General features: G+C 72.3%; 54 protein-coding genes, 1 tRNA gene and 1 riboswitch (1 of these 56 running past the window's edge). Of the genes, 20 read left to right on the forward strand and 35 right to left on the reverse strand.

What is annotated here, in order from left to right; all coding sequences use genetic code 11:
- Nucleotides 1-877, reverse strand: an 877-nt coding sequence (locus ACFWUY_RS07895) for a phosphotransferase family protein (RefSeq protein WP_384103346.1), incomplete at its 3' end; no start/stop codon positions are given.
- Between the two features lie 67 nt (nt 878-944).
- Nucleotides 945-2759, reverse strand: coding sequence for an ABC transporter ATP-binding protein (locus ACFWUY_RS07900; RefSeq protein WP_384103349.1), 1815 nt, complete (start codon nt 2757-2759; stop codon nt 945-947).
- Between the two features lie 222 nt (nt 2760-2981).
- On the opposite strand from ACFWUY_RS07900, the gene ACFWUY_RS07905 reads away from it, so the two are divergent.
- Nucleotides 2982-3356 carry a DUF6193 family natural product biosynthesis protein gene (locus tag ACFWUY_RS07905; RefSeq protein WP_384103352.1) on the forward strand — a complete coding sequence of 125 codons (375 nt, stop codon included), beginning with the start codon at nt 2982-2984 and terminating at the stop codon, nt 3354-3356.
- A 77-nt stretch (nt 3357-3433) separates the two neighbouring features.
- Here ACFWUY_RS07905 and ACFWUY_RS07910 read toward each other — a convergent pair.
- Nucleotides 3434-3507 (reverse strand) — tRNA-Pro (locus ACFWUY_RS07910).
- A gap of 512 nt (nt 3508-4019) precedes the next feature.
- On the opposite strand from ACFWUY_RS07910, the gene ACFWUY_RS07915 reads away from it, so the two are divergent.
- Nucleotides 4020-5228 carry an acyl-CoA dehydrogenase family protein gene (locus ACFWUY_RS07915; RefSeq protein ID WP_384103355.1) on the forward strand — a complete coding sequence of 403 codons (1209 nt, stop codon included), beginning with the start codon at nt 4020-4022 and terminating at the stop codon, nt 5226-5228.
- Nucleotides 5229-5319: 91 nt separating this feature from the next.
- On the opposite strand, the gene ACFWUY_RS07920 is transcribed toward ACFWUY_RS07915, so the two are convergent.
- The 5 genes from ACFWUY_RS07920 to ACFWUY_RS07940 are packed head-to-tail and all read right to left on the reverse strand — an operon-like array spanning nt 5320 to nt 9064.
- Nucleotides 5320-5892, reverse strand: a complete 573-nt coding sequence (locus ACFWUY_RS07920; protein ID WP_384103357.1) for a GAF domain-containing protein — start codon at nt 5890-5892, stop codon at nt 5320-5322.
- A complete protein-coding gene (locus ACFWUY_RS07925; RefSeq protein ID WP_384103360.1) occupies nt 5889-6512 on the reverse strand; it encodes an ATP/GTP-binding protein in 624 nt (207 codons plus the stop codon). The genes ACFWUY_RS07920 and ACFWUY_RS07925 overlap by 4 nt, the downstream gene beginning before the upstream one ends.
- Entirely contained in the window at nt 6490-6861 is a 372-nt protein-coding gene (locus tag ACFWUY_RS07930; protein WP_073812833.1) for a DUF742 domain-containing protein, read from the reverse strand. The genes ACFWUY_RS07925 and ACFWUY_RS07930 overlap by 23 nt, the downstream gene beginning before the upstream one ends.
- Before the next feature lie 2 nt (nt 6862-6863).
- Nucleotides 6864-7298 carry a roadblock/LC7 domain-containing protein gene (locus ACFWUY_RS07935; RefSeq protein WP_384103363.1) on the reverse strand — a complete coding sequence of 145 codons (435 nt, stop codon included), beginning with the start codon at nt 7296-7298 and terminating at the stop codon, nt 6864-6866.
- 5 nt (nt 7299-7303) lie between these two features.
- The gene (locus ACFWUY_RS07940; RefSeq protein ID WP_384103367.1) at nt 7304-9064 is read right to left on the reverse strand and encodes an ATP-binding protein; all 1761 of its coding nucleotides are present in this window, start codon (nt 9062-9064) and stop codon (nt 7304-7306) included.
- A 1093-nt stretch (nt 9065-10157) separates the two neighbouring features.
- Here ACFWUY_RS07940 and ACFWUY_RS07945 point away from each other — a divergent pair.
- From ACFWUY_RS07945 to ACFWUY_RS07970, 6 genes are all read left to right on the forward strand, one after another.
- Nucleotides 10158-11324: a sensor histidine kinase gene (locus tag ACFWUY_RS07945; protein ID WP_384103373.1), complete on the forward strand. Its 1167-nt coding sequence runs from the start codon at nt 10158-10160 to the stop codon at nt 11322-11324.
- Nucleotides 11321-11722 (forward strand): roadblock/LC7 domain-containing protein, encoded by a 402-nt coding sequence (locus ACFWUY_RS07950; protein WP_384103378.1) that lies wholly within the window; start codon nt 11321-11323, stop codon nt 11720-11722. The genes ACFWUY_RS07945 and ACFWUY_RS07950 overlap by 4 nt, the downstream gene beginning before the upstream one ends.
- Nucleotides 11719-12096 (forward strand): DUF742 domain-containing protein, encoded by a 378-nt coding sequence (locus ACFWUY_RS07955; protein WP_384103381.1) that lies wholly within the window; start codon nt 11719-11721, stop codon nt 12094-12096. Before ACFWUY_RS07950 ends, ACFWUY_RS07955 begins: the two co-directional genes overlap by 4 nt.
- Entirely contained in the window at nt 12071-12673 is a 603-nt protein-coding gene (locus ACFWUY_RS07960; RefSeq protein ID WP_384103383.1) for an ATP/GTP-binding protein, read from the forward strand. Before ACFWUY_RS07955 ends, ACFWUY_RS07960 begins: the two co-directional genes overlap by 26 nt.
- 5 nt (nt 12674-12678) lie before the next feature.
- Nucleotides 12679-14052 (forward strand): cytochrome P450, encoded by a 1374-nt coding sequence (locus tag ACFWUY_RS07965; protein WP_384103386.1) that lies wholly within the window; start codon nt 12679-12681, stop codon nt 14050-14052.
- A gap of 224 nt (nt 14053-14276) precedes the next feature.
- Nucleotides 14277-15392, forward strand: coding sequence for a tryptophan dimethylallyltransferase family protein (locus tag ACFWUY_RS07970; RefSeq protein ID WP_384103389.1), 1116 nt, complete (start codon nt 14277-14279; stop codon nt 15390-15392).
- A gap of 95 nt (nt 15393-15487) precedes the next feature.
- On the opposite strand, the gene ACFWUY_RS07975 is transcribed toward ACFWUY_RS07970, so the two are convergent.
- Nucleotides 15488-16792, reverse strand: coding sequence for a flavin-containing monooxygenase (locus ACFWUY_RS07975; RefSeq protein ID WP_384103391.1), 1305 nt, complete (start codon nt 16790-16792; stop codon nt 15488-15490).
- 231 nt (nt 16793-17023) lie between these two features.
- The gene (locus ACFWUY_RS07980; protein WP_384103394.1) at nt 17024-18223 is read right to left on the reverse strand and encodes an MBL fold metallo-hydrolase; all 1200 of its coding nucleotides are present in this window, start codon (nt 18221-18223) and stop codon (nt 17024-17026) included.
- Nucleotides 18224-18350: 127 nt separating this feature from the next.
- Here ACFWUY_RS07980 and ACFWUY_RS07985 point away from each other — a divergent pair, with 127 nt between their 5' ends.
- Nucleotides 18351-19529 carry a Glu/Leu/Phe/Val dehydrogenase dimerization domain-containing protein gene (locus ACFWUY_RS07985; protein WP_384103397.1) on the forward strand — a complete coding sequence of 393 codons (1179 nt, stop codon included), beginning with the start codon at nt 18351-18353 and terminating at the stop codon, nt 19527-19529.
- 64 nt (nt 19530-19593) lie between these two features.
- Nucleotides 19594-20274 carry a TetR/AcrR family transcriptional regulator gene (locus ACFWUY_RS07990; RefSeq protein WP_384103401.1) on the forward strand — a complete coding sequence of 227 codons (681 nt, stop codon included), beginning with the start codon at nt 19594-19596 and terminating at the stop codon, nt 20272-20274.
- Between the two features lie 111 nt (nt 20275-20385).
- Here ACFWUY_RS07990 and ACFWUY_RS07995 read toward each other — a convergent pair whose 3' ends face one another.
- The 3 genes from ACFWUY_RS07995 to ACFWUY_RS08005 form a co-directional block, all read right to left on the reverse strand.
- Complete coding sequence (locus tag ACFWUY_RS07995; RefSeq protein WP_384103404.1) at nt 20386-21159, reverse strand: SIMPL domain-containing protein; 774 nt, start codon at nt 21157-21159, stop codon at nt 20386-20388.
- A gap of 144 nt (nt 21160-21303) precedes the next feature.
- Nucleotides 21304-22374 (reverse strand): DUF6745 domain-containing protein, encoded by a 1071-nt coding sequence (locus tag ACFWUY_RS08000; RefSeq protein WP_384103984.1) that lies wholly within the window; start codon nt 22372-22374, stop codon nt 21304-21306.
- Nucleotides 22375-22446: 72 nt separating this feature from the next.
- A complete protein-coding gene (locus ACFWUY_RS08005) occupies nt 22447-22773 on the reverse strand; it encodes a hypothetical protein (RefSeq protein WP_384103407.1) in 327 nt (108 codons plus the stop codon).
- Nucleotides 22774-22950: 177 nt separating this feature from the next.
- Here ACFWUY_RS08005 and ACFWUY_RS08010 point away from each other — a divergent pair, with 177 nt between their 5' ends.
- From ACFWUY_RS08010 to ACFWUY_RS08030, 5 genes are all read left to right on the forward strand, one after another.
- Nucleotides 22951-23907 (forward strand): STM4015 family protein, encoded by a 957-nt coding sequence (locus ACFWUY_RS08010; protein ID WP_384103412.1) that lies wholly within the window; start codon nt 22951-22953, stop codon nt 23905-23907.
- Nucleotides 23904-25055, forward strand: coding sequence for an STM4014 family protein (locus ACFWUY_RS08015; protein WP_384103415.1), 1152 nt, complete (start codon nt 23904-23906; stop codon nt 25053-25055). Before ACFWUY_RS08010 ends, ACFWUY_RS08015 begins: the two co-directional genes overlap by 4 nt.
- 11 nt (nt 25056-25066) lie before the next feature.
- Nucleotides 25067-25888, forward strand: coding sequence for an STM4013/SEN3800 family hydrolase (locus tag ACFWUY_RS08020; protein ID WP_384103987.1), 822 nt, complete (start codon nt 25067-25069; stop codon nt 25886-25888).
- Complete coding sequence (locus tag ACFWUY_RS08025) at nt 25885-27231, forward strand: STM4012 family radical SAM protein (RefSeq protein WP_384103418.1); 1347 nt, start codon at nt 25885-25887, stop codon at nt 27229-27231. Before ACFWUY_RS08020 ends, ACFWUY_RS08025 begins: the two co-directional genes overlap by 4 nt.
- A gap of 62 nt (nt 27232-27293) precedes the next feature.
- On the forward strand, nt 27294-28169 hold the full coding sequence (locus ACFWUY_RS08030; RefSeq protein WP_384103989.1) for an STM4011 family radical SAM protein: 876 nt from the start codon (nt 27294-27296) through the stop codon (nt 28167-28169).
- On the opposite strand, the gene ACFWUY_RS08035 is transcribed toward ACFWUY_RS08030, so the two are convergent.
- Complete coding sequence (locus ACFWUY_RS08035; protein WP_384103424.1) at nt 28156-28950, reverse strand: SGNH/GDSL hydrolase family protein; 795 nt, start codon at nt 28948-28950, stop codon at nt 28156-28158. The genes ACFWUY_RS08030 and ACFWUY_RS08035 overlap by 14 nt on opposite strands.
- Nucleotides 28951-29112: 162 nt before the next feature.
- The gene (locus tag ACFWUY_RS08040; protein ID WP_384103427.1) at nt 29113-30147 is read right to left on the reverse strand and encodes a peptidoglycan DD-metalloendopeptidase family protein; all 1035 of its coding nucleotides are present in this window, start codon (nt 30145-30147) and stop codon (nt 29113-29115) included.
- Between the two features lie 4 nt (nt 30148-30151).
- Nucleotides 30152-30306, reverse strand: a riboswitch (cyclic di-AMP (ydaO/yuaA leader).
- A 394-nt stretch (nt 30307-30700) separates the two neighbouring features.
- Between ACFWUY_RS08040 and ACFWUY_RS08045 the strand changes: the two genes are divergently transcribed.
- Nucleotides 30701-31522, forward strand: a complete 822-nt coding sequence (locus ACFWUY_RS08045) for a tyrosine-protein phosphatase (RefSeq protein ID WP_384103431.1) — start codon at nt 30701-30703, stop codon at nt 31520-31522.
- A 24-nt stretch (nt 31523-31546) separates the two neighbouring features.
- Here the strand turns inward: ACFWUY_RS08045 and ACFWUY_RS08050 are convergent, their stop codons facing one another.
- The 18 genes from ACFWUY_RS08050 to ACFWUY_RS08135 form a co-directional block, all read right to left on the reverse strand.
- Nucleotides 31547-31702 carry a DUF6126 family protein gene (locus ACFWUY_RS08050; protein WP_384103434.1) on the reverse strand — a complete coding sequence of 52 codons (156 nt, stop codon included), beginning with the start codon at nt 31700-31702 and terminating at the stop codon, nt 31547-31549.
- Between the two features lie 44 nt (nt 31703-31746).
- The gene (locus ACFWUY_RS08055; protein ID WP_384103437.1) at nt 31747-32412 is read right to left on the reverse strand and encodes a helix-turn-helix domain-containing protein; all 666 of its coding nucleotides are present in this window, start codon (nt 32410-32412) and stop codon (nt 31747-31749) included.
- Nucleotides 32413-32486: 74 nt separating this feature from the next.
- On the reverse strand, nt 32487-33872 hold the full coding sequence (locus ACFWUY_RS08060; protein ID WP_384103441.1) for an aspartate aminotransferase family protein: 1386 nt from the start codon (nt 33870-33872) through the stop codon (nt 32487-32489).
- Between the two features lie 27 nt (nt 33873-33899).
- Nucleotides 33900-34922, reverse strand: a complete 1023-nt coding sequence (hpnH, locus tag ACFWUY_RS08065; RefSeq protein WP_384103444.1) for an adenosyl-hopene transferase HpnH — start codon at nt 34920-34922, stop codon at nt 33900-33902.
- Nucleotides 34923-34929: 7 nt separating this feature from the next.
- Nucleotides 34930-35604: a 1-hydroxy-2-methyl-2-butenyl 4-diphosphate reductase gene (locus tag ACFWUY_RS08070; protein WP_384103447.1), complete on the reverse strand. Its 675-nt coding sequence runs from the start codon at nt 35602-35604 to the stop codon at nt 34930-34932.
- Entirely contained in the window at nt 35604-37589 is a 1986-nt protein-coding gene (gene shc, locus ACFWUY_RS08075; protein ID WP_384103452.1) for a squalene--hopene cyclase, read from the reverse strand. The genes ACFWUY_RS08070 and shc overlap by 1 nt, the downstream gene beginning before the upstream one ends.
- Before the next feature lie 107 nt (nt 37590-37696).
- On the reverse strand, nt 37697-38797 hold the full coding sequence (locus ACFWUY_RS08080) for a polyprenyl synthetase family protein (protein WP_384103456.1): 1101 nt from the start codon (nt 38795-38797) through the stop codon (nt 37697-37699).
- Nucleotides 38794-40194, reverse strand: a complete 1401-nt coding sequence (hpnE, locus tag ACFWUY_RS08085; RefSeq protein WP_384103459.1) for a hydroxysqualene dehydroxylase HpnE — start codon at nt 40192-40194, stop codon at nt 38794-38796. The genes ACFWUY_RS08080 and hpnE overlap by 4 nt, the downstream gene beginning before the upstream one ends.
- A gap of 82 nt (nt 40195-40276) precedes the next feature.
- Nucleotides 40277-41227: a presqualene diphosphate synthase HpnD gene (gene hpnD, locus ACFWUY_RS08090; protein ID WP_384103462.1), complete on the reverse strand. Its 951-nt coding sequence runs from the start codon at nt 41225-41227 to the stop codon at nt 40277-40279.
- A complete protein-coding gene (hpnC, locus tag ACFWUY_RS08095; RefSeq protein WP_384103465.1) occupies nt 41224-42135 on the reverse strand; it encodes a squalene synthase HpnC in 912 nt (303 codons plus the stop codon). The genes hpnD and hpnC overlap by 4 nt, the downstream gene beginning before the upstream one ends.
- A 312-nt stretch (nt 42136-42447) precedes the next feature.
- Nucleotides 42448-43095 (reverse strand): TetR/AcrR family transcriptional regulator, encoded by a 648-nt coding sequence (locus ACFWUY_RS08100; protein ID WP_384103467.1) that lies wholly within the window; start codon nt 43093-43095, stop codon nt 42448-42450.
- A gap of 108 nt (nt 43096-43203) precedes the next feature.
- Entirely contained in the window at nt 43204-43989 is a 786-nt protein-coding gene (locus ACFWUY_RS08105) for an ABC transporter ATP-binding protein (RefSeq protein ID WP_384103470.1), read from the reverse strand.
- Nucleotides 43982-44911: an ABC transporter permease gene (locus tag ACFWUY_RS08110; protein ID WP_384103473.1), complete on the reverse strand. Its 930-nt coding sequence runs from the start codon at nt 44909-44911 to the stop codon at nt 43982-43984. The genes ACFWUY_RS08105 and ACFWUY_RS08110 overlap by 8 nt, the downstream gene beginning before the upstream one ends.
- A 48-nt stretch (nt 44912-44959) precedes the next feature.
- Nucleotides 44960-45805, reverse strand: a complete 846-nt coding sequence (locus tag ACFWUY_RS08115) for a glycosyltransferase family 2 protein (RefSeq protein ID WP_384103991.1) — start codon at nt 45803-45805, stop codon at nt 44960-44962.
- 47 nt (nt 45806-45852) lie between these two features.
- On the reverse strand, nt 45853-46632 hold the full coding sequence (locus ACFWUY_RS08120; RefSeq protein ID WP_384103476.1) for a CDP-alcohol phosphatidyltransferase family protein: 780 nt from the start codon (nt 46630-46632) through the stop codon (nt 45853-45855).
- A complete protein-coding gene (locus tag ACFWUY_RS08125) occupies nt 46610-47671 on the reverse strand; it encodes an iron-containing alcohol dehydrogenase family protein (RefSeq protein ID WP_384103479.1) in 1062 nt (353 codons plus the stop codon). The genes ACFWUY_RS08120 and ACFWUY_RS08125 overlap by 23 nt, the downstream gene beginning before the upstream one ends.
- Complete coding sequence (locus ACFWUY_RS08130; protein WP_384103481.1) at nt 47659-48396, reverse strand: sugar phosphate nucleotidyltransferase; 738 nt, start codon at nt 48394-48396, stop codon at nt 47659-47661. Before ACFWUY_RS08130 ends, ACFWUY_RS08125 begins: the two co-directional genes overlap by 13 nt.
- Complete coding sequence (locus ACFWUY_RS08135) at nt 48393-50174, reverse strand: DUF5941 domain-containing protein (protein ID WP_384103994.1); 1782 nt, start codon at nt 50172-50174, stop codon at nt 48393-48395. The genes ACFWUY_RS08130 and ACFWUY_RS08135 overlap by 4 nt, the downstream gene beginning before the upstream one ends.
- Nucleotides 50175-50588: 414 nt before the next feature.
- Between ACFWUY_RS08135 and ACFWUY_RS08140 the strand changes: the two genes are divergently transcribed.
- From ACFWUY_RS08140 to idi, 3 genes are all read left to right on the forward strand, one after another.
- A complete protein-coding gene (locus tag ACFWUY_RS08140) occupies nt 50589-51530 on the forward strand; it encodes a cation diffusion facilitator family transporter (RefSeq protein WP_384103484.1) in 942 nt (313 codons plus the stop codon).
- Nucleotides 51531-51742: 212 nt separating this feature from the next.
- Nucleotides 51743-52990: a GNAT family N-acetyltransferase gene (locus ACFWUY_RS08145; protein ID WP_384103487.1), complete on the forward strand. Its 1248-nt coding sequence runs from the start codon at nt 51743-51745 to the stop codon at nt 52988-52990.
- A gap of 152 nt (nt 52991-53142) precedes the next feature.
- Nucleotides 53143-53763 (forward strand): isopentenyl-diphosphate Delta-isomerase, encoded by a 621-nt coding sequence (gene idi / locus ACFWUY_RS08150; protein ID WP_384103491.1) that lies wholly within the window; start codon nt 53143-53145, stop codon nt 53761-53763.
- Here the strand turns inward: idi and ACFWUY_RS08155 are convergent.
- Nucleotides 53729-54250, reverse strand: a complete 522-nt coding sequence (locus ACFWUY_RS08155) for an ATP-binding protein (protein ID WP_384103997.1) — start codon at nt 54248-54250, stop codon at nt 53729-53731. The genes idi and ACFWUY_RS08155 overlap by 35 nt on opposite strands.
- Nucleotides 54251-54380: 130 nt before the next feature.
- On the reverse strand, nt 54381-55085 hold the full coding sequence (locus ACFWUY_RS08160; protein ID WP_384103494.1) for an HdeD family acid-resistance protein: 705 nt from the start codon (nt 55083-55085) through the stop codon (nt 54381-54383).
- Between the two features lie 66 nt (nt 55086-55151).
- Between ACFWUY_RS08160 and ACFWUY_RS08165 the strand changes: the two genes are divergently transcribed.
- Nucleotides 55152-55397, forward strand: the 5' end (the start) of a protein-coding gene (locus ACFWUY_RS08165) for an enoyl-CoA hydratase/isomerase family protein (RefSeq protein ID WP_384103497.1). The gene runs 498 nt beyond the window's last position; only the first 246 of its 744 coding nucleotides appear in the window; its start codon is at nt 55152-55154; its stop codon lies beyond the right edge, outside the window.

Here is a 55397-nt window from a genome sequence, read left to right on the forward strand (position 1 = left end):
CACCGCCCCAGCCGGGTGACGGGCCCCCCGTGCGGCGGCGGGGGGGGTTACTCCCGGCCGGGCGCGCGGGGCGCCGCGGGGGCCGGCGGGGGGGCCCCCCGGGGTGGGCGCGCCGCCACCGCCGCCCCGCCCCACCACGGGTCACGAACAGGCCGACACCGACGAAGTCGTACGCGCGGTCGCCGGTCATGGCCGGTTCGAAGTCGAAGAGTCCGGTCAGGCGCCACCCGTCGGGATCGACGAGGAAGTGCTGCCGCATCACCTCGGTGTGCAGCAGGGACCGGTGCGGGGCGCGCGGCAGCGGGACCGCGTCGAGGAAGTCCGGGATCTGCTCGAGCCAGCCGTCCGGGAGTCCGTGCGCGCGCTGCTGTTCCACGGCGCCCGCTCGCCTGCGGTCCAGGAAGCCGCCCCAGTCCCCCGGGCCCAGGACGTCGTCGAGGGGGCCGGGATCGAGGGAGTGGAGCACGGCGACGGCCTCGCCGATCTCGGTGACGAGCCGTTCCCGGTGGGCCGGCGGTATGCGCTCCCAGGCGTGGGCCAGGTTCTCGCCGCGGAGCCGGGACATCAGGACGAACCGCCAGCCGTTCTCGTACGCGCCGGACTCGCGCACCCGCGGCGTCGCCACGGGGAGCCGCCCCTGGAGGTGGGCCAGGACGCGCCCCTCGGCGACGCCGTCCCGCGCGGCGGCGCCGGGGAACAGTTTGAGGACGTGCTCGTCGCCCACCGCGTACACCGGCTGGGACCCGTCGGGGAAACGCGTCAGCGGCGCGCCGGCCAGACCGAGGCGGGCGCACAGGTCCTCCGCTCCGGGCCGCATGACCGTCTCGTCGGTCACGACGGCGTCCCACTGTTCGCCTGTTTCCACCGGAGGCAGCATGATCGGGACCGTAGGCCGCCCGTGGACGGGAGGCAACGGGATTTCGGACGCGGAGGCGCTTCGGGGGCTACGCCAGGTCGACCCGGGCAGGGGTCTCGTCGAGGAAGCCGCCCGACTGGTGCTGCCACAGCTTGGCGTACGCGCCCTCCGCGGCGAGCAGTTCGTGGTGCGTGCCCCGCTCGACGATGCGTCCGCCGTCGAGGACGACGAGCTGGTCCATGCCGGCGACCGTGCTCAGCCGGTGGGCGACCACGAGGGCCGTCCGCCCGTCCATGAGGCGCCAGAGCGCGTCCTGGACGAGGATCTCGCTCTCCGAGTCCAGGGCGCTGGTCGCCTCGTCGAGCAGCAGGATCGGCGCGTCGCGCAGAACGGCCCGCGCGAGGGCGACCCGCTGGCGCTGGCCGCCGGACAGCTTCACCCCGCGCTCGCCCACCATCGTGTCGAAGCCGTCGGGAAGCGTGTCGACGAACTCCGTGACGTGCGCCGCCTCGGCCGCCCGGCGGATCTCGGCGTCGGTGGCGTCCGGCCGCGCGAAGGCGATGTTCTCCCGCAGCGTGCGGTGGAACATCGCCGGGTCCTGCGGCACATAGGCGATCAGGCCGCGCAGTTCGGCCTGTCGCAGCCTGCTGATGTCCTGTCCGCCGATCGTGATCCGGCCACCGTCGATGTCCGTCATCCGCAGCAGCAACCGGGTGAGCGTGGTCTTGCCGCCGCCGGACCGGCCGACGAAGCCCACTTTCGCGCCGCTGGGCACGGCCAGGTCGAGTCCCTCGAAGAGCGGCTTCGCGCCCGCGTGGGCGAAGGTCACCTTCTCGAAGCGCACGTCGGCACCCTCGGAGAGGAGCGGTTCCGGCACCTCCGGGTCCCGTACGGTCGGCGGGGTCAGCAGCAGTTCGGTGAACTGCGCGGCCTCGGTCATCGAGCTTTCCAGCCGGCGGTAGATCTGGTTGAACTCGAACATGATGCGGGTGGCGTTGGAGTAATAGGTGAAGGCGACGACGACGGCCTCGGCGCCGTGCTCTCCCGCGCCGAGCGAGAGGGCGAGCACCAGGCCGATCACGTTGGTCAGTACGGACATCGGTGCGATCAGCGTGTCGATGCGCAGGTTGCCGTAGTCCCACGAACGCAGCGTGAGGCGGCGCGATTCGGCGACGCGGGAGCGGTGTTCGGCGGCCTCGCGTTCCTCGGCGGCGAACGACCGGACCGTGTCCATGTTCATCAGGCTGTCGGCGACGTGGCCCGACACCCGGGCGATCGCCTCCTCGCGCTCGTCGACGAGCGCCTGTCTGCGCCGGATCAGGGGCCGCACGCACAGCGTCGTGACCGCGATCATCGTCAGGAGTCCGACGACGAGCAGCGGGTCGTACGTCCACAGGATCACCGACGCGAACAGGAGGGGCACGAACTTCCCCATGACGGAGAAGGTGAGCGTGTCGACGAACTCCTCGAAGCGGGAGGCGAAGCTCAGGACCCGCTTGGTCAGCGAGCCGGCGAAGTTGTCGTGGAAGAAGGCGGCGTCCTTGGCGAACAGCGCGTCCATGCCGATCACGTACAGGTGCTCGATGCCGAGGGCGTCGAGCCGGTTCAGGCAGTGCAGTCCGACGCGCCACAGCGCCTCGGCGAACAGCAGGACCCCGGCGAAGGCGAGGACGTAGGGCAGCATCGGGCCGACGCCGCCGCCGGTGTCCCCCGCGACGCGGCCGACGAGCTTCGCGACGACCAGCGGCACGATGTAGAAGATCCCGATGTTGCCCAGTGCCGGAAGCAGCATCGCGGGAACCGTCCAGCGTTTGAGCCGGATCAACTCCCGTCCGTAATAGCGAAGTGCGAGGAGCACCGAGCCCTTGCTGTGCGAACTTTTGCGCGATTCAGGCGTTCCCATCCCAACCCTGTCTTGTCGTGTGGAACTGGACAAGATCGGCAGTGTTCCGTGCGAACGCTCGCGCCGTCCAAGGGTTATTACCGGCCGCACAATTCCGGCCCGGCACACCGCGGCGGTGTTCGGCGCCCGGTTCGACATCAGGGGCGTACGGGGGGAGATCCGCCGGCGCTCGGGCAAGGAGAGGATCGAGGCTCCCGAAGCACACGAGGTGAGAGCAGAGGGATGACGGACAACGCCGATGCGCGAAGTGCCGCGGAGATCGTGGCCGGGGAATGGCGATTCCTCCTTGACGGGAGTCACGACCTGATCGACGCGGAAACCGTCCGCGCGGCTCATGCGCAGCCGCGACTGCGACAGCTCCTCCCCCTGGTGAGTCACGGAGTCATGTACTTCAGTGGCTGCACCGGAATGCCGGTCGCTCATGTCGGGGGGCAGGTCTGCCCGCGAGGTGCCGACGGGCGGTTCCGGGTGCGCGGGCCCAAGGGCGTGGGGACCATCGGCAGGGCGGAGACCCTGGAGGAGGCGTTCGCGCTGGTGGTCGCCGGCCTCCCGGAGGAGTGCGGGCCCGCCGCGCTCGGAGGCGCGGGCCGGGTCTGACCGCGGGAGCCGGCGGAACGGCCGAGGGGCCGTTCCAGATTGCTCTGGAACGGCCCCTCGACAACGACTCTCTCGAGTCGGGACGACAGGATTTGAACCTGCGACCCCTTGACCCCCAGTCAAGTGCGCTACCAAGCTGCGCCACGTCCCGGTGCCCGTCTGACCTGGGGTTTCCCCTGGCTGGACGCGCATCAGAACAATACCGCACTTTCCCTGGTGGTCACGAACCCTTTCCCGGCGCCCGCCCGGCGGCACGCACGGGGAGCGGTTCGCTCACCCTCCGTGACGCGCCTTCGCGCCGGGGAGCGCATCCGTACGCCGGGCGCCGGGCTTCCGGAATGCCACCCCTTGAGGGGTGAAAGCGCTCATGTGGGGAAGTGGCCGCTCTTCTGTCCATATGCCCGCGCCCGGGTTGCCGTTGGCATGTGGCAGAAAGACGTCCACGGTAACTCCCCTGCGGATCGGGTCGAGCGGACCGAGACCACACGAAACACAGCCGGATTCGATCGTCAAGCGCTCGGGTTTCGGACAAAAATCGTGGCGATATTGATCCGTCCAGGAAAGATCAACACCATGAAGTGGTCGGCCTGTTCGGGACGGGACCACTGCCGATGCACCACCTGTTCGGACAACCGATCAGGCGTTTCGCAGGGAGGGACTCGCGTGGACAGCTACTTCAGCAGTCGACTGCATCATCAACTCAGGCAGACGGTGCGCGACTTCGCCGAGCGTGAGGTCCGGCCACGGATAGCCGAGATGGAGGCCTCCCGTACGGTCCACCACGAGCTGTCCAGGCTGATCGCCGAGCAGGGCTGGCTGGGCGCGACCATCGCCCAGGAGTACGGCGGCATGGGCGCCGGCCATCTGGCCAAGACCATCATCATCGAGGAGCTGTCCCGGGTCAGCGGCGCCATGGGCGCCATGGTCCAGGCCTCACAGCTGGGCACCGCCAAGATCGTCCACTTCGGCAGCGACGAGCAGCGGAAGACCTGGCTTCCGGCCATCGCCGCCGGTGAGTGCCTGCCCACCATCGCGGTCACCGAGCCCGAGTCCGGTGGTCATGTCCTCGGGATGAGCGCCAGCGCGGTGCGCGACGGCGACGACTACGTCCTCAACGGCAGCAAGGTCTTCGTCGGCAACAGCCACGTGGGCGACCTGCACGGAGTCGTGGTCAGGACCGGTCCCGGTTCGAAGGGACTCACCGCCTTCCTGGTCGAATCCGATCGTCCGGGGTTCAGGACCGGCCCGCAGCAGCAGGCCATGGGACTTCACGGCTTCAGCTTCGGCGAGTTGATCTTCGAGAACTGCCGTGTCCCGGCGTCCAACCGGCTCGGCGACGAGGGCGACGGCCTCTCCGTCGCGTACTCCTCCAGCGTGCTCTACGGCCGGGCCAACCTGACCGCCGTCTCGCTCGGCATCCACCAGGCGATCCTGGAGGAGACCACCCGCTTCGCCTCCGAGCGCATCCGGTACGGCAAGCCGCTCCACGACCTGCCCACGGTCAAGCTGAAGCTGGGCCAGATGCAGTCCCGGCTGATGACCGCCCGGCTGGCCGCGTACCACGCCGTGCACCTGCTCGACCAGGGCCTTTCCTGCGACACCGAGCTGATGAACGCCAAGCTCGTCAACGTCGAGTCGGCGATCGACTCCGGCCGCAACGCCATGGAGATCCACGCCGCCGCCGGTCTCTTCACGGACCGGGCCATCGAGCGGTACCTCCGGGACGCGCACCACATCTTCGCCCCGGCGGGCACCTCCGACATCCAGCTCCTCCGGCTGGCCGAGGTCGCCCTCGGCCAGGACAAGGGCAGCTGGTCGGAACGGCTGTCCGAGCTCGTCCGTACGCCCGAACCGGAGCCGGTGCACGCCTGACGCCCCCGGAACGCCGGAAGCCCTGGAACGCCGGGAGCCCCGGTACGGCTGTCGGCCGTACCGGGGCTCCCCGCTCGTCGGATGGCGGCGGTCAGAACATGCCGTCCTCACGCCGGTGGATCTGCTCCATCAGTTCGGCCGCCATCGCCTTGATCGTCTCGAGGCCGGCGCGCCCCCACGGCCGGACGTCGGTGTCGACGACACAGATGGTGCCGAGAGCCACTCCCGTACGGTCGATCAGCGGAGCGCCCATGTACGAGCGGATGCCGATCTCGTCCACGACCGGGTTCCCCGCGAAGCGCGGGTAGTCGCAGACGTCCTCGAGGACGAGCGCCTTGCGCCGCACCACGACGTGCGGGCAGTAGCCGTGGTCACGGGCCATGAAGCGGCCGACGCCGCCGGCGCCCGCGGCTGCCGCGCCCAGGTCGCTGCCCGAGTGGGTGCCCTCGGGGGTGTGCAGGCCCGCGAAGAACTGCCGGTTCTCGTCGATGAAGTTGACCATCGAGAACGGGGCCCCGGTCACGTCCGCGAGACGGTGGGCGAACTCGTCGAACGCCGGCTCCGGCCGCTCCCCGAGACCCAGTTCGCGCAGCCGCCGCACGCGGGCGGGCGCGTCCTTGTCGACGGGGGTCAGCAGGAGGTGACCGGTGGGGTCGTACGTCATGGCGTGGCTCCGTAGCTCGGCACGGTGGCCGGGATGGTGGTGAGCAGATGCTGGACGAGGGTCAGCAGGGTGCGGATGCCGGAGCTGGAGATCCGGGCGTCGCAGAGGACGACCGGCACCTCCGGCCTGAGGTCGAGCGCGGCCCGTACCTCGTCCGGTTCGTAGCGGAAGGAGCCGTCGAACTCGTTGATCGCCACGACGAACCGGATGCCCCGCCGTTCGAAGAAGTCCACGGCGGAGAAGCAGTCCTGGAGCCTGCGGGTGTCGGCGAGGACGACCGCCCCGAGCGCGCCCTCGGAGAGTTCGTCCCACATGAACCAGAAGCGTTCCTGGCCCGGGGTACCGAAGAGGTAGAGCACATGACGGTCGTCGAGCGTGATGCGGCCGAAGTCCATGGCCACGGTGGTCGTGGTCTTGGACTCCACGCCCTCCAGGCTGTCGGTGGCCGCGCCGGCCGAGGTCAGGAGCTCTTCGGTGCTCAGCGGTTCGATCTCGCTGACCGCGCCCACGAGGGTCGTCTTGCCGACGCCGAAGCCGCCCGCCACCAGGATCTTGAGCGCGGTGGGGAAGGGATCGGCCGCGGAACCGTCGTGGCGCTCAGAGCCGTTGTCGTAGGCCATCGAGCACTGCCTCCAGCAAGGAACGGTCGGTTGGGTTGGCGTGGAACCGGGGAGCGCGGGCGGTGAGCGCCCCGCAGTCCACGAGGTCGGAGAGCAGGACCTTGGTGACCACGGCCGGGAGCCGTAAGTGCGCCGCGATCTCGGCCACCGACGTGGGCCCGTCGCACAGCCCGAGGGCCAGGCTGTGCTCGGGTCCCATATGGGCCTGGGGTGACGATCCGGTCGCCATCACCATGGACAGCAGGTCCAGTGCGGTGGTCGGTTTGGTCCGGCCGCCGCTGACGGTGTACGGACGGATCAGCCGGCCGGCCGCGTCGTCGAGCCAGGGCCCTTCCTGGGGGGACGTCACGTTCACCGGCCGATGCCACCCACCACTCCGGCGGCCTGCCGGGCGGGGGTGACCAGGTACGGCCGGACGCTCTTGACGAGCATCGCCATCTCGTACCCGAGGACCGCGGCGTCCGCCTCGCGCCCGGCCAGGACCGCCAGACAGGTGCCGGAGCCCGCGGTGGTGACGAACAGGAGGGTGGAGTCGAGCTCCACGACCACCTGCCGGACCTCACCGCCGTCTCCGAAGCGGGCGCCCGCGCTGCGGCCGAGCGAGTAGAGCCCGGAGGCCAGGGCCGCCATGTGGTCGGCCGCGTCGGGGTCGAGGCCGTGGACGGACTTCACGAGGCCGTCGGAGGAGAGCAGAACCGCGTTGCGGGTGTACGGGACCCGCTGGACCAGTCCGCTCAGCAGCCAGTCGAGGTCCGAGGAATGGCCGGTCGGCACATTGCTCGCCATGATGTCTACTCCTTGTGCGCGTCGCCTGGACGCAGCGATTCGTGGGGGGCGGGCTGGGATTCGGCGAGACCGATGCCGCGCTGGAACGCGGCCATCAGGCCGGGGTCGTGCAGGGTGTGCTCCTCGGGCCTGCGGGCCGCGGGCTCGTCGCGCAGCTGCGGGACGATGTGCTCCTGGGCCCGCCGCTTGGGGAGTACGGGCCGGCCGTGGGCCTCGGGCGCCGGGGGGAGCGGCGACAGAAGGGAGGCCGGCGGGCCGGCGGGGTCGGCGCCGGCCGACCGGTCCGGTACCGCGGGGGTGCGGCCGGAGTCCGCGTACCCGTCCGGCCGTTCACTCGTACGGGGGTGGGCGAGCGGGTCGGCGGCGCGGGGGGCCTCGTGGCGGGCGGGGGCCCACTCCGGGGAGGGCGCGGGCTGCGGTACGGGTGCGGTGGGGGCCGTGCCCATGGCCGCGTGCGCGGGCGCCTGGGGGGGCGCCTGTGTCGTCGTCGGGGCCGTCAGGGGGGCGTGGGCCGGGGTCGCCGTCGGGACGGCGGCCGGGGGCGCGGGCCGGGACGGCGCGTGCGACGGTGACTGCGCCGTCGGCTGGGGCTGCGCCGTCGGCTGGGGCTGCATCTGCACCTGGTTCGGCGGGACCGCGGCGGAACCGGGGGTCGCGGCGGCCTGGCGCTCGTGCTGGGCGAGCCCCTCGGGGTCGGCGCCGAGGAGGCCCTGCGGCAGCACGAGGACGGCCTGGACCCCTCCGTAGATGTTGGACTGGAGGCGTACGGCGATGCCGTGCCGGCGGGCGAGCGCCGAGACGACGAAGAGTCCGATCCGGCCGTCCTGCAGCAGATGCGCGACGTTGACCTGGTCGGGGTCGGCGAGCAGGGCGTTCATCTTGTTCTGCTCGGTGACGGGCATGCCGAGACCGCGGTCCTCGACCTCGATCGCGAGGCCGGCCGTGACGTACTGCGCGCGGAGCAGCACCGTGGTGTGCGGCGCGGAGAACAGCGTCGCGTTCTCGACGAGTTCGGCGAGGAGGTGGATGACGTCGGCCACGGCATGGCCCCGGAGCGTACCGTCGATCGGCGGTACGAGCTTCACGCGCGGGTACTGCTCGACCTCCGCGATGGAGGAGCGCAGCACCTCGGTCATGGTGACCGGGTTCGACCACTGGCGGCGGGAGATCGCGCCGCCGAGCACGGCGAGGTTCTCGGCGTGCCGGCGGATGCGGGTGGCCAGGTGGTCGACGTGGAACAGGCCCTTGAGCAGCTCCGGGTCCTCGACCTCGTTCTCCAGCTCGTCGAGGAGCTGGATCTCGCGGTGGACCAGGGACTGCAGGCGCCGGGCGAGGTTGACGAAGACCTCGACCTTCTGTTCGTTCCCGACGCTGCTGGAGAGCCGGGACGCCTCCACGACGGCCGCCACGGCGGCTTCGTGGGAACGCGTCAGTTCCTGCGAGAGCAGGTCGAACTCGTCGCCGGAGGCGGCGGTCGGCAGCGCGGGGCGGGGCGGCAGCCCCTCGCCCCTGCGCAGCTGTTCGACGACCACACGCAGTTCGCTCTGGCCGCGGGCGCTGGTGCGGCGCAGGGCGTTGCAGCGGTCGAGCACCGCCTTCGCCGCCCGGTCCGCGCCGAGCGCGGCGGCCGTCACGGAGGCGACGGTGAGGGCGGCGGCTCCGGTGAGCGCCGCCCAGAGGCCGGGGGTGGGGCCGGCGCCGGTGGACCGGATGGTGAAGAGGACGGCCGCGGCCCCGCCGAGTGCCACCGCGACGGCGGGAAGCACGGAGGTGCGCAGGAGTTGGGAGCGTATGCGGGCTTCCGTCGTGTGCTGCGGGGAGGAGGGGGAGGAGTGTGCCGGGGGGGCGCTGCTGGTACCGGGGGCGGAGCGGGCGCCTGACCGGCCGTGCCGCCCGCCCTCGCGTCGTTCTGACCGCGAGGCGGGTGCGCGAAGTTGAGACATGAGTGTCCTTGGTACGTGCCCGGGAATCGGCGTACTGCGGGAGGTGCTGCGGGCGTTGTTCAGGGGGTCTCAGGTGACTTTTCGGGGGGCTTTTCCGGAGGATTCTCCGGGGTTTTTCCGGGGGTGGACGACAGGGGTGCGAGGGGCCTACCGATGATCAGCAACCACACACTGTAGTCGTCAACCGTTCATGTGCGGTGCGCAGTTGGCAAACTTACCCGCCGAGCGGCCCGGTCTGGTATCGCCCCTCGCACGACAGGCCGAGAACTGTCGTCCGGAATTCGATGCCGTGGCGTGGAAAGGCGGTCGGGGACCGGGAGCGGAAGAGGACGGAGGCGTTCCCACGCCTCCGTCCGCTACGGGAATCGCCCCCTACCGGAATCCCCCGGCGGGGTGCGGACCGCGCGGGCCGCGCGGGCCGCCAGGGGGCCCGTGCCGCTTCCGGCACACCCGGGCCGCCCGCCCGCCCCGGGCCCGCCGGGCGCCCTTCGGACGTCCGCGCCGGTGCCCGGGTTCGCGGTCACACCCGATCCGGCGACCGCCGGCAGGTGACCGTCGGTAAGAGCCGGGCCTCCCCGGGCGGCGGCCTTACGGACCCTGTCGCCCTCGCGTGCGCCCGAGGTCGAGCGGACGAGGGCGACGCACTCCGTCGCCGGCCTTCCGTCCGGTCGGCGCGGATCCACGGGCCCGGCCCGTCCCCCACCGTCCGATTGGTCTGGTCACCGCGTCTATTGACGGATCGTCACGTAATCGCACAGTGATACGATCTCCGTGCAAGCGGGGCAGGCGGATGAGCGCAGGACGACACCTCCGACTTCGGGGGCATCCAGGTAGGCGTCCCGTTGCGGGCGGTCCGCCGGTCCACCGCATTGACGGGAATTCAGCAACTGGCCGTCGGTCGCCTGAAGAGAGTCTTATGACGGAATACATACAGAACCCGGTGCTCTGGGCTCTGTCGCTCCTCGTTCTTGTCGCCATCGTCGTCCTCGTCCGCCAGCGCAAGGCGGCCAAGGCTCTGAGGCAGCAGATCGACGGGCTCCGGAGCCATTACTCCGATCTGGAGAACCACTACACACAGTCCGTCGAGGCGGCGCAGGAACAGGCCGAGGAAGCGACGAAGACCGTCCTGAAGTCCGCGATGCGGACGCTCCAGGGCCTCGCCGCCGAACAGCAGCTGGTCGTCTCACGGCTGCAGAGCAAGTACGGCGAGTCCGCCATGCTCCAGGACCTGCTCGAGATCGACCACACCAACTCGCAGTTCGGCCGGCGCGCGCAGTCCATCGCCGTGCTCTGCGACGGCTGGCTCGGCCGCCACCGCGACCCGGCGTCCGTGTACGACGTGGTCCGCAGCGCCCAGGGCAGGATCCGGCACTTCCGGCGCGTGGAGATCCTCTCGCGCGTCGACTTCGGCATCACCAGCCGCGCCGTCGAGCCGGTGGCACTGGCGCTGGCCGAGCTCCTCGACAACGCGACCAGCTACTCCAGCCCGGACACCGTCGTCGAGATCAACACCCGTACCGTGCCCAAGGGCGTGTGCATCGTCGTCGACGACGCGGGCGTCGGCATGAGCGACGAGGAGCGGGCCCGTGCCGAGGGGCTGCTCTCCAGCAACCGCGTCACCGGCGTCTCCGGACTCGGCAACCCGCCGCAGTTCGGCTTCGCGGTGATCGGCGTGCTGTGCGAGCGCTTCGGCTTCGAGGTGTCCGTGGACTCGTCCTCCCCCTACGGCGGCGTCCGCGCGGTCGTCCTGCTGCCGCACGAGCTGCTCACCAGCGTGCCGGTGCAGAAGCCCGCCGCGCCGCCCGTGACCACTCCCGACGTACCGCACCCGGGCGGGCCCGAAGCCGTACCCGCGACGCCCTCGGCCGCCGACGACCTGCCGAAGCGGCGGCGCAAGCGGCCGATGGCCATCGTGCACAGCAGTACGCCCGCACAGGCTCCGAGCCGCTCCGACGCCGAAGCGGCGGCGATCATGGGTGCCTTCCAGCGGGGCACGCAGTCCGGCCGGGCCTCCTTCCCGGAGGCGCCGGACCGGACGAGCAGCACATCTGGTGCAAGCAGCGAAGGACATGAGGTCTCGTGAACGACGATCTGTCATGGATGCTCGACAGCGCCCTGGAGATTCCCGGGGCGCTGCACGCGGTCCTGATATCCGCCGACGGCCTGTTGATGGCCAGGTCGAACGACTACGACAAGGACAACGCCGACCGCGTCGCGGCCGCGATGAGCGGTGTGCAGTCGCTGAGCCGCTCGCTCGGCTTCTTCTGCGAGGACCCGCGCGCGCAGTGGCGGCAGACCCTGGTCGAGTTCGACGGCGGCTGGGTCTTCCTGATCTCCGCCGGTGAAGGTGCCTATCTCGGCGTCTCCGCGTCCCCGGACGTCGACATGGCGGACATCACCTTCCGGATGCAGCAGCTCGTCGGCCAGCTCGGCAAGGTGCTCATGACGCCGCCGCGCGAGAACCTCGGCGCGCGCTCATGACGGGACGCGAGGAGTGGGAGCCGGAGGCCGCCGAGCTGGTCCGGCCGTACGTCATCACCAAGGGACGCGGCCTGCCCGACGAGGACCAGCTCTCCCTGATCACGCTGGTGACGGCGGCGCCCGAGGAGGGCCAGCGGCCCACCCGGCTCTCCCCCGAGGAGCAGCGGCTGCTCGACATCTGCTCCGCCGGCTACCTGTCGGTCGCCGAGATCGCCGGCCACACCCGGCTGCCGCTCGGCGTGGTGAAGATCCTCCTCGCCGCCCTGACCGAGGGCGGCTACCTCATCACCCGCTCGCCGGTGCGCCGGGCCGTCCTCGCCGACCGGGAGATCCTGGAGGAGGTGCTCAATGGTCTCCGCGCCAAGTTTGGGTGAGCAGGACTACGTACGCGACGGGGCCTCGCAGATCCCGGTGAAGATCCTCGTCGTCGGACACTTCGCGGTGGGCAAGACCACGTTCATCGGCTCGATCTCCGAGATCGAGCCGCTGACCACCGAGGAGCGGATGACGCAGGCCGCCGAGCACGTCGACGACCTCAAGGGCGTCCGGGGCAAGACCACCACCACGGTCGCCATGGACTTCGGCCGCCTGACCATCAGCGACCGCATCGTGCTGTACCTGTTCGGCACCCCCGGCCAGCACCGGTTCGTGCAGATGTGGGAGGACCTCTCGCGCGGGGCCCTCGGTGCGCTGGTCCTCGTCGACCCCGAGCGGCTCGCGGACTCCTTCGGGGTCATCGACCTGATCGAACAGTACGGACTGGAATACGCCATCGCCGTCAACCACTTCGACGGCTCGCCCCTGCGGGACGAGGCGGCGTTGCGCGAGGCGCTGGACCTGCTCGACGACACCCCCGTCGTCACCTGCGACGCGCGCGACGAGCAGTCGTCCGCCGGCGCACTGACCACCCTGGTCCGCTTCTTGCTGGACCGCGCCCGACAGGAGCAGTAGCCGACATGGACCCCCAGACCCCCGCTCCGGCGCCCCCGCCCGGCTGCCCCGCCCACGGCTCGGGCGCCCGGGTCCCCCTGCACGGACCGGGGTTCGCCGCGGACCCGCAGGCGTACTACGCCCATCTGCGCCACTACGGCCCCACCGCTCCCGTGGAGCTCGCCCCCGGGGTGGAGGCCACTCTCGTCACCGACTACGCGACGGCGCTCCAGCTGCTCCAGGACTCCGCGTCCTTCCGCAAGGACGCCCGCCTGTGGCGGGACTTCACCGAGGGCCGGGTCCCTCGGGACAGCCCGGTCGTGCCCCTCCTCGCGTACCGGCAGAACTGCATGTTCAGCGACGGCGGCGAGCACCTGCGGCTGCGCCAGGCGATCACGGACAGCATGGCCCGGGTCGACTCGCACCGGCTGGCCCGGAACACCGAGCGGATCTCGGACTACCTGATCGCCCAGTTCTCCTCCCGCGGCTCGGCGGACCTCCTCGGCGACTACGCCAAGCAGCTCCCGCTGTTCGTCTTCAACGAACTCTTCGGCTGCCCGGCCGGCATCGGCGACCGGGTGCTGTTCGGCATCACGGGGATGTTCGACGGGGTGAACGCCGAGAAGGCGACCGCGGTGCTGTTCGGGGCCGTGCAGGAACTGGTCACGCTCAAGCGGAGCCGGCCCGGCGACGACGTCACGTCCTGGCTGATGCAGCACCGCGCCAACCTGACCGACCAGGAGATGGTCGACCAGCTCGCCCTGCTCCTCGGCGCGGGCGCGGAACCGCTGCGCAACCTCATCGGCAACACCCTGCACCGGCTGCTCACCGACGACCGGTACGCCGACGGCGGCGGTCTGATCGGGGAGGCGCTCGACGACACGCTGTGGGACAACCCGCCGATGTCGAACTACGCGCCCCACTACCCGGCCGCGGACATGGAGTTCGCGGGCGAGAAGGTGCGGGCCGGGGACCTGATGCTGGTGAGCTTCGCCGCCGCCAACACGGGACCCGTGCTGACGGCCGCCCGCACGGCCGGCAGCAACCGGTCCCACCTGGCGTGGAGCGCCGGCCCGCACGGCTGCCCCTCCAAGGAGCCCGCCCGGCACATCACCGTCACGGCCATCGAGCACCTGCTCAACCGGCTGCCGGACGTCGAACTCGCCGTACCGGAGGACAGTCTGATCTGGCGTCCCGGTCCCTTCAACCGGGCCCTGGCCACGCTGCCCGCCACCTTCACCCCCGTCCCCCCGTCGGGACACGGCGACGGGCGGTCCGGCACGGGCGCCACCGCGCCCGGCGCGCGGTCCGGCGACCGGGCCGGCGATCAGTCCGGCGGGGAGGGCAAGGGCGAACGGAAGGGCCGCTGGAGCCAGTTCCTGTCCTGGCTCACCAACTGATCCACGGATTCTCCCTCTCCTCCACATCCCTGCATGACTATTCGATCGCAGGGGTAGTGATCACCGCGGCATCAATGTTGCGTATGAGGTAGAGGAGCAGTCGTGGGGCATATATCCACCGACACCGCTTTGTCAGAACCACCGCTTCGTGTCGGTTCGCACCGGGATACCCGCCCTCGCCGGCGGGTATCTTCATGCGTGCCCCGAGTTCTGGCGGGGGGCCGGTGAACGGCTTGCTGTCCGACACCGCTCCGGACCGGGGGGCCGACACGCTCGGCACCTTCACCCGGGCCCAGTTGGTACGCCTCTGCGACGTCGCGGGGCTCTCTCCGGCCGACACGGAGACGTACGCGCACACCCTGGTCGAGGCGCTGGGCCCGGCCGCCGAGCGGTCGCTCGCCCTGCCGCCGCCGACGCGGACCTTCCTCTCCGACGACCACACCCCCGTCGAGTACTCGCTCTCCTTCAGCCCCGGCCGGGCCCCGGCACTGCGCGTGCTGGTGGAGCCGGGCTGCGGCGCGGACACCCGGGCGGAGAACGGCCGGGTCGGTCTGGACGTCGTCCGCGCGATGGCCCGGCGCTGGGACTTCTCCACCGAGCGGCTCGACGAGATCGAGGACCTCTTCTTCCCGGCCGAGCCGAAGGGCCCGCTGGCGCTGTGGATCGCGCTGGAGCTGGTGCCCGGCGGCGTGCCCAAGGTCAAGGTGTACCTGAACCCGGCCGCGTCAGGGGCGAAACGTTCCGCCAAGATCGTGCGGAAGGCTCTGCGCCGACTCGGCCACAAGCGGGCGTACGCGGCGCTGCCGAAGGCCGACGGCCACCCCTTCCTCGCCCTGGACCTGGGCCACTGGGAGACGCCGCGGGTGAAGGTCTACGTCCGGCACCTCGACCTGTCGGCCACCGAGGCGGGCGGCCTGTCCCGCACGGGCTCCGGCCCGGGGCCCGCGGAGATCCAGGAGTTCTTCCGGGCCACCGCCGCCGGCGGCGACCTCGACCGGCGGCCCGGCCTGTCCTGCCACTCCTTCACCGAGACGGAGACCGGCCGCCCCAGCGGCTTCACCCTCCACATCCCGGTGCGTGACTACGCCCGCGACGACGGCGAGGTCCTCGACCGGGCGGCGGACGTCCTGCGGAGCCACGGCATGGACCCCGCCCCGCTGGCCCGTTCGCTGTCCGCCCTCACCACGCGGCGGCCGGAGGACGGAGTGGGCCTCATCGCCTACCTCGCGCTCGCCCACCAGCAGGGCCACCCGCCCCGGGTGACCGCGTACCTCTCGTCGGAGGCCTACGCCGTCAGGCCGCCGACGCAACTGTGGCGGTCCGCGGCGGCGGAGGTCTAGCGGCACCCCGACGGCGACGCTCCCGGTGGAGATCCACCGGGAGCTTCCGGGGGCTTCACCGTCGGAGGGGGCGGGCGCGGCGTCCGGCCGGGCCTTCAGGCGTTCTGGAGGCCTCGCATCTCCTGGAGGTAGGGCCCGACGTCGACCTGGATGGAGGCGCCGCCCTCCGCCGTGCCGTAACGCTCGGCGATGCCGCTCAGGTACGCGCCGATCTCCTCGCGCATCGCGTCCGCGTCCGGCAGCGCGACCTCGCCGTCGATGATGCGCGCGACCCAACGCGTCTGGCCCTCCACGAGCCGGGTGATCGCGCCCATCGGGCGGACCAGGCCGACGAAGTACAGACCGGGTCGGCCGGGAGCGACGATCCGCCGGTACAGCTCGACCGAACCGTCCGGCCCGACCGGGCAGTCCTCGGGCAGGAACGGGAAGTCCATGCGGTAGCCGGTGCAGTAGACGATCGCGTCGGCCTCCTCCGAGGTCCCGTCGGTGAAGACCACCCGCCTGCCGTCGAGGTGGTCGATCCCCGGCCTGGGGGTCACCGCGCCGTGGCGTATCCGGCTCAGGATCTCGTCGGAGATGGTCACCGGGGAGGAGAAGAGCGGGTGGTCCGGCTCGGGCAGGCCGTAGTCGGACAGCTTGCCCCGTGCTACCCGCAGGGCCTCCGCGGCGAAGTCGACCTGCTCGGGCAGGGACATGGAGGTGAACCACGGTTCCTCGGCCATCGCGTCGACCGACATGCCGTAGAGCTGCTTGGGAACGATGTGCAGTCCCCGGCGCACCGAGAGCACGGTGCGCTCGGCATGCCGGGAGAGGTCCGTGGCGATGTCCACCGCCGACGCCCCGAGGCCCACGACGACGACGCGCTGCCCGGCGAAGTCGGCCCCGTCCTGGTAGTCGACGGAATGCAGGATCCTGCCGGCGAACCCGTCGGAGCCGGGCGGCGAGGGCTTCGGCAGCGTCGGCACCGTGTTGTGCCCCGAGGCGACGACGACATGCGCGAACCGCCGTGACTCCAGCGCCCCGTCCGCCCCCCGGCTGACGACCGTCCACGACGCGCCGTCACCCTCCTGCCGCACCGACACGACCTCGACGCCGAACTCGACGCGGTCCGCCACCCCCGCCCATTCGGCGAAGGACCGCAGGTAGGCCGCGACCTCGCTGTGCCGCGGATAGAGGGGATACGCGTCGGGCATCGGGAACTCGGTGTACCCCGTGAGCTGCTTCGCCGTGTTCAGGTGCAGCGACCGGTATCCGGGCCCCGGCTCACCGGCCGCCGGCTGCCGCCAGATCCCGCCGACATCGACCGCCCGCTCGAGACACACGAAGTCGATCCCCTTGACCGCCAGAGCGTGTGCGGCCGCCAGTCCCGACAGCCCCGCACCGATCACGCACACACTCAAGGTTTCCCCCACAGAACAGACACTCTCGATTCGAACGATCATTCACTGCCCACCCACCCCCTGCCTCACACCCGCAACACCCGCAACATCGACGAGGAACACGTCACGCCCGCCGCGACCCGCCGAACAGCCCGCCACCCCGACGACCCGACCGGCCCGCTCCACGGCGGACCAGGTCGATCGCTCGACCACGACAGGGACGCCGTGCGGCATGCTCGTCCCCGGCCGGCGTCACCGCTCGCCGGCGAGGTCGAGGTCGTCGCTGCGCGTCTCGGGCGTGACCTCGACACCCCGGGGGAGGTGCCACGGGCGCGCGATCGGGCGGGACACCGCCCGCCACCACGGCTCCTCGGGCAGCTTCCCCGCGGGTTCGAACGGCTCGCCGGGACGGGGGAACGCCACCGCCTGACCGTCCCCCTCGGCCGCGTCCCTCGTCCACTCCCCCGGCTCCGCCCACGCGTGCGGGGCGAGGTTGAAGGTGCCCCAGTGGATCGGCAGCAGCACACCGCCCGGACCGCCTCCCTGCAGGTCCAGATGGGCCTTCATGCCCTCCGCCGGGGTCATGTGGATGTCGGTCCAGAACTCCGAGTAGGCGCCGATCTGGATCATCGTGGCGTCGAAGGGGCCATGGGCCGCCCCGATGTCCTTGAACCCCGAGAAGTAACCGGTGTCCCCGCTGTGGAAGATCCGGTGCTCGGGGCCCGTCACCACCCAGGAGGCCCAGAGCGTCATCTGCCGGTTGCGCAGGCCGCGACCGCAGAAGTGCCGGGCCGGGGTGGCCGTGAGCCGCAGCTCGCCGATCTCGGTGGACTCGTTCCAGTCCAGTTCGCGCAGGCGCGAGGCGGGCACCCCCCAGCGCTCGAGGTGCGCCCCGACGCCGAGCGGCACGGCGAAGAGCGTGTCGGTGGTGGCGAGCGCCTTGATCGTCGGCAGGTCGAGGTGGTCGTAGTGGTCGTGCGAGATCACGACGACGTCGACCGGACCGAGCGCGGCGAGCGGCACGGGCACCGGATGGAGCCGCTTCGGGCCGGCGAAGGGGAACGGGGAGCAGCGCTCGCCCCAGACGGGATCGAAGAGGACCCGGTGGCCGTCGATCTCCGCCAGGACGCCGGAGTGCCCCATCCAGGTCAGGCGCAGACCGGTGGCCGGCGGCCCGGCAAGGTCGGCGACGGTGGTGGGGTGGACGGGGATCGTGCCGGTGGGGGCGCGACGCGAGCGTCCTTCCTTGTCGAAGTAGATCTTGGCGAATTCGACACCGGAGCCGGAGGGGCCGCGTCGGGCGGGTTCGGGGTTCTGGAAGATCCCGTCCGCGAAGTTAGGTGAGCGGCGGATGCGGGCGAGGCGCTCTCCCGTGGGATCCGCGCCGAAGGACTCGGGGCGCAGGGCGCGCAGCCGGGCCCGCGGCGAACGGTCGGAGCCGGTACCGGTCACAGGACCTCCTGGTCTCTTGGGGTCGTTCCATTATGGGCGGCCCGCGCCACGAACGGCCGGGCGGTCGGACATACTGAATCGCCGTTCAGTACGCCCGGTCCGCCGGCCCTTCACGAGGAGACGCGCGATGAGTTCCGCCCCCCTGCTTTCCGTCGACTGGACCGACCACGTGACCGGTCGCCGGGGCCATCTGGTGATCGACCGGCTGGTGCGTGGCGTGGCCAGCGGCGGCCTCCGAATGCGGGAGGGGTGCACGGCGGAGGAGGTCGCCGGCCTCGCGCGCGGCATGACCATGAAGGAGGCCCTGCACTACGACCCGAAGGCCCGGTACGTGCCGCTGGGCGGCGCCAAGGGCGGCATCGACTGCGACCCCCGCTCCCCCGAGGCGTACGGCGTCCTGGTGCGCTACCTGCGGGCCATGCGGCCGTACGTCGAGCGGTTCTGGACCACCGGCGAGGACCTGGGGCTCAGCCAGGACCTGGTGGACCTGGCCGTGGCCGAGGCCGGACTCGTCTCCTCGGTGCAGGCCGTGTACCCGCTCCTGGAGGACGAGGCGGCGGCCCGGAAGCGGCTCGCCGACGCCTTCGCGATCGAGGTCGACGGCATCGGGCTCGACGAGCTGGTCGGCGGCCTCGGAGTCGCCGAGTCCGTGCTCGTCGCCCTCGACCGGGCCGGCCGGGAGCACGCCGGGACCCGGGTGTCGATGCAGGGGCTCGGCACGATGGGCGCGGCCACCGCGAGGTTCCTGGCGCGGGCCGGGCTGCGGGTGGTCGCGGTGGCCGACGTCCGGGGCACGATCGCGAACCCCGACGGACTCGACGTCGAGGCGCTGCTCGTGGCCCGTGACGCCCACGGCACCGTCGACCGCTCCGCGCTGCGGCCGGGCGACCGGGAGGAGCCGGGGGACGCCTGGCTCTCGGCAGCGGCGGAGGTCCTGGTCCCGGCAGCCGTCTCGTACGCGATCGACACCGGGAACCAGGGGCGGATCACCGCCCGCTGGATAGCCGAGGCCGCCAACATGCCGGTCCTGCCCGAGGCCGAGGAGGCGCTCGCCGCGCGCGGGGTGACCGTGCTCCCCGACGTGGTCGTGAACTCGTGCACCAACGCCTGGTGGTGGTGGACGCTCTTCGGTGACATCGAGGCCGACGCCGACCAGGCCTTCGACCGGGTACGAGGGGCGATGCGGACGCTGGTCGGCGGGATGCTCGACCGGGCCGAGGCCGACGGCACGAGCCCGCGTGCCGCGGCGCACGCGCTGGTGGCGGAGCGGCTGCCGCTGATCGCCGAACGGCACGGCTGGTACTGAGCCCACCGCGCACGGCGGCTCTTGGCGATCATGCCCGCGTCCTGTGCTGTGTAGGCTGCCCGGCGTGGCGAGAGTGCGGTTGGGTGTGGCCGAGCGGCGGGAGGAACTGCTGCGGGCCGCCGTCGAGCAGATCGAGGCACGTGGTGTCGCCGCCGTCCGGATCTCCGACGTCGCCTCCGCGCTCGGGGTGAGCAACGCCCTGGTGCTCTACCACTTCTCCTCCAAGGAACAGCTGGTCGCCGCCGCCTTCGCGCACGCCGCCGAAGCCGATCTCGCCCAGCTGCGCCGGATCCTCGGGCGCCGCTCCCCGGCGGTACGGCGACTGCGGGCAGCGGTGCGCTGGTACGCGCCGACCGGCCAGGCCAAGGGCTGGCGGCTCTGGATCGAGGGCTGGGCGGCCTCGCTGCGCGACCCGGAGCTGCGCCGGGTCGCCGCCTCCCTCGACCAGGAGTGGAAGGCGGCGCTGACCCGGGTGATCGCCGAGGGGGCCGCCGCCGGGGAGTTCCGCTGCGCGGATCCGGCCGCGGCGGCCTGGCGGCTCACCGCCTTCCTCGACGGTCTCGCCGTCCAGACGACGGCCTACGCCGGCTCCCTCTCCCGCACCGCCATGCTGCGCTGGGCGGACGCCGCCCTCGGCCGGGAACTGAACCTGCCGGGCGAGGACGAGGACGAGGGCATGAGCGAGGGCGAGGGACCGGACGGGGGCGAGGGCCCCGGTACCGGCGGGGAGCCGAGCGAGGCCTGACCTCAGCCACCGAACAGGGGCAGCACGGTCAGGGCACCACCGTCAGGGCACCACCGTCAGGGCACCACCGGCAGGGCACCACCGTCAGGGCAGCGCGGTGGGGCAACGTGGTCAGAGCAGCTCGAAGACCGCCGAGACCGTCACCCGCTCCTCGATCTCGCCCGGCGCCAGCGGGACGCTCGGCTCGTCGGCGGAGACGCCGGGGGCGGCGGCACCGGGTCCGGGACGCACGGACTCGCCCTCGCTGAGCGAGACGAGCCGACCGAGACGGTGTCCGCTGAGCCGCGCGTGCTGTGCCGCCTTGTCGTACGCGTCCTGGTAGGCCGCCTCGCGCGCCTTCACCCGCAGCGCCGACGGGTCGGCGACGTCGAAGACGACGCCGTTGATCCGGCCCGCGTCCCCCGTGGCGTCGCTGACGGCACCGATGACCTGCCCGGTCCTGCCGATGTCCCGGACCTTCACCGAGAAGGACTGCCCCGCCTGGTAGCCGGTCGCCTTGCTCTCGCCGGCGGCGTTCTGCGTGTAAACCGGGGCCAGCGAGAGGCTGTCGGTGCGGATGTCCCGTTCCGCGATCCTCTGCTTGCCCAGCACCCCGAGGAGGGTCTCGGCGGCGGTCTTCTGCGCGGCCATCGCCTCCTTCGCCGTCCTGCGGGTGGCCTCGACCGCGACGGACAGGATCGCCAGATCGGGTGCGGCGGCGGCCCGGCCGTCGCCGGTGACGGTGACCGTCGCGGGCGCCTCCGCCCGGACGGCACCCCGGAGGGCCGTCCGCTCGGACGCGGCGGCCAGGGCGGGGGCCGCGGTGCCGGCGAGAAGGCCGCCGAGCACGGCGGTGACGGCGAACAGACGGGCGGCAAGGGCGGCACTGGGCCGGCGGATCGTCACGGGCGGGTCCCTTCGAGGCTGGGTGCCGGGGCTCCGGCGGCCACATCCCAGCACCCGGCGCCGCCGCCTCCGGTACGCCACTCCTGACCGACCGCCCCCTTCACCTCTCCGTACCAGCCCGTCCGCCGCTCCCGGGGCGCGCGCTCAGGTCTGGACGAGCGGCGCGTAGGCGTCGGATCGCAGCCCGAAGGTCCAGGCGACGCCCTCCCGCGCGGTTCTGGTCGTGGGCGGCACCCGGAGCCAGTACGTACGGTGGCTGCCGTCCGGTTCCGGGGTGGAGTTGACGACCTCGACCATCGCCACGTCCTCGTCGTCGGCCAGCTCGATCCGCCAGAGGACACCCGTCTCGTCGCGGTGCTCGTGCCGGGCTCCTGAGGCGGCGAGATAGCGGTCGTAGCCGTAGTACTCCAGCATCACGCGCCTCAGTTCGGCGTTCTCCTCCCGCCGTATCCGTTCCGGGGTGAGACCGGCGAGGCCGGCGAGGAACGCCGCGGGCACGGGCATGCCCCGCCAGGCGTGGAGGGCGAATCCGTCGGGGAAGGCGAGCGCGGGACCGTCGCCCCGGTCGAGCCGCCCCGCCTCGTCCCGGTGGAGCTCGACGGGGCGCTCGCAGACCACGGCCACGTTCTCGTAGGGCCACCACCAGCCGGCGTGCTCGGCCACGGCGGCGAGGCCCGCGAGCCGTTCGCCGTGCCCGTCGAAGGCGGCGAGCCAGGCGGCGTCGTGCTGGCCGAGCACCGCGTCGAGCAGCACGAGCCGCACGGCGGTCGTCTCCCGCCCGCCCCCGCCCGAACCACTGGCACCGGCACCCACACCGGCCGAACCGCCGGCGCCCGCCTCCGTCCCCGTGGCGGCGGCCGTCACCCCGGCCCGTATCCGCTCGGCGAGGCTCCGGGTGAGGTCCCACAGGTGGGCCCCGGTGGCCTGCCAGTGGGCCGCCCAGCCGCCGGGTCCGAGGGCGTCGTGGAGGCGGCGGCGCTCCTCGGCCCACGGCCGGGTGCGCACCTCGTCCCGTACCGAACGGCCCTGGTCCGTCAGGCCCCGTACGAGCGTGACGGCCGCGAGCGGCGAGTCCGCCCAGAGCACGCGCCCGGGTTCGGCGAGGCCCGCCGAGCGGTAGGCGAGCCGGACGCCGGCCTCGGCGGCGGCGCGGTCGGCGGGCCCGGTGGCCGCGGCGACGGACCGCCACCTGTCCTGTGCGGTGGTGCGGTTCATACCGGCGTGGCCCGTGTCTGTGCGGTTCGTGTCGGCGTGGTTCATGTCGCTGCCCCCAGGTCTCTCTCTCGGTCAGTCCGCGACGATCCGGTACGCGCCGGGCACGTACTCCCGCTGGCGCACCACCCGGTACCAGCCCTTGGGCAGCGGTATCGGGGCGTGCTCCTCGTGCACCACCCGGCCGCCCTCGGGGAGTTCGAGCAGGAACGGGCCGAGGGGCCCCGGCTCCCGCACGAGCCGGCCGGGTCCGGGGATCGCGTGGGCGTGCCCGGTGGCCTCGCCGAGGGCGAGGACCAGACGCCCCCGGGCGTCCCTCGGCTCGCCCGCCCCCGTCTTCGCCCGCGCCGGAACGGCCGTCTCCTCGACGGGCGCGATCAGCACGTCTCCCTGCCGGTACATGGCTCTCCCCTCCCCGTTCGGCACGGTCCGGCCGAACAGGAACGACGCTAGGGGGCGGGTCTGACAATCGGCCGCGGCCACCTCGGTGACCGACCCGGCGGGCGACGCTGTCGGTGCCGCTTGGTACAACTCTTGGCATCAGCCGATCAACGCCGTTCGTCGTCCGGGAGCGCAGTCATGACCGTTGGCCACCACATGCGGGAATTCCACGACCTGCCCGTGTTCGAATTCCCGGCCGTGGACGCCCGCGTCGAGCTGCCCGACGCGGCGGCCGTCGCCTGGCGGCTCTCCGCGTCTACGTACTCCGAGCCCGAGGACGAGCTGTGGGGGCCGCTCTTCGAGCGGTTCCTGAAGACGGTCGACACGGGGCGGGTGCGCGCGATCGTCGTCGGCGGCTGGGACGAGGCGTACGAGAACTCGTCGGCCGACATCGTGACGGCGCTCATCGGCGCCAACGACCGGCTCACCGGCCTGGAGGCGGTCTTCCTCGGGGACATGGACTCCGAGGACTGCGAAATCTCATGGATCATCCAGTCCGATGTGACGCCGCTGCTGGCCGCCTACCCGGCGCTGCGGGAGTTCGGGGTGCGCGGAGGCTCCCAGCTCGCCTTCCCCTCCCTCCGGCACACGGGCCTCGAGACCCTGGTCGTGGAGACGGGCGGTCTCGGTGCCGACGTCGTACGCGGGATCGCGGGCAGTGACCTGCCCGCCCTGGAGAACCTGGAACTCTGGCTCGGCACCGACACCTACGGTGCGGACAGCACGCCGGAGGACCTGGCTCCGCTGCTCTCCGGGGCGTCCTTCCCCGCCCTGCGCAGTCTCGGTCTGTGCAACAGCGTGATCCAGGACGAGATCGCCGCCGCCGTGGCGAGCGCCCCCGTCGTCGCCCGGATCGAGCGGCTGAACCTGTCGATGGGCGTACTCACCGACGAGGGGGCCGCCGCCCTGCTCGACGGTCAGCCGCTGACGCATCTCGCCCACCTCGACCTCTCCCACCACTTCCTGTCGGAGGCCATGCGGGAGCGGGTCCTCGCCGCGCTCGCCCCGCACGGTGTGACCGTCGTCCTTGACGACGCGCTGGAGCCGGAGGAGTACAACGGCGTGGTCTACCGGTTCGTCGCGGTCGCCGAATGACACCCGCCCCGCGTCTCGTGGTCGTCGGCGATCCGGCGGGCCGCCGCGTCGCGTTCTTCCAGGCCGCGCTGCGGACCGCCGGGTTGCCCGGGGCGCGGGTGGTGTCCTGGCCCGAGGTGCTGCGCGGCAGCGCGCGGTTCGTGTCGGGCGAGACCGTACGGATCGACTCGCCCGGTGAGGACGCCGAGGCCGACCGGCTGCTGCGGGACGTCGACGATCCCGCCCGGGTCGAGGGGACGGGCCTCTGGTACGGGCGGTTCACCGACGCCGTGGCGGGTCTCGCCCGGTCCGTGGCCGAGGCGGGAGCCGCCCTCGTCGACGACCCGGCCGAGCTCGCGGGCCTGTTCGACAAGCGGCTGAGCCACGGTCTGCTCGCCGCGGCCGGGGTGCCGGTGCCCGACTCACCGACCTCCGGTCCTGCCGCCCCGGTGGTGCGCGGCTGGGAGCACCTCGGGTCGCTGATGGCCGAGGCCGACATGCGCCGGGTCTTCGTGAAGCCGGCGCACGGCTCCTCCGCCTCGGGGGTGCTCGCCCTGGAGACCAACGGCGCGGGCCGGGTCCAGGCCACCACCTCGGTGGAGCGCGGGCCGGACGGGCGGCTCTTCAACTCCCTGCGGGTGCGGCGCTACACGGGCGAGCGCGAGGTCGCCGCCCTCGTGGACGCCCTCGCCCCCGACGGTCTGCATGTCGAGCGCTGGCTGCCCAAGGCCTCCCAGGACGGCCGGGCGGCCGACCTGCGGGTGGTGGTGATCGACGGGCGGGCCACCCACGCGGTGGTCCGCACCAGCCGCTCCCCCATGACCAATCTGCATCTGGGCGGCGCCCGGGGCGATCTGGACGCGGCCCGCGCCGCGATCGCCGCGGCCGGCGGACGGTGGACGGACGCGCTCGACGTGTGCGAGCGGGCCGCCGCCGTCTTCCCCGGCACCCGCTGCGTGGGCGTCGACCTGCTGCCCGGCACGGGCTGGCGGCGCTTCGCCGTCGGCGAGGTCAACGCCTTCGGTGATCTGCTGCCGGGCCTCACGGGGCTGCCGGGCAGCGGTGCCGAGGGCCTCGACACGTACGCGGCCCAGGTCGCCGCCCAGTTCCCGGAAGCCCGGAAGCATCACCACGGCTCCCCCCGCACCACAGGAACGAGCACCACGTGAACAAGCCCGACATGAACGCGATCGTCGGCAGCCACGATCTGCTCCTGGTCACCCTCGACACCCTGCGGTACGACGTGGCGGTGGAGCTCGCGGCCGCGGGCCGCATCCCGAACCTGGCCCGTCATCTGCCCGGCGGTCTCTGGGAGCGGCGGCACGCCCCCGGGAGCTTCACGTACGCCTCCCACCAGGCGATCTTCGCGGGCTTCCTGCCGACCCCGGCCGCCCCCGGGCCGCATCCGCGACTGTTCGCGGCCCGGTTCGCGGGCAGCGAGTCGACCGCCGACGGCACCTACGTCCACGACACCCCGGACTTCGTGTCCGCCCTCGCCGGCGAGGGCTACCGGACGGTCTGCGTCGGCGGCGTCGGCTTCTTCAACAAGCAGCCGCCCCTCGGCACGGTGCTGCCCGGCCTGTTCCAGGAGAGCCACTGGGAGCCCGCCTTCGGGGTCGCCTCCCCGGCCTCCTTCGAGTCCCAGGTCGCGCGCGCCGAGGAGGTCGTCGCCGGGCTCCCCCGCGAGCGGCGGCTCTTCCTCTTCGTGAACGTGTCCGCGCTGCACCAGCCCAACTGGTTCCATCTGCCGGGGGCGACCCGCGAGACGGGTGACTCCAGGGCCACCCACGCGGCGGCCCTGGAGTACGTCGACCGGCACATCGGGCGGCTCTTCGCCGCGATGAGCAGCCGCCGCCCGTGCTTCGCGGTCGTCTGCTCCGACCACGGCACGGCGTACGGGGAGGACGGCCACACCGGGCACCGGCTCGGCCACGAGGTCGTATGGACGGTGCCGTACGCGCAGTTCGTCCTCGCCGGCCCGGAGCGGGAGGCCCTGGCATGAGCGCCACCGCCCCCCGTCCGTACCGCAGCTACGTCTACGCGTACCCGCACAAGACGGCGTACCGGCCGCTCCCCGACCCGGCGCCGACCCTGGCCGCGCTCTGGCGGGACGAGCCGAAGGACGCGCTCTCGCTCTACGCCCACATACCGTTCTGCGAGGTCCGCTGCGGCTTCTGCAACCTCTTCACCCGGATCGGCGCCCCCGACGAGCTGGCCTCCCGTTACCTCGACGCCCTCGACCGCCAGGCCACGGCCGTCCGCGAGGCCCTCGGGGACGGGGCGCCGGTGCGGTTCGCGACGGCCGCGTTCGGCGGGGGCACGCCCACCTTCCTCACCGCCGCCGAGCTGGAGCGGCTCTGCGACATCGCCGAGAAGCGGATGGGGGTGGATCTGCGCGCGGTGCCGCTCTCCGTGGAGACCTCGCCGGCGACGGCGACCGCCGACCGGCTCGCGCTCCTCGCCGAGCGGGGCGCGACCCGGCTCAGCATCGGGGTGCAGAGCTTCGTGGAGGCCGAGGCGCGGGCGGCGGTCCGGCCGCAGCGCCGCGCGGACGTGGAGGCCGCGCTCGGCCGGATCCGGGACACCGGCGTGCCCGTGCTGAACATCGACCTGATCTACGGGATCGACGGCCAGACCGAGGAGTCGTGGCGTTCCTCGCTCGACGCGGCCCTCGCCTGGCGTCCGGAGGAGCTGTACCTCTATCCGCTGTACGTCCGCCCGCTCACCGGCCTCGGCCGGATCTCCCCCGCCGACCGGCGGCGGGCCGACCGGGAGTGGGACGAGCAGCGGCTGCGGTTGTACCGGAGCGGCCGGGACCACCTCCTGGCGCACGGCTACGAGCAGGTGTCCATGCGGATGTTCCGCCGGGCGGACGCCGTGCCGCTCGGCGCCGACGACTACGCCTGCCAGACGGACGGGATGATCGGCCTGGGCTGCGGGGCCCGCTCGTACACCTCGGCCCTCCACTACTCCTTCGACTACGCGGTCGACATGCGGGAGATCCGCTCGATCATCGACGCCTACACGGAGACCGCGGACTTCTCGCGCGCCGAGGTGGGCCGGTGGGTCGACGCCGGGGAGGCCCGCCGCCGTCATCTGCTCCAGTCGCTGCTCCAGGCCGGGGGCATGCCGGTCGCGGGGTACGAGGAGCGGTTCGGTTCCTCGCCGTTCGCGGACTTCCCGGCGGAGCTCGGTCGTTTCGAGGCCCTCGGCTGGCTGGACGGGGACGCCCCGGCGGGGCTCCTGAGACTGTCGCCCGAGGGGCTCGCGCACTCGGACGGTCTCGGCCCGGAGCTCTTCTCCCCCTCGGTGCGGGCCGCGATGGCCGCGTACGAGCCGAAGTAGGGGCGGGCATGGACCTGACGCCGTCTCCGGGCACGGACCGGACGGGCACGGACCCGGCGGGCATGGATCTGACGCTGCTCTACCGGGGGCCGCTCTCCTCCTGCGACTTCGACTGCCCGTACTGTCCCTTCGCCAAGCGCCGGGACAGCCGTGAGCAGTTGCGGGCGGACCGGGCCGCGCTCGAGCGGTTCACCGGGTGGGCCGCCGGGCAGACCGGCGACCGGCTGCGGATCCTCTTCACGCCGTGGGGCGAGGGCCTGGTGCGCTCCTGGTACCGGCGGGCGCTTGTCGAGCTGTCCCGGCTTCCGCAGGTCGAGCGGGTGGCGATCCAGACCAATCTGAGCTGCCGGACCGACTGGCTGGCGGAGGCCGACCCGGAGAGCGTGGCGCTGTGGTGCACGTACCACCCCGGGCAGACGCCGCCCGAGCGCTTCCTCGCCAAGTGCGGGGAGCTGGCCGGGCGGGGCGTCCGGTTCAGTGTCGGCGTGGTCGGTCTGCCGGAGCACGCGGAGCACGCCCGCCGGCTGCGGGCCGCGCTCCCGCCGCACGTCTACCTCTGGGTGAACGCGGCCGAGGGGCACACGTACACCGACGCGGAGGCCGAGGAGTGGACGCGGATCGACCCGCTCTTCCCCTACAGCCGCCATCCGCACCGCTCGGCGGGGCTGCCCTGCCGGACCGGGGAGTCGGTGATCTCGGTGGACGGCGAGGGGACGGTACGGCGCTGCCACTTCGTCAAGGCCGAACTCGGGAACCTGTACGACGGTTCGTACCGCGCCGCCCTGCGTCCCAGGGCCTGCCCGCTCGCCGTCTGCGACTGTCACATCGGCTACGTCCATCTGGAGACGCTGCCGCTGTACGACGTGTTCGCCGGCGGGGTCCTGGAGCGGATCCCCGTCGGCGGCCCGTCCACACCCGGCGGACTCAGAGGGGCATGAGGTCGGGGCGCTTGGCCTCGACGTGGTCCCCGGAGCTCTCGCCGCGCAGCCGGCGCCCGATCCAGGGCACCAGGTACTCCCTCGCCCACTGGATGTCGTCGCGGCGCACCTCGAGGGTGCCGCGCGGGGGTACCGGCGGCCACGCCTGGTCGGGGTCGGCGGGTACCGGCAGGCCGAGGACCTGGGCGGCGCGCAGGGCGACCCGGGTGTGTCCCTCGGGCGAGAGGTGCAGCCGGTCGCCGTCCCAGGCGCGCCGGTCCTGCACCGACCTGAGGGACCACAGGTCGAGGACCGGGCAGTCGTAGCGGTCCGCGATGGCCCGGACGTGGGCGGTGTAGGTGGCGATCTTGCCGCGCAGGTGCCTGAGCACGGGCACGTCACGGGTGTCGAAGCCGGTGGTCACCATGACGGTGCCGACGGCGGAGGTCAGTTCGGCGACGGCGCGCTCGAAGCGCTCGGCCACGTCGTCGGGGTCCGAGCCGGGGCGGATGATGTCGTTGCCGCCGGCGCAGAAGGTCACCAGGTCGGGGGCGAGTTCCTTCGCCCGGGGGACCTGTTCCGCCACGATCTGGTCGAGGAGGCGCCCGCGTACGGCCAGGTTGGCGTAGCGGAAGGCGTCGTGCTCCGGCAGCTGGTCGGCGAGCAGGACCGCGAAGCGGTCCGCCCAGCCGACGTACGTCCCGTCGGGCCCGGGGTCTCCGACGCCCTCGGTGAAGCTGTCACCGATCGCCGCGTACGACCCGAATGCGTTCTTGTCTCTTGATCTCGAATCGTCTGCCACGGGAGCACATCCTTCCCTTTCGGGTGTGACCTACGCGACCGTAAGGAGGGGTTGACGCCGGGTGACATATGCCACCGATAAAGAATTTGCCAAGCCGGAATAGAGCGGGGAACGCGCGCGGCCCGGCACAGGAGTGCCGGGCCGCGCGGGAGTTGACGTGCGTCAGATGGAGACGCCGTGCTGGCGCAGGTAGCCCAGCGGGTCGATGTCGGAGCCGTAGCTCGGCGAGGTGCGGATCTCGAAGTGGAGGTGCGGGCCGGTCGAGTTGCCGGTGGAGCCGGAGAGACCGATCTGCTGACCGCCGCCGACCGTCTGGCCGGAGGAGACGGAGAGGGAGGAGAGGTGGGCGTACTGGGAGTAGTTGCCGTCGGCGTGCTGGATGACGACCTCGTTGCCGTAGGCGCCGCTCCAGCCGGCCGAGACGACCGTGCCGGCGCCGACGGCGCGGACGGTGGTGCCGGAGGAGGCGATGAAGTCGGCACCGGTGTGGTAGCCGGAGGACCACATGGAGCCGGAGGCGCGGTACGGGGTGGAGACGCCGCCGTCGACCGGTGCGACCCAGCCGGACGCGGAGGTCGAGGCGCCGGAGCTGGAGGAGCCCGTGGACTGCGCGGAGGAGGACGAGGACGAGGAGTCCGTGGACTGCGCGGCGGCGGCCGGGGCGGCGGGGCGCTCGCCGCCGCGGGAGGCGCGCGGGGTGTCACCGTTCTTCGCGGAGGACCCGGCGGAGCTCTTCTGGGCCTTCGGGGCGGCGGCCTTGGGCGCGGCGCTCTTCGGGGCGGCGCTCTTCGGGGCGGCGGCCGCAGCGGTGCTCTTGGCTCCGAGCGTGAGCTTCATGCCCGGCAGGATGAGCGAGGGGTCCTCGCCGACGACCTGGCGGTTGTCGGCGTACAGCTTCTGCCAGCCGCCCGCGAGGTCGTGCTCGGAGGCGATCTTCGACAGGTAGTCACCCCGCACGACGGAGTACGTCTTCGGCGCGGCCTTCGCGGCGGGCGCGGCCGGGGCGGCGGCGGGGGCCTTCACCTGGGCGGCGGCGACGGTGGCGGGGGCCGCGGCCGGGGCGGCCTGCGTGGCGGCGTGGGCGCCGGTGGCTCCGAGGAGCGGGAGGGCGACGACGGCGCCTCCGGTACCGGCGGCGGCGATCGAGCGGGTGAGGCGGCTGGACTTGGTACGGCGGTGCTTACCCTTCGCGGGCATGGCGAATTCCTCTCCGGCGCCTGCGAGGTGAGCTGTCGGGTTCGGACTGGAGATGTCCGGCCGCGCTCTCACGCGGCTTCACCCCGAGCCGTCCTGCGTCGCGGGACCGGCGTACTTCCTGGGTCCCCCGCTCCTGCCACGCATGGGTGAGTGGGAATTCCGGACGGTGGCAGGATTCGGCGGTCCGACCGGATTGACGGTGACGCTAGACGAGGGGGTCGGCACGGACAAGCCGCTGATTTCCACCGGCTTTCCCCGCTCTGTCTTCCGCCGGGAATTCCGGTCACCCTCCGTGGATGACGGACCTTCGATTTCCCTTTTGCGTACGGCAATTGCTTCCGGCCGTCGGCCACGATCCGTCACTTCTATGACCCTGCTCACGCACCGGATCCCATCTCACCCGTAAACAGGGCGCGTTATACGCAAGGCCCCAATACGGACAGATCGCCCATTCCTGCTCCCGGGGGGTGCGCCGCCACCGTCCCGCCTGGATGATTGCCCCTGGAACCCATTCCGCGTCGGGCACCCCGAACGTCGACCACCAGGAGCATCCGTGACGCAGCAGCTGCCGCAGGTCCCGCCCACCGAACTGAACGAACCCGAGCTGGTCGAGGTCCGCAACTTCCGGGACGTGGGCGGCCTGCCGACGACGGACGGGCGCGCCGTGCGCCCCGGCCGCCTCTTCCGCAGCGGTCACCTCGCCCACGCGACCGGGACGGACGTCGCCTTCCTCGACTCGCTGGGGCTGCACACCGTCTTCGACTTCCGGAACCTGGCCGACCGGAAGGTCGAGGGTCCGGACGTCGAGCTGCCCGGCGTGCGGAACGTGAACATACCCCTCAACGATCCGGCGGACGGCAAGGAGTTCTGGAAGCTGGTCCGCGACGGCGACATCGAGCAGCTGCGGGAGATCCTCGGCGACGGCAAGGCCGCCGCCCGCATGTCCGACTCGTACCGGAAGATGGTGATCGAGCGGACCGCGGAGCACAGCCGGATCCTGCACTCCCTGGCCGAGGACAGCCTGCCCGCCCTGATGCACTGCGCGGCCGGCAAGGACCGCGCCGGGCTCTCCATCGCGATCACCCTGCTCGCCGTCGGGGTCGAGCGCGCGGCGATCGAGGCCGACTACGTGCTGTCGAACGAGCCGCACCGCCGCTACAAGGTGCGCCGCGGCTCCACCGCTCCGGACGCCATGTCGCCCGAGGTGATGGAGCTGCTGAGCCCGCTGTTCGACGCGCGGGTGGAGTACCTGCGGGACGCCTTCGAGACGATCGAGGCGACCTGGGGCTCGGTGGACGGCTACCTCGCGGACGGCCTGAAGCTGACCGCGGAGACCCGGGAGCGCCTGCGGGAGCGGCTGCTCACCGAGGCGTAGCCGACGGCCCGGCCCGGAACTCCCCTACTGGTTCTGCCCGCCGAGCATGAAGAGCAGGTAGAGGAAACCGGCGAAGAGGTGGCCGGCGATCAGGTAGGCGAACAGGCGGAGGACCAGCCCCTTGGGGAACTTGCCCTCCCCGCGCTCCTCGCCGGTCACCGGTCGCGACTTCCTTGACATGTCGGGCATATCGGTCCTTTCGGAGGGATGAAGAGCCGCGGGGATCAGCGCCGGTGCGGGGTCCCGTCACCGAGGCACAGCTCGGCCGCGGGACTCTGCATCAGGGTGTGGACGAACAGCAGCTCCGCCCCGCCGGGGGTGGCGGCGCCGATCCGGTGCGGGGTGAGCGAGTCGAGGTGCGCGCTGTCCCCGGGGTCGAGGACATGGACGGCCTCGCCGAGCGCGAGCCGCACCCGGCCCTCCAGGACGTGGATCCACTCCTCCCCGGGGTGGACGCGCACGATGTCGGCCCGGGTGGCGTACGGCACGTGGACCCGCAGGCACTGCAGGGCGCGCCCGGCGCCGCCCGCCTGGCGGTAGATCCATCCGTCGGCCTCGACCGGTTCGGAGCGGCCGGCCCGGACGACGGGGTCACGCTCGGGCGGCGCCTCGCCGAGGAGCTCGGAGACCGTCGTACCGTAGATACGGGCGAGGGCGAGCAGCATCGGCAGCGAGGGTTGTCTGTTCCCGGTCTCCAGGCGCGAGAGGTGGGCCGGCGAGAGGCCGGCCCGCTGGGCGGCGGTCTCCAGGGTGAGCCCCCGGCGGCGGCGCAGGGCCCGCAGCTGCGGGGCGACGTCCGGCAGGGCACCCGGAGACGGGGAGGCGGGGCCGGGGTCGGCGGGAGCCGGCGAGGCAGGGTCCGGGAAGGTCTCCCCGGGGACGTGGTCCATGCGTCCATTCCGCCAGCTTCGTGCCTCTGAGGCAAGTTTCTTGCCTCAGAGGCAAAAGTCGGAGGGTGTGGGCGTCAGCGCTGCGCGACCGCCTGCTTGACCAGTGTCCTCCCGAAGTCCCACATCAGCCCGCCGCCCCCGTGGGCCTCGTCCATGACCGCCGTGAAGGCGGTGACGAACCGGTCCACGTCCGCCTCGTCGATGACCAGCGGCGGGATCAGCTTGATCACCTCCAGATGGTCGCCGGAGACCTGGGTGAGGATCCGGTGCCGCTGGAGCAGCGGGACCACGACCATCTGGGCGAAGAGGCCCTTGCGGGCCGCCTGGAGCATCGTCCAGCGCCCGCGGAGGCCGAGCGAGGAGGGCCGGCCGAACTCGATCCCGATCATCAGCCCGCGCCCGCGGATCTCGTGAAGGAGTTCGTACCGGGGCACGAGCTCCTTCAGGCGGCCGGAGAGCAGGTCGCCGATGCGGCGGGCGTGCGCGACCGTCCCCTCGTTCTCCATGACCGAGAGGACGGCGAGTCCGGCGGTCATGGCCTGGGCGTTCGATCCGAAGCTCGCCGAGTGGACGAGCACCCGGTCCATCGACGAGTAGACCTTCTTGAAGATCCAGTCCTTGCCGAGGGTGGCGCCGACCGGCACATAGCCGCCGGAGAGCGCCTTGGCGACGCAGACCAGGTCCGGTTCGACACCCTCCTCGTGCTGGTACGCGTAGAAGTCGCCGGTCCTGCCGAGGCCGGTCTGCACCTCGTCCGCGATCAGCAGGGCGCCGTGCCGGTGCAGCAGCTCCTGGGCGGCGCGCAGGAAGCCCGGCGGGGCCTCGTGGACGCCCTTGCCCTGGATGGGTTCGACGACGAAGGCGGCCACGTCGCCCCGGAGCAGCTCCCGCTCCAGGGCGTCGAGGTCGCCGAGCCCGATCGCCGTGTCGGGCAGGAGCGGGGCGAAGCCGTCCCGGAAGCCCTTCTCCCCGTTGACGGAGAGGGATCCGGTGGTCAGGCCGTGGAAGGCGTGGGAGCAGTAGAGGACCCTGGGCCGCCCGGTGGCGTACCGGGCGAACTTCAGGGCGGTCTCCACGGCCTCCGTGCCGCTGTTGCCGAAGAAGACCCGGTCGAGGTGCGGGCTGTGGGTGAGGAGCCGCTCGGCGAGGAGTCCGGGCAGTGGCTGGCAGTCGAAGCGGGTGAGGTCGGCGAGCTGGGCGTCCAGGACGTCGTGGAGGGCCTTGCGGACGACGGGGTGGTGCCGTCCGAGGCCCATCACGCCGAAGCCGGCGAGCATGTCGAGGTGGTCGACGCCGTCGGCGTCCCAGAAGTGGGCGCCCTCGGCCCGCTCGTACACCTTGTCGAAGCCGATGGTGTGGAGCATGCGCGGCAGCTGGTGGTTGAGGTACCTGGCGTGCAGCTCGTACCGCTCGCCGCCGCGCTCGGCGAGCAGCGCCCGCACGTCGAACTCACCCTTCATGAGGCAGTCACCCGTTCCATGAGGCACTCACCCGTTGTTCCCGGAGACGGTCTCCCTGATCGCGCGCAGGGACTCCTTGAGGGAGCCCATGGTGGCGAGGACGGCGGTGGGCTCGTACCCGCAGTGCGCCATGCAGTTGGCGCAGCGCGGGTCCTTGCCGCGGCCGTACTTGTCCCAGTCGGTGTCCTCGATGAGTTCGCGGTACGTGGGGACGTATCCGTCGCTCATCAGATAGCAGGGGCGCTGCCAGCCGAAGAGCGAGTAGTTCGGAATGGCCCAGGCGGTGCACGGGAAATCCGCCTTTCCTTCCAGGAAGTCCAGGAAGAGCGGCGAGTGGTTGAGCCGCCAGCGGCGTCTGTTCCCGCCGGCGAAGGCCTTCTTGAAGAGTTCGCGGGTCTGCTCGACGCCGAGGAAGTGCTCCTGGTCGGGGGCCTTCTCGTACGCGTAGGCGGGCGAGATCATCATCTCGTCGACCTGGAGGTCGTCGTTGAGGTAATTGAGGACCTCGATGATCGTCTGCGGGGTGTCGGTGTTGAAGAAGGTCGAATTGGTGGTGACGCGGAAACCGCGCCGCTTGGCCTCCTTGATGGCGGCCACCGCCTCGTCGAACACGCCTTCCTTGGCGACGGACTCGTCGTGCCGCTCCCGCAGGCCGTCGATGTGCACGGCGAAGGCGAAGTACGGGGAGGGGGTGAAGTTCTCCAGCTTCTTGCGGAGCAGCATGGCATTGGTGCAGAGGAAGACGTACTTCCTCTTGGCGACCAACTGACGGACGATCTCGTCGATCTGAGGGTGCATCAGTGGCTCGCCGCCGGCGATGGACACCATGGGAGCGCCGGACTCCAGGACCGCGCCGACCGCCTGGGCGACCGGCATGCGCTGCTTGAGGACACCCGCCGGGTGCTGGATCTTTCCGCAGCCCTCGCACTTGAGGTTGCAGGCGAAGAGCGGTTCGAGCTCGACGATCAGCGGGAACTTGTCCCGCTTGCGGAGCTTCTGTTCGAAGAGGTAGGTCCCGACCCTGATGGACTGACGCAGCGGCATGGCCATAACTCGCTCACCTCCTGGGGAGCAGAAAAGAACGGTGCCATTCGAAGAAAGCGGGAAGGACGGCACGAAGAACGCGGAAGGCCGATATTCCCCCGCGTACCGTGGCGATCCGCACCAGTTCATGTTCTGGAGCGTCCACGACCACTCGGACGGCCGCAACCGGGCGGGCGTCCGGCCCCACGCCGACGCCCGCGAAGGCTCCCCGGGCCGTCCGGAGCGTCGCGGCGGACTCCATGTCGACGGCGATCGCCCCGGTGGCCCGCAGGGCGCCCCGCTCGGGGCCGCGCACCACGTGGTCGGAGCCGGTCAGCGGCCCGGTGTGCACGGCCCGCCCAGGAACCGCCCTGACCAGGGCCTTCACCAGGAGCTCGGTCCCGGTGCAGGGGGTCGTGCCGTCGGGACCCCGGGTCTCGTCGGCGACGACCAGGTCCCCCGGGTGCATGCCGGGGGCGAGCCCCGCGCAGAAGCCCGAGGCGATGACGGCGGCGTCCCGCCACCGCTCCTCGCCGAGTGCCCGGGAGACCGCCCGGCGGGCCCGGTCCGGTCCCATGCCCGTACGGAGCACGGTCACGGGACCGGGGGCGCCGGCGCGGTCCCCGCTGCGCAGGGCGAGCTGCTCGATGCCGAGCGCGCAGGCGACGAGCAGCGGCGGCGGGGCGCCGGGACCCGGCTCGCGCCCCATCAGCGCTTCCTGCCGGGCGCGGGCTCCCCGTACACGTAGCGTCCGAGCGCCGTGAGGGGGAAGACCTGGCGGTAGAGGTGGTAGTTGATGGAGAAGTCCCAGGGGAAGCCGGTGCCGGTGAAGTACGGCTCGTCCCAGGAGCCGTCCTCGCGCTGGGTCGCGGCGAGCCAGGCCACGCCCCGCCGTACCGGCTCCGAGTCGCGCTCGCCCGCGGAGAGGAGGGCGATCAGCGCCCACGCGGTCTGGGAGGCGGTGGAGGCGCCGCGGCCGATCCACGTCGGGTCCGTGTAGGAGCGGAGGTCCTCGCCCCAGCCGCCGTCCTCGTTCTGCGTGCTGCCGAGCCAGTCGACGGCCCGGCGGATCGCGGGATGGGAGACGGGAAGCCCGGCGGCGGTGAGCGCGGGGAGCACCGAGCCTGTGCCGTACACGTGGTTGACGCCCCAGCGGCCGAACCAGGCGCCGTTCGGCTCCTGGTGGGCGAGCAGCCACTCGACGCCCCTGCGGGTACGCGGGTCCTGGGCGAGGCCCTCGTACGCCAGCATCTCCACGACGTGGGCGGTGACGTCGGCGGAGGGCGGGTCGATCACCTCGCCGAAGTCGCAGAACGGCAGCTTGTTGGGGAAGACACTGGTGTTGTCGGCGTCGAAGGCGCCCCAGCCCCCGCCCCGCGACTGCATGCCGAACGTCCAGCGGGCGCCCCGGGCGACGGCCGCCTCCACCCGCGCGGGCTCGGGGTGGCTGACCCTGCGCAGGGCGAGCACCACCTCGGCGGTGTCGTCGATGTCGGGGTAGTTGTCGTTGTGGAACTCGAACGCCCAGCCGCCCGGCGGCAGTCCGGGCCGCCGCACCGCCCAGTCCCCGGCCTTGGTGATCTCCTCGTCGAGCATCCAGTCGACGGCCTTCACCAGGGCCGGGTGGTCCGGCGGGAGCCCCGCGTCGGCGAGCGCGATCGTGGCGAGGCAGGTGTCCCAGACCGGCGACTGGCAGGCCTCGACCATCCGCGAGCCGTCCTCGCGCCACACGGCGAACCGGTCGAGCGACTCCAGACCGGCGCGCATGACGGGGTGCTGGAGGTCGTAGCCGAGGAGGTGGAGGGCGATGACCGAGTACACGGCCGGGGGCTGGATGCCGCCCCAGCAGCCGTCGTTCTCCTGGCGCTCGACGATCCAGCGCGCGGCGAGGTTCATGGCGGTCCTGCGCAGGGTGCGCGGCGCCACCCGGTGGTAGACGTGCAGCGCCTTGTCGAGCCGCTGGAAGATCCCGTCCCAGCCGGTCGCCGGGGCCAGGGGCCGGGGCGGGTTCGGCAGGGCCGGGTCGGTGTGCAGCTCGTCGAGCGGGAAGGGCGCGGGGCGGACCGGGCGCTTCGCGGAGACGACGGTGAGCGGCACGATCGTCTGCCGGGCCCAGCAGCCGAAGTCGTAGATGTTGAGCGGGAACCACTTGGGCAGGAAGAGCAGCTCCGGGGGCAGCTCGGGCAGGTCCTCCCAGCGCCACCAGCCGAAGAGGGCGAGCCAGATCCGGGTGAAGACCCGGGCGGCGGCGATGCCTCCCCCGGCGCGGACCCAGGCGGCGGCGCGGGCCATGTGCGGGGCCTCGGGCGGGTCTCCGGCGAGGCGGAGGGCCACATAGGCCTCGACGGTGGCGGAGACCTCGCCGGGTCCGCCGTAGAAGGTGGCCCAGGCGCCGTCCTCGCGCTGTTCGCGGCGGATGTGGAGGGCGGCGGCGCGGAGGGTGTCGGCGTCGAGGATGCCCAGGAACTGGCGGAGGAGGAGGTCCTCGGCGTCCATGGTGACGTTGGTCTCCAGGTCGCCCTTCCACCAGCCCTCGGGGTCCTGCCGGGCGAGGAGGTGCTCGACGGCCCGCTCCGCGGCCCGGGCGGCGGCCTTGTCGAGGTCCGACGCGGGGGCGTCGGTGTCGTGCGTCGTGCTGGCCGCGGCTGCCAGGGGGCCCACGGCCCCGGCGCTTCCGTCGGTCGTCGCTGTCATGGCTTCCCCTTTGTGCAGTCGGTTTCTTCTGCTGCTGCGGGTCTGCCGTCGGCCGGCGCCGGATGGCACCGGCCGGCGACCGCGAACTCATATCAGGGTGATGGCGATCATCTCTTCCGTACGACCACGAAGTCGGCCAGCGCGGTGAGCTGCGCCCGTACGCGGGCGGGCATGTCCACCTCGTGCAGGGCCTCGATCGCGACGGCGTGCTGACGGCGGGCCTCCTGGGAGGTCCACTCGCGTCCCCCGGCCTCCTCGATGAGGGCGGCCCGGATGGCGAACTCCTCCTCGGAGAAGCTGGCGAAGTCGTGGGACTTGGCGTCCGCGGCCAGCAGTTCGCCGAGCCGCTCGGAGGCCTCGCCGCCGGCGGCGAGGGCGGCGACGACCGGCAGGGACTTCTTCCGCTGCCGCAGGTCGCTCCAGGTCTGCTTGCCGGTGGCCTCCGGGTCGCCCCAGATGCCGAGCAGGTCGTCCACCGCCTGGAAGGCGAGTCCCAGGTGGTAGCCGTACTCCTCCAGCTTGTCGGCGGTGCGGTCGTCGGCTCCGCCGAGGACGGCGCCGATGGAGACGGCGCAGGCGAGCAGGGCGCCCGTCTTGTTGCCCTCCATCTCCAGGCACTCCTCGACGGTGACCCGCTCGCGGTGCTCGTACGAGATGTCCTGGGCCTGCCCGTCGATGAGCTTGCGGGAGGCCGTGGTGAGCCGGCGGGTGGCCCGGCCCGCCTCGACGGTGCCGAGTTCCAGGAGCAGCTCGTTGGCGAGGGCGAACAGGGCGTCGCCGACGAGGATGGCCTGCGCGGGTCCGTGCACCTTCCACACGGTGTCGCGGTGGCGGCGCTGCTCGTCCCCGTCCATCAGGTCGTCGTGCAGCAGCGAGAAGTTGTGGACGAGCTCCACGGCGACGGCGCCGGGGACGCCGACCTCGGGAGCGACGCCCGCCGCCTCGGCGGACAGCAGGGCGAGCGCGGGCCGGACGGCCTTGCCGCTGTCCCCCTCGGTGGGATTGCCCGAGGCGTCGATCCAGCCGAAGTGGTAGGCGGCCACGGTGTCCATGGGCGGCGCGAGGCGGTCGACGGCCGCCCGCAGTACGGGGGTGGACAGGGTCCGCCCCCGCTCCAGCAGTGCGGACACGTCCGCGGTGTCGACGGCCGGATTACCCGGCGGCGCAGTCGGCACGGTCTCTCCTCTTGTTCCGGTACTCACACTCATACCGCCTCCTGCAGCGGATGGTCATGGCGGCGGCCGAGGGCGGAGAGCGCGGCGCCCGCCGCGCTGAATCCGCTGCGGACGGCGCCCTCCATGGTCGCGGGCCAGCCGGTGGCGGTCCAGGCACCGGCCAGGTAGAGCCCCGGGGCCCGGGTGCGGGCGCCGGGCCGGAGCCGGCCGACGCCCGGGGTGGGGGCGAACGTGGCCGTCCGCTCCCTGGTGACGAAGAAGTCGCGGATCCCGGCGCCCCGGGCGGCGGGCAGCAGCCGCTCCAGTTCGGGGAGGTACTTCTCGCGCAGGGCGGCGACGGGTTCGTCGATCTCGTCCTGGGCGGCGGACTGGGAGACGGCGAGGTACTGGCCGCCGCCGGTGAGCCCCGAGGAGTCGGTGCGGTCGAAGACCCACTGCACCGGGGAGCCGAGCGTGGTGAAGAAGGGCCGCCTCAGCACCTTGCGGTCGTAGACGACGTGCAGGTTGAGGATGGGGGCGCCTCCGATGTCGAGGAGCCGGTCGGGGTCGTCGAGGGCGCCCTCGGGCAGCAGGCCGTGGGTCTCCCGCTGCGGTACGGCGAGGACGACGGCGTCCGCCGTGACCGTCTCGCCGGGTACGTCGACGGCCCAGCGTCCTTCGTCCGTACGGGAGATCCGCTCGGCCTTGGTGCGGAGGAGGGTGCGGACGCCGAGTGCGTCGAGCTCCTTCGCGGCGCGGGTGTCGTGGAGTTCGCCGAGCGGGACGTGGGCCCAGCCGATGTCGGCGGCGCCGGGTTCGGAGAGGAGACCGGTCTTGAAGACCATCGCGGCCAGTCCCATGGAGGCCTGCGGGGCGGGGGCGTTGAGGGTGGGGATGCCGACCAGGTCCCAGAGGGCCTCGACGGTCCGCGGGGACTGTCCGTGCCGGCCGAGCCAGGTGCCGAAGTCGATGCCGTCGAGCGCGGGGTCGGCGGGGTCGAGCTTCCTCAGGGCGAGCGCGGCCCGGCCGACGGAGGCGCGCTCGGCGAGGGAGAGGTGCGGGTAGCCGGCGAGGCTGCGCGCGAGGTGCAGCGGCACGGGGAGGTTGTCACGGCGGATCCGGCCGAGCCGGGGTCCGCGCGGGTGCGCGACGTCGAGGACGGGGACGTCGAGGCGGTCCTGGAGGGGGGCGAGCCGGGCGGCGTCGATCCGGTCGAGGAACCAGCGGTACGCGGTGCAGCAGCGCAGGTAGACGTGCTGGCCGTTGTCGACGGTGAGGTCGCCCCGGCGGAAGGAGAAGACGAGGCCGCCGAGCCGGGGCCGGCCTTCGAGGAGGGTGACGCCGACTCCGGCGCCGGCGAGCTGGAGCGCGGCGGTGATCCCGGCGAGCCCGCCGCCGACGACGACGGCGTGGGGCTGCCGGGTGCGCTGCTCGGTTCCGTCGTGGGTCACACGGTCTCCGTCCGGGTCGTCACGGGCAGGGACGCCGGGAGGGTGGCCGGGGTTGCCCGGTGGGCGGCGGCGTACGGGCGCATCAGGCACCCCCCCTGACGGCGCGGCGGGCGATGTGGCGGGTGTCGAGGCCGGAGAGGCCGCGCACGGCGACGTACGCCTTCTCGCGGCCGGGCAGCGAGACGCGGCCGCGCAGCACGGCCCCGGGGTCGCGCTCGATCCGGTCGAGGAGGCGGCGGTAGATGCCGGCCATGGCGGCGACGCAGGCGCCGCTGCGCCGGTCGAGCATGGGAAGGAGCCGGTAGCCCTCGGCGAACAGGGCGCGGGCGCGCCGCACTTCGAAGTGGACGAGGCCCTCGAAGTCGGCGCCGGCGGGCGGGGTGTCGCCGCGGAAGCCGTCGCCGCAGCCGAACTTGGCGAGGTCGTCGGCGGGCAGGTAGGTCCGTCCGTTGCCCGCGTCCTCGCGTACGTCCCTGAGGATGTTGGTGAGTTGGAGCGCGAGGCCCAGGGTGTCGGCGTACTCGGGGGCGCGGTCGGCGCCCCGGGCGCCGGGCTGGGTGCCGAAGACGCCGAGGGAGAGCCGGCCGATCGCCCCGGCGACACAGCGGCAGTAGACCTTGAGGTCGTCCCAGGTCTCGAAGGCCGCGCCGTGCACGTCCATGAGGACGCCGTCGATGAGTTCGTCGAGGCCGTCGAGCGGGATCGGGAAGCGGCGGGCCGAGTCGGCGAGGGCGACGGCCACCGGGTCGGTGTCGTCCTCGTCGACCTCGCCGGCGCGGACCCGGTCGAGCAGGTCGCGGGTGGCCTCCAGGCGTTCCCGCTTCACCTCGGGTGCGAGCGTGCCGTCGCCGATGTCGTCGACGCGCCGGGAGAAGGCGTAGAGCGCGGACATGGCCTGGCGCTTCTCGGTCGGCAGCAGCCGGATCCCGTAGGCGAAGTTGCGTGCCTGCTGTCCGGTGACCGCCTCGCAGTAGCTGTAGGCGGCCTGTACCGGTGCGGACGGCTGGGGCTGTGCCTCCACGGTCGCGCTCACCCCTCTCTCCGCGCCCGGAGCAGTACCGCTCCCGCCTGGCGCATCAGGCTCGGCTTGGTGGACTTCGGTGCGCCGGACAGTACGTCGTATCCGGCGTCGGTGATCGCGTCGAGCGCCGCGAGTCCCCCGGCGGTGAAGCCCGCGAGGAGGAGGCGGAGCCGTCCGCGGACGCTGCCGACGAGGGGCATGCCCGCGTGGAGCAGTTCACGGGCCCGCTCGGCCTCGAAGGCGATCAGGGCGCGCACGGAGGCTCCCGCGGTGGGGTGCGCGAGGTCGGCCTCGGTGACGCGGAACCGCTCGAGGTCCTCGGCGGGCAGGTAGATCCGGTCGCGGCCGAGGTCCTCGGCGACGTCCTGGAGGTGCTCGACGATCTGGAGGGCGGTGCAGATCTCGTCGGAGCGCCTGATCCGCTCGGGGGTGTCGGTGCCGGTGATCGCGAGGACGAGCCGGCCGACGGGGTTGGCGGAGAGTTCGCAGTACGCGAGGAGGTCGTCGTACGTCTCGTAGCGGCCGACCTGCTGGTCCTGGCGGTTCGCGGCGATGAGGCCGAGGAAGGGCTCGGGGGTGAGCCCGCACCGTCGGACGGTCGGCTGGAGGTCGCGAAGAAGGGGGTGGCGCGGGCTGCCGTCGAAGACGCGGCGGAGGTCGGCCTCGAAGGCGTCGAGGAAGGCGAGCCGGTCCCCGGCGATCTCGGGGTCGAGGCCGAGGTGGATGGCGTCGGCGCCGCCGGGGGCGAGGTCGCCGTCGCCGATGTCGTCGACGAGGCGGGCGAAGCCGTAGACGGCCATCAGGTCGTCGCGCCAGGCCCGGGGCAGGAAGAAGGGGGCCACGGGGAAGTTCTCGTCCGCGGCCTTGCCGAGTGTGGCGCGCGAGGAGGCGTCGGTGCGCGCCTGCCGGGTGTCCGTCACAGGTCACTGCCCGACGGAGGGACGGCGACACCCTCGTGGAGCTGGAGATTCTGCGTCATGGCCGTCACGTCTCCCGTTCTACACTGCCGATCCAATCCATCCTATTTCGGACACGCCGCCGACCCCTGCCCGTGGAGCCGCCGCCCGGGGCCCGATGGTCGTGGAGTATCGCCCTACTTGCCGCGAAACAGACCGGTCCAGCTTACGTTGTACGACGGCCGTCGCCATTCCGGGGTGGCGGCACCCGGGAAGCTCACCCGTACGGGTCGTCAACCCGCCCCAGTCGCAAGGGAGTTCGCCACCGCTCGTGGTTCAGGCGGCGCGCGCGCCGGAGACCACCATGGCGAGGGTCGCCTCGACGGCGACGTTCCTGCCTTGCGCGGAGAGGCGGCGAAGAGGCCCGTCGACCAGGAGGAGTGACAGTCCGTGCACGGCCGACCACGCTGCTGCACCGGTGGCGGGGCGCGCGCCGGGCCGGGCGGCGCCGCACCGGGCGAGCGCTTCGAGCGCCTCCCTGAGCAGGGTGTACGCGCGGACCTCGGGCTCGGCGGGCCGCCGTTCCGAGGCCGGTCCGTCCGCCTCGGCCGGGCGGGGGACGCAGAACGCGGCCCGGTAGAGGCCGGGCTGCTCGACGGCGAAGCCGACGTACCCCCGGCAGAGGGCGGCGACCCGGCGTTCGGCCGCGAGGGCGGGGTCGTCGGCGCCGGGCTCGCGGGCCGCGGCCCGCTCCATGGAGTCGGCGAGCTCCCGGCGGGCGTGGGCCTTGACGGTGCGGAGGAGTTCGCCGCGTCCGTCGAAGTGCCGGTAGGCGGCGGTGGGCGAGACGCCGACCCGGCGGGCCGCCTCGCGCAGGACGACCCGTTCGGGGCCACCCTCGGTGGCGAGGTCGACGGCCGCGCAGATCAGCGCGTTGCGCAGATCGCCGTGGTGGTAGGTCTTTCCCCCCGAGATCGCTGCCATGGGCTCATCCTGCCCGATGTTGACCGCATGAACATTCCAGGTGGCGGGAGGAGGCACGAAAAACGGAACCGCCCCCACCGGTGAGTGGGGGCGGTGCGGGGCGCGAGGTCAGCGGGCGGTCTCGCGCTCGTAGGCCTTGAGGACCTCGTCCGTGGGGCCGTCCATCAGGAGCTGCCCCTTCTCCAGCCAGAGCACCCGGTCGCAGGTGTCCCGGATGGACTTGTTGCTGTGGCTCACCAGGAAGACCGTGCCGGCCTCCTTGCGGAGCTCGCGGATGCGCTCCTCCGAGCGGATCTGGAACTTGCGGTCACCGGTCGCCAGCGCCTCGTCGATGAGGAGGACGTCGTGGTTCTTGGCCGCCGCGATGGCGAAGCGGAGCCGGGCGCCCATGCCGGAGGAGTACGTGCGCATGGGCAGGCTGATGAAGTCGCCCTTCTCGTTGATGCCGGAGAAGTCGACGATCCCCTCGTACCGCTCGCGGATCTCCTCGCGGCTCATGCCCATGGCGAGGCCGCCCAGGATCACGTTGCGCTCACCGGTGAGGTCGTTCATGAGGGCCGCGTTGACGCCCAGGAGCGAGGGCTGCCCGTCGGTGTAGACCTTGCCGCTCTCGGTGGGCAGCAGACCGGCGACGGCGCGCAGCAGCGTCGACTTGCCGGAGCCGTTGGAGCCGATGAGGCCGATGGCCTCGCCCCGGTAGGCGGTGAAGGTGACGCCGCGGACGGCGTGGACCTTGCGGACGCCCCGGGAGACCTCGGCCTTGCCGCGGCCGACGATCCGGCTGAGCGCCGCCGTGGCGCTGCCCTTGCCCCCGCCGCCGGTGTTGACCCGGTAGACGATGTGGACGTCGTCGCAGATGACGGTGGGGACGTTGCCCTCGTTGGTGTCAGCCACGGCCGTACCTCTCCTCGGCCTTCCAGAAGTAGACGAATCCGCCGATGCCGACGACGAGCGCCCAGGCGAGGGCGGTCAGCCAGACGTGGTCCGGCAGGTTGCTCGCGCTGTAGCCGTCGATGAGCGCGAAGCGGATCAGGTCCATGTAGACCGCCGCCGGGTTGTACATGAGGATGTCGGCGATCCAGGCCGGCTTGTCGGCGAGCATCACCGGGATCGAGAACATCACGCCGGAGGCGTACATCCAGGTCCGCATGATGAACGGCATCAGCTGGGCGAGGTCGGGCGTCTTGGAGCCCATCCTCGCCACGATCATGGCGAGGCCCACGTTGAACACGAAGTGCAGGAACAGCGCCGGGACCACGAGCAGCCAGCGGAGCGCGGGGTAGCTGCCGAAGGAGACGACGATCGCCACGAGGACGATCATCGAGTACAGCAGCTGCTGGAGCTGCTGGAGGGAGAAGGAGATCGGCAGGCTGGCCCGCGGGAAGTGCAGGGCCCGGACCAGGCCGAGGTTCCCCGAGATCGCCCGGACGCCGGCCATGACCGAGCTCTGGGTGAAGGTGAACACGAAGATGCCGGTGACCAGGAAGGGGATGTAGACCTCCTTGGACATCCCCTGCCCCGCGCCCAGGATCAGTCCGAAGATCAGGTAGTAGACCAGGGCGTTGAGCAGCGGGGTCGCCACCTGCCACACCTGGCCCAGCTTGGCCTGGCTGTACTGGGCGGTCAGCTTGGCGGAGGAGAAGGCCAGGATGAAGTGGCGGCGGCTCCACAGCTCACGGACGTACTCGAACAGTCCGGGCCGGGCGCCGCTGACCGAGAGGCCGTACTTCGCGGCCAGCGCGGCCGGGGCCAGGCCCTCGTCGACGGACGGGGGCGCGCTCGTCGCGACCGCCCCGCCCTGGTGTGTGTCACTCACAGTCGAAACTTTCGTGTTCAAGATGCGCGGCACGTCGGTACCACGATGTCAGACGACCGGGGGGCGACCCAGCCGGGTCAGCCGCCACACCGTACGCCACCTCATGGGGCGGCGCGGTCCGCAGGGGGTCCTCCAGCCCTGGCGGAAACCGCCGCACCACGCCTTCAGCGCGGAGAGCGAGGGCCGCCGGGCCAGCGTGAGCAGGAGCCAGACGCCGAGATAGACCGGCACCAGGGGCGCGGGCAGATTGCGACGTGCCAGCCACACTCGGTTGCGGGCCACGTTGAAGTGGTACGAGGCGTGCCGGGACGGGGCTGTGGTGGGGTGCAACAGCACCATGTCGGAACGGTAGTCGATCATCCAGTCGGCGTCGAGCGCGCGCCAGGCGAGGTCGGTCTCCTCGTGCGCGTAGAAGAACTCGCCCGGCAGACCGCCGACTTCGGCGAAGACCTTGGTGCGGACCGCGTTGGCGCCGCCGAGGAAGGTGGTCACCCGCGAGGAGCGCAGCGGGTCGGCCGAGCGCAGCCGCGGCACGTGCCGGCGCTGGGTGGCCCCGGTCTCGGGGTCGGCGATCCGGAAGCTGATGATGCCGAGGCGCGGATCGGCGGTGAAGGCCTGCCGGACCAGTTCGACGGTGTCCGGGTGGGCGAGCCGCCCGTCGTCGTCGAGGAACAGCAGGACGTCGACGTCGGTGCCGCCGGGGCCGAAGGCCTCGATGCCGACGTTCCGGCCGGCGGGGATGCCGACGTTCTCCGGCAGGTCGACGGTCCGCACCCAGTCGGGCACCCCGGTGACCGGGGTGCCCTGTCCGACGACGACGACCTCGACCCGGTCGCCGTCCTGCCCGGCGACCGAGTCGATCAGCGCGCGCAGGTCGTCGGGGCGGTCACCCATCGTGATGACGACGGCTCCCACCCTGAGCGGCGCGCCCGCGGACTGCCTCACTTCAGCCTGCTGGAGACCATGATCGAGACCAGGTGCAGCACGGTCTGGAGCAGCGCGATGCCGGCGAGGACGGCGACACCGAGCCGAGTGAAGAACAGGTCGCCGCGGGCCTGGTCCGCGATCGCGAGGACCACGATCAGGAGCGAGGCCTCGATGCCGAGGACGAGCCGGTGGAACTTGAGCGCCGCGGCGGCCCTGCGGGCGAGGGCCATGCCGGAGGAGCGCGGCTCGGACGCCGCCTCCTTGACCGGCGGCAGACCGCCCTGGTGACGGGCGACACCGACGAGGTCGGTCTCGGCCTTGATCAGGATGGCGCCGAGCGCGGCGAGCGTGCCGAGAAAGGCCCACAGCCAGTCGATCCGGCCCGTGCCCCACAGGTCGGCGGCGCGCAGGCCGAAGCCGACGAGCACGGCCGCGTCGCACAGGTAGGCGCCGACCCGGTCCAGGTACACCCCGGCCAGCGAGAACTGCTTCTTCCAGCGGGCCACCTCGCCGTCGACGCAGTCGAGCAGCAGGTAGAGCTGGACCATGAGCGCGCCGAGCAGCGCCCCCGGAATCCCCGGCACCAGCAGGGCCGGGGCCGCGAGGACGCCCGCGAGGGTCATGACGTACGTGAGCTGGTTCGGCGTGATCCTGGTGCCGACGAGCTGCCGGGTGATCCTGAGCGAGATCTCCCGCATGTACAGGCGGCCACCCCAGTGCTCGCCGCTCCGCCGGTCCTTCACACCCGGCGGGTGGACGACCGGTCGGAGCTCAGCTACCGATGGCTTTTGCATAGTCGGCGTACGCGTCCCTGATCTCGTCGTCGGACAGGTCGAGGTGTTCGAGGATGGTGAAGCGGCCCGGCCGGGTCTGCGGGGCGAAGGACACCGCCCGCACGAACTCGTCCACGGTGAAGCCCATCTCCTCGGGGAGGACGGGCAGCCCGTGCCGGCGCAGGGTCTCGACCATCTGCGCGGAGCCCTCGTGGGCGCCGCGCAGGTGCATGGCGAAGGCCGCTCCGAGTCCGCACTGCTCGCCGTGGCTGGCGGCGCGGGTCGGGAAGAGCAGGTCGAAGGCGTGGCTGATCTCGTGGCAGGCGCCCGAGGAGGGACGGCTGTCCCCGCTGATCGACATGGCGATGCCGGACATCACCAGGCCCTCGGAGAGGGAGACGAGGAAGTCGTCGTCGCCCACTCCGCCGGGGTGCCGGAGCACGGCCTCGCCGGCGCTGCGGGCCATGGCGGCCGCGAGGCCGTCGACGGGCTCCCCCGTCACCTCGTGGGAGAGCTCCCAGTCCGCGATGGCGGAGAGGTTGGAGATGGCGTCGCCGATGCCGGAGCGGACGAAGCGGACCGGCGCCTCCCTGATCACGTCCAGGTCGATGACGAGGGCGATCGGGGTGGGCACCCCGTAGGAGCCGCGCCCGTTGTCGTTGTCCAGGGTCGAGATCGGGGAGCAGATCCCGTCGTGCGACAGGTTGGTGGCGATGGCCACCAGCGGCAGCCCGACCCGGGCCGCCGCGTACTTGGTCACGTCGATGATCTTGCCGCCGCCGAGGGCGACCACGGCGTCGTACCGCTTGCCGCGCATGGCGTCGGCGAGCTTCACGGCCTCGTCGATGGTGCCGCCCGAGACCGGGTACCAGTCAGCACCCGGCAGCTCGGCGGCGAACTGGTCACGCAGCTTGAGGCCCGAGCCGCCGCTGATGGCGACGGCGATCTTGCCGTTGCTGGAGATCCGCTGGTCCGCCAGGAGCGCGGACAGGTCGTCCAGCGCTCCCCGGCGGATGTCGACGACGACCGGCGAGGGGATCAGCCGAGTCAGTACTGGCACGCGATCTCACGGCCCTTCGCGAGGTCGTCGTGGTTGTCGATCTCGACCCACTTGACGTCGCCGATGGGGGCCACGTCGACGGTGAAGCCGCGGTTGACGAGCTCCTGGTAGCCGTCCTCGTAGTACAGGTCGGGGTCGCGCTCGAAGGTGGCCTTGAGGGCGTCGGCGAGCTCCTCCGCGGCCTCGGCCTCGATGAGGGTGACACCGATGTACTCGCCGGTGGCGGTGGCCGGGTCCATGAGCTTGGTGATGCGCTGGACGCCCTTGCCCTCGGCGGTGATGACCTTCATCTCCTCGTCGGCGAGGTGCTTCACCGCGTCGAGGGCGAGGATGATCTTCTTGCCGTCGCCGCGGGCGGCGAGCAGGGTCTTCTCGACGGAGACCGGGTGGACGGTGTCGCCGTTGGCGAGGATCACACCGCGCTTGAGGACCTCACGGGCGCACCACAGGGAGTAGGCGTTGTTCCACTCCTCGGCCTTGTCGTTGTCGACGAGGGTGATCTCGAGGCCGTACTTCGCCTCCAGGGCCTCCTTGCGGTCGTAGACGGCCTCCTTGCGGTAGCCGACGACGATCGCGACCTCGGTGAGGCCGATCTCGGCGAAGTTCTTCAGCGTCCCGTCGAGAATCGTGGTCTCACCGTCGACGGGCACGAGGGCCTTCGGAAGGGTGTCGGTGTAGGGGCGCAGACGCCGTCCGGCACCGGCTGCCAGTACGAGACCGATCATGCTGTTTCTCCTTCGTCGTGAACGGCGGGTGCTCCGGCGGAGACCCAGAAGCGGATGGACTCCACGAGCACCACGAGGGCGACGGCCGCCGCCAGGGCGGTCAGGGCCAGGGTGAAGTCGTCGCCGCGGTCCGCCAGCAGGGCGGCGAGGACGGCCACCAGGAGCGTGCGCCCCTCGTGTCCGCCGGTGACGCGCACCAGCCACGCGGGCGGCGCGCCGGTGCCGCCGCGGATGCGGTACACCGTGTCGTAGTGATGGTAGGCGACCGCCGCGACCAGCCCGAACGCCGCGGGGAGCGCCTGCGGGGAGTCGGAGCGGGCGGCGAGCACGAGGACGGTGGTGTACTCGGCGGCGCGGAAGAGCGGGGGTACGAGCCAGTCGAGGGCGCCCTTGAGGGGGCGGGCGACGGCCGCGCCGGCGAGCACCACGTACAGGACCGCGATGACGACGGTCTGCCGGTCCCCGAAGGGGCGGGCGAGGACGGTGGTGAGCAGTGCGCCGGTCGCGATCGCCGCGAGGACGACCCCGGGGCCGAGCAGGCGGGTCCGGGCGAGGGCACGGGCGACGACGCCGGCCAGCGGACCCGAGTCCGCGAGGTCCGCGAGGGCCTGGGCCGCCCGGTCGGTGCGCTTCGCCTTGCGGGTCAGGGAGCGCAGGACGCGGCCCGCCGTGGTGTAGCAGGCGCCGAAGGCGCAGCCGATGATCAGCGCCCAGAAGACGATCCGGTGAGTGGTGACGGCGGTGAGGACGGCGATCATCGCCCAGCGCTCGCCGATCGGCAGGATGATCATGCGGCGGGCCCAGACGGTCCAGCCGAGGCTGTCGAGCCGGTCGGAGAGGGCCGCGGTGGGGCTGGTGTTGGCGGTGGCGTCGTGGTTGGCCTCGTTGAACGAGAAGTCCACGACGTGCCGGCAGGTCATGAGGACCATCGCGCCGAGCGCCAGGGCCCAGACGTCGTCGCCGTTCCTGGCGGCGCCGAGGGCGAGGCCCGCGTAGAAGGCGTACTCCTTGGCGCGGTCGAAGGTGGCGTCGAGCCAGGCGCCCATCGTCGAGTACTTCAGCGCGTAGCGGGCGAGCTGCCCGTCGGTGCAGTCCAGGACGAAGGAGACGAGCAGGAGGACGCCGGCGGCGACGTAGCCGCCGCGCTCGCCGGTCGCCGCGCAGCCGGCCGCGATCAGGGCGGTGAGCAGCGAGGCGGTGGTGACCTGGTTGGGGGTCAGTCCGCGGCGCGCGCACCAGCGGGCGATGTAGCGCGAGTACGGGCTGATGAAGAAGGTGGTGAAGAAGCCGTCGTGGGCCTTGACCGCCGAGCGGAGACGTACGGCCTCGTCGTCGACCGCGTCGACGGCGGCGCGCGCCTCGTGGCGGGCCTCCGGGTCGGCGGGCACGGTGGCGACGAGGGTGCCGAGCTGGGGCCGGTGCACCGGGACGCCGTCGGCGTCGAGGGCGTCGGCGAGCGCGCCGGTGAGGTCGTCGGTGGCGGGGGCGGCCTCGAGCGCGCGGGTGAGCGCGGGGCGGGCCTCGTGCTGTGCGGTGAGGGCGCCGGGGGCGGCCGCGACCGGGAACCGGGGGTCGGTGAGCGCGAGGCGCAGCGCGTGCAGGTGGCCGACGAACCGGGGGTCGACGAGCGCGACGCGCTCGCCCGCCGGGACGGCGGCCAGCAGCGCTCCGGCCTCGTCGGCGTCCGAGGCTGCCTTGACGTCGAAGCCGAGCGACCGCAGATCTCCGTCGAGCGAGGATCCGGGTGCCGGCGGGCCGGTGAGGATGGCGGTCGACAGACGAACTCACTCCTTGGAGCTGACGGAGGGGCCGGCGGGGCCCTTGGCGGCCCCGGGCGCGGCGGTGCGGCCCGGCACGGGGCGGCGACACGTCGGCTGAGGCTATCGGATGAACAGAAGCGCGAGTTCACCGAGGCTTCGCGGGCAGGACTCCCCCGGGCCCACCCGCGTCCTCGTGGGTGCGCCTCGCCCGGCGGGGATCGTCACGGGCGATCGGCGGCCCGCCCCGCGAACCACGGTCGGGCCCGCCCCGAGGAGGCTGGAGGGCGACTTCTCGCCATGGCCGGTGATCCTGGCATCACCGCAGGTCAGAGCATATGACAACGGTGTTCAGTACCGTGTTGCGCATACCCCCCACCCGTAGTTGACTTGCGCCTCGGGGCACCTGCCACGACATGACCTGGAGGCCATTCCATGGGGGCTGGACACGACCACGGGCACAGCCACGGCGGCCCGCCGCCGGCCGGCACCGCCGGGGCCGCGTACAAGAACCGGTTGCGGATCGCGCTCGGCATCACGCTCTCCGTGATGGTGATCGAGATCATCGGCGGTCTGCTCGCCGACTCGCTCGCCCTGATCGCCGACGCGGCGCACATGGCGACCGACGCGGTCGGCCTCGCGATGGCGCTGCTCGCGATCCACTTCGCCAACCGGCCGCCCTCCGGGAACCGCACCTTCGGCTTCGCGCGGGCCGAGATCCTGGCGGCGCTCGCCAACTGCCTGCTGCTGCTCGTCGTCGGCGGCTACGTGCTGTACGAGGCGGTCCAGCGGTTCGTCGAGCCGGCCGAGACCAAGGGCGGCCTGGCGATCACGTTCGCGGCGATCGGTCTGGTCGCCAACGTGATCTCGCTGTCGCTGCTCATGCGCGGCCAGAAGGACAGCCTCAACGTGCGCGGGGCGTACCTGGAGGTGCTCGCCGACGCCCTGGGCTCGGTCACCGTGATCGTCGCGGCCGGCGTCATCCTGACCACGGGCTGGCAGTACGCCGACCCGATCGCCTCGATCGTGATCGGCCTGATGATCGTCCCCCGTACGGTCAAGCTGCTGCGCGAGACCCTGGACGTGCTCCTGGAGGCGGCTCCCAAGGGGGTCGACATGGCGGAGGTGCGGGCGCACATACTGGCTCTGCCGGGGGTCGAGGACGTGCACGACCTGCACGCCTGGACGATCACCTCGGGGATGCCCGTGCTCTCCGCGCACGTGGTCGTGGACCAGGGCGCGCTGGACTCGGTCGGCCACGAGAAGATGCTGCACTCCCTCCAGGGGTGCCTGGGTTCGCACTTCGACGTGGAGCACTGCACCTTCCAGCTGGAGCCCGCCGGGCACGCGGAGCACGAGGCGAGGCTCTGCCTCTGACCCCGGCGGACTGTTAGCCTCTTCGTGCGAACGTGTTCCGTACGAACGTGTGGAGAGAGGAGCTGAGGTTGATGACCGTCGCGATGGAGGCTGCCCGCAGCGGCAGCACCCGGTCGTCCCTCAGCCTCCGGGTCTCCGGCTGACCTGATCCCGGCCTTCCCGCCGGTCCGTCACGTCGTCGGCCGGGGCCCTCTCACCAAGGGTTTCCCACGTTGTCCGACAACGCTCTGCACGACTCCTTCTTCGCCCTGCACCACGGTCTTCCGCGGCAGGGTCCCGGCTCCGACTCCACCACCCGACGGCTCCTCGCGCTCGCGGGACCGCTTCCGGAGCGCCCGCGCGTGCTCGACCTGGGATGCGGCCCCGGCCGTTCCGCGCTGCTCCTGGCCGCCGAGGCGGGCGCCGAGGTGACCGCCGTCGACACCCACGAGCCGTTCCTCGCGGAACTGCGGCGCTCCGCCGCCGCCCGCGGGCTCGACGGCTCCGTCCGTACCCTCCGCGCCGACATGGGCGCGCTGCCGCTCCCCGACGGCTCCTTCGACCTGGTCTGGGCCGAGAGCTCGGTCTTCGTCCTCGGCTTCGACCGCGCCCTCGCCGAGTGGCGCCGGCTGCTGGCTCCCGGCGGCACGCTGGTGCTCACCGAGTGCGTCTGGACGACCACGGAGCCGGGCCCGGCGGCCCGCGCCTTCTGGGACGAGAACTACCCGCTCCGTACCGTCGCCGGGAACGCGGCGGCGGCGGTCGGGGCCGGCTACCGGGTCCTCGGCTCCTTCACCCAGCCGGAGAGCGACTGGGACGAGTACTACGGCCCGCTGGCCGCGCACGCCGAGGCCGCGGACACCACCGTGCCCGGCATGGCCGAGGCGGTGGCCGGTGCCCGCGCCGAGATCGCGCTGCGGCGGGAGCACGGCTCCGACTACGGGTACGCCGGATTCGTCCTGCGGCCCGCCGATCCGCGGTGGCGCACCCGCCCGGAGACCGCCGAGGACGCCCCGGCGGTCCGGCGGATCGTGGCGGAGGCCTTCGGGTCGGACGCGGAGGCCGCGCTGGTCGACGCGCTCCGGCTGGATCCGGGCGCCTGGCTGCCGGGCCTGTCGTACGTGGCCGAGGCCCCCGACGGTTCGGTCGCGGCGCACGCCCTGGTCACCCGCTGCCGGGTCGGTGACGCCCCCGCGGCGGCGCTCGCCCCGGTCTCGGTGGCGCCGGAGCACCAGCGGACGGGGGCCGGCCAGGCCGTCGTCCGCGCGGTGCTCGACGCGGCCCGGCTGCGCGGTGAGTCGCTGGTCCTCGTCCTGGGTCATCCGGAGTACTACCCGAGGTTCGGGTTCGTACGTGCGTCCGCGTACGGAATCAAGCCAGGTTTCGAGGTTCCGGACGAGGCGATGATGGCGCTCGTCCTGGACGACTCGGTCCCCGTCCCGCCGGGCACGCTCGTCTATCCGGCGGCTTTCGGGGTCTAGGCTCCTCACGCCGTCCCTCCGTTCCCGCCGCACCGGTGGTACTCCGGTGCGGCGGGAGCGGCCACGTCCGGCCGTCGAAGTACGGACGGGCCGGTTCCGTACGGCAGACTGAGGTGGCCCCACCGGGGCGAGGACCGAAGCGAAGGATGGGTATGCCGACCACACCAGCCACCGCGGCTCAGATCTCGCCGGAGATCGTGTCGAACGGTGTCCAGCCGTCCGGAGTCCCGGCGCCGATCATGCTCGAACTGGTCGACGAGGACGGGACGACCATCGGCACGGCCGAGAAGCTCGCCGCCCACCAGGCGCCCGGCCTTCTGCACCGCGCCTTCTCCGTCTTCCTCTTCGACGCGTCGGGCCGGCTGCTGCTCCAGCGCCGCGCGCTCGGCAAGTACCACTCCCCCGGCGTCTGGTCGAACACCTGCTGTGGCCACCCGTACCCGGGTGAGGGGCCGTTCGCGGCGGCCGCCCGGCGGACCTACGAGGAGCTGGGCGTCTCGCCGACGCTGCTCGCGGAGGCGGGCACCGTCCGCTACAACCACCCCGACCCGGCCTCGGGCCTGGTGGAGCAGGAGTTCAACCACCTCTTCGTCGGCCTGGTGCAGGCCGAGCCCCGGCCGGACCCGGAGGAGATCGAGGACACCGTCTTCGTGACCGCCGCCGAGCTGGCCGAGCGTCATGCCGCCGCGCCGTTCTCCGCCTGGTTCATGACGGTGCTCGACGCGGCGCGTCCGGCCGTCAGGGAGTTGACGGGTCCGTCCGGGGGCTGGTGACGACCGGCTGGTGGATCACCGCCTCCGGCCCCGGTGCCATCGGGGCCAGGGGCAGTGCCGCCCAGATGATCTTGCCGCCGCTCGCGGTGTGCTCGACGTCGCAGGCGCCGCCGGACTCCTGCGCGACCTCGCGGACCAGGAGCAGCCCGCGGCCGCCCGTCTGCCCGTAGTCCGCCTCGAGAGCCTTGGGGCGGTACGGGTGGTTGTCCTCGACGGACACCCGGATCCACTCGGGGCCGATGGCCACCTCCACCGCTATCTCCGGCGACAGCAGCGCCGCGTGCCGCACGGCGTTGGTGACCAGCTCGGAGACGATCAGCAGCAGGCCGTCCATGATCTCCTCATGGACGGGGACTCCCTGGCGGACCAGCAGGTCGCGTACGGCGTGCCGGGCCTGCGGGACGGAGACGTCGACCGCGGCAGCGGTGAAGCGCCAGACTCCTTCGTAGGACGGTTGCCGGGCGGGGCCACCTCCGCGGGTCTCCACGGTACGGTTCCCACCCTCGTGCTCGATTCTCGCCACGGATCGAGTCTTGGCAATGCGCGTGGGCGGACCGGCCTACTGACCAGAAGTCGACACTTATCGGCCGCTTTCCGATCGGTTGAGTATGCCGATGTCAGTTGTTCGACTGGTCGGGTGCGTTTTTTGACGACTCCGGAGGCGTCCCGGAAACCGGGGGCGGAGTGGGATCCGAGGGCGGGGCAGAAGCCCGGGCGGGGGCCGGGGTCACCATGCTGACGATCCGTCGCCCGCCCACCCCGATCGCGATCAGACCCAGACCGTCGAAGAGCAGCGCGAGCGAGAAGAAGACCCCGAGGACGTACCGGCTGCTGTCCGGCCAGTCGAAGAGGACGAGCAGCCCCAGGAGCAGTCCGAAGGCCCCCTGGAGCAGGGTCCAGCCGAACTGCGGCCCGCGCACCACCACGCTGCCGACCAGCCGGAAGACCCCACCGGTCAGGAACAGCAGGGCCGCGAACATCGTCAGCGCCTCCGCCGAGCCCTCCGGGTGACGGATCACCACGAGACCGGCGGCGATGTTCAGGGCGGCCACCACCACGGCGAGCCAGAAGTAGGCGGTGCCCCGCGACTGGATCGCCTGGAGCAGGCCCACGACACCGCCGGCCAGCAGCAGCCAGCCGAAGAGCAGCATCGAGGTCAGGGTGGCGACGCCCGTGTAGACCAGGCCGACCACTCCGCCGATCACCAGCAGGGTGCCGAGCGCGGCCAGCCAGCCGAAGCTGCGGCTGAGCTTCTTGCCCTCGCGCGCCATGTCCTGGACGGGATCCGGGTCCTCGTGCGTCTCACGGATGTCCTTGGCCATGCGGTGCCTCCTCGGGGCGACCCCTTCCTGATCGTACGTTCGGGTACGGCGGATAGCATCCGGCCCATGGAGCCGCAGCTGAAGGACAGCGTCACGGACGGGATCGCCACCGTCGTCATCGCCAACCGCCCCAAGCGCAACGCGATGAGCGCCGGCATGTGGCGCGCCCTGCCCGGCGTACTGGGCCGGCTCGCCGCCGACCCCGCGGTGCGGGTCCTCGTCCTGACGGGCGAGGGCGACACCTTCTGCGCCGGGGCCGACATCTCGGCGCTCCGGGAGCCCGGGGACGAGCAGCAGACGCTCGCGGTACGG

The organism is Streptomyces sp. NPDC058664 (assembly GCF_042716635.1).
In the GTDB taxonomy this organism is placed as follows: domain Bacteria; phylum Actinomycetota; class Actinomycetes; order Streptomycetales; family Streptomycetaceae; genus Streptomyces.

What these genes read in the sequence shown, in the direction of transcription:
- ACFWUY_RS07920 (WP_384103357.1), bottom strand. Translation starts at nt 5,892, where the DNA reads ATGACGTACGACCCCACCGGTCACCTCCTGCTGACCCCCGTCGACAAG.
- ACFWUY_RS07955 (WP_384103381.1), top strand. Translation starts at nt 11,719, where the DNA reads ATGACGGGACGCGAGGAGTGGGAGCCGGAGGCCGCCGAGCTGGTCCGG.
- ACFWUY_RS07935 (WP_384103363.1), bottom strand. Translation starts at nt 7,298, where the DNA reads ATGGCGAGCAATGTGCCGACCGGCCATTCCTCGGACCTCGACTGGCTG.
- ACFWUY_RS08070 (WP_384103447.1), bottom strand. Translation starts at nt 35,604, where the DNA reads ATGGGGCGCGAGCCGGGTCCCGGCGCCCCGCCGCCGCTGCTCGTCGCC.
- idi (WP_384103491.1), top strand. Translation starts at nt 53,143, where the DNA reads ATGCCGACCACACCAGCCACCGCGGCTCAGATCTCGCCGGAGATCGTG.
- ACFWUY_RS07900 (WP_384103349.1), bottom strand. Translation starts at nt 2,759, where the DNA reads ATGGGAACGCCTGAATCGCGCAAAAGTTCGCACAGCAAGGGCTCGGTG.
- ACFWUY_RS07925 (WP_384103360.1), bottom strand. Translation starts at nt 6,512, where the DNA reads ATGGCCTACGACAACGGCTCTGAGCGCCACGACGGTTCCGCGGCCGAT.
- ACFWUY_RS08115 (WP_384103991.1), bottom strand. Translation starts at nt 45,805, where the DNA reads ATGGGTGACCGCCCCGACGACCTGCGCGCGCTGATCGACTCGGTCGCC.
- ACFWUY_RS08100 (WP_384103467.1), bottom strand. Translation starts at nt 43,095, where the DNA reads ATGGCAGCGATCTCGGGGGGAAAGACCTACCACCACGGCGATCTGCGC.
- ACFWUY_RS07945 (WP_384103373.1), top strand. Translation starts at nt 10,158, where the DNA reads ATGACGGAATACATACAGAACCCGGTGCTCTGGGCTCTGTCGCTCCTC.
- ACFWUY_RS07905 (WP_384103352.1), top strand. Translation starts at nt 2,982, where the DNA reads ATGACGGACAACGCCGATGCGCGAAGTGCCGCGGAGATCGTGGCCGGG.
- ACFWUY_RS07965 (WP_384103386.1), top strand. Translation starts at nt 12,679, where the DNA reads ATGGACCCCCAGACCCCCGCTCCGGCGCCCCCGCCCGGCTGCCCCGCC.
- ACFWUY_RS08120 (WP_384103476.1), bottom strand. Translation starts at nt 46,632, where the DNA reads ATGCAAAAGCCATCGGTAGCTGAGCTCCGACCGGTCGTCCACCCGCCG.
- ACFWUY_RS08050 (WP_384103434.1), bottom strand. Translation starts at nt 31,702, where the DNA reads ATGTCAAGGAAGTCGCGACCGGTGACCGGCGAGGAGCGCGGGGAGGGC.
- ACFWUY_RS07985 (WP_384103397.1), top strand. Translation starts at nt 18,351, where the DNA reads ATGAGTTCCGCCCCCCTGCTTTCCGTCGACTGGACCGACCACGTGACC.
- ACFWUY_RS08080 (WP_384103456.1), bottom strand. Translation starts at nt 38,797, where the DNA reads ATGAGTGTGAGTACCGGAACAAGAGGAGAGACCGTGCCGACTGCGCCG.
- ACFWUY_RS08015 (WP_384103415.1), top strand. Translation starts at nt 23,904, where the DNA reads ATGACACCCGCCCCGCGTCTCGTGGTCGTCGGCGATCCGGCGGGCCGC.
- ACFWUY_RS08010 (WP_384103412.1), top strand. Translation starts at nt 22,951, where the DNA reads ATGACCGTTGGCCACCACATGCGGGAATTCCACGACCTGCCCGTGTTC.
- ACFWUY_RS08160 (WP_384103494.1), bottom strand. Translation starts at nt 55,085, where the DNA reads ATGGCCAAGGACATCCGTGAGACGCACGAGGACCCGGATCCCGTCCAG.
- ACFWUY_RS08030 (WP_384103989.1), top strand. Translation starts at nt 27,294, where the DNA reads ATGGATCTGACGCTGCTCTACCGGGGGCCGCTCTCCTCCTGCGACTTC.
- ACFWUY_RS08040 (WP_384103427.1), bottom strand. Translation starts at nt 30,147, where the DNA reads ATGCCCGCGAAGGGTAAGCACCGCCGTACCAAGTCCAGCCGCCTCACC.
- ACFWUY_RS08005 (WP_384103407.1), bottom strand. Translation starts at nt 22,773, where the DNA reads ATGTACCGGCAGGGAGACGTGCTGATCGCGCCCGTCGAGGAGACGGCC.
- ACFWUY_RS07960 (WP_384103383.1), top strand. Translation starts at nt 12,071, where the DNA reads ATGGTCTCCGCGCCAAGTTTGGGTGAGCAGGACTACGTACGCGACGGG.
- ACFWUY_RS08130 (WP_384103481.1), bottom strand. Translation starts at nt 48,396, where the DNA reads ATGATCGGTCTCGTACTGGCAGCCGGTGCCGGACGGCGTCTGCGCCCC.
- ACFWUY_RS08060 (WP_384103441.1), bottom strand. Translation starts at nt 33,872, where the DNA reads ATGAAGGGTGAGTTCGACGTGCGGGCGCTGCTCGCCGAGCGCGGCGGC.
- ACFWUY_RS08025 (WP_384103418.1), top strand. Translation starts at nt 25,885, where the DNA reads ATGAGCGCCACCGCCCCCCGTCCGTACCGCAGCTACGTCTACGCGTAC.
- shc (WP_384103452.1), bottom strand. Translation starts at nt 37,589, where the DNA reads ATGACAGCGACGACCGACGGAAGCGCCGGGGCCGTGGGCCCCCTGGCA.
- ACFWUY_RS08020 (WP_384103987.1), top strand. Translation starts at nt 25,067, where the DNA reads ATGAACGCGATCGTCGGCAGCCACGATCTGCTCCTGGTCACCCTCGAC.
- ACFWUY_RS08055 (WP_384103437.1), bottom strand. Translation starts at nt 32,412, where the DNA reads ATGGACCACGTCCCCGGGGAGACCTTCCCGGACCCTGCCTCGCCGGCT.
- ACFWUY_RS08140 (WP_384103484.1), top strand. Translation starts at nt 50,589, where the DNA reads ATGGGGGCTGGACACGACCACGGGCACAGCCACGGCGGCCCGCCGCCG.
- ACFWUY_RS08000 (WP_384103984.1), bottom strand. Translation starts at nt 22,374, where the DNA reads ATGAACCGCACCACCGCACAGGACAGGTGGCGGTCCGTCGCCGCGGCC.
- hpnH (WP_384103444.1), bottom strand. Translation starts at nt 34,922, where the DNA reads ATGGCCATGCCGCTGCGTCAGTCCATCAGGGTCGGGACCTACCTCTTC.